We start from the raw sequence: 55655 nt of genomic DNA on the forward strand, positions 1-55655 counted from the left end.
GCGCACTGTGCCATGAGCGGTGCGTACCTGCACCGGGGCACCGTGCTCCAGGCCGGTCATGGCTGTGCCTTCATGAATGCGCACGCCGCGCTGCAAGGCCACCCGGCGCAGGCCGCGCACCAGCTTGCCCGGCTGCACCGTGGCGGCAGCCGGCGAGAACCAGCCCTCCAGGTGCCGCGCCGAACCCGCCAGACGCTGCACCTGCTCCAGCGGCAGGCGGTGGAAAGAGTTGATCCCCTTGTGCTCCAGCGCGGCGATGACCGCATCGGTGGCGCCGACCTGGGCCGTGTTGGTGGCGGTATACAACGTGCCGTCCAGCCGATAGTCGCAGTCGATGCCATTGGCCGCGCAGAACGCGCCGATGTCCCCGATGCTGCGCTCTGACTCGCGCACCAGGCGCACCGCCTCGGCCATGCCGAACAGGCGCTCGAGGGTGAAGTACTTGGCCGACCAGGACAACGCGCAGCCACCATTGCGGCCACTGGCACCGGCGCCACAGATGTCGGCCTCGATCAGCACCACATCCAGGGCCGGTACCGCCTCCTTGAGCATCAGCGCCGTCCACAGGCCGGTGTAGCCACCACCGACAATGCACACATCGCAACCGGTATCGCCCTGCAGCGGCGGGCACACCGCTTCTTGCGCCGAATCCAGGGCCTGTTGCAGCCAGAAGGGTCTCATTCGCTTGCTTTCCTTTCAGGTACGCAGTGGCTTGATTGCCATGCTGGTATTCGGTGCCACGTCGGTGCTTTGTGCATCACTGGCCGGGCGGCTGTTCCAGTGCGGCAGCAGTACCAGCGCCGAGAACAGCGCGCAGCCGGCGAACACGATGAACACCGTGACGCCATCGAAGTAGCCCGGTAGCAGACCGCCCAGCACCGCCCCCACCGAGCCGCAGCCATTGACGAACCCGGCGGCGGTGGCACCGGCCTTGGCCGTGCCGAAGTCGATGGCCGCAGCGCCGCTGATCATTGAGTCGGGCCCGTACAGGGTCAGACCCATGACAAACAGCAATGCCACCACCAGCAACACGTTGCCGGTGTGCATGGCCGCCATGAACCCGGCCAGCGTCACGGTCAGCAGCACCAGGCTGATGACACAGGCCGGCATGCGCCGGGCGCCGAACAGCTTGTCGGAGGCCAGGCCGATGAGGATCGGGCCGAGCAGCCCGGCCAGCTCGAAGGCAGTCGGGATGATCGCTGCGCCAACCTTGCCCACAGAAGGCATCTGCTCGAAGACGATCACCGGTCCCCACAGCAGGATGGCGTAGCGCGCCGGCTTCAACAGGAAGTACGCAAGCCCCAGGGTCAGCACCGTGCGGTTGCGCAGGATCTCCCTCAGGGGTGCCCACACGCTGCACAGGTTGCCGCCCGGCGCCATGCTCTGCGGCTCGGGCTCTACTGCCGGCAGGCCGACGTCTTCAGGCTTGTTGCGCTGCAGGAAGAAAAACAGCACGGCCACCAGCGCCACCACGGCGGCACTGGAGAAGAACGCTGCGTGCCAGGTGCCCACCAGGGTATAGGCCCACCAACCTGCGAACGGTGAGGCTACAAGGCCACCGAAGGCATAGCAGGAACTCCACAGGCCCAGCACCCGCCCGCGCTGAGAGGCTGGGAAAAAGCTGCCGATGTTCTTGCACAACCCGGCCCAGCCGGTGGACTGCGCGAGGCCCTGCACCAGCATGCAGGTGGCAAAGATCGGGAAGGTGGCGTAACTGCCCATCACCACCGCCGCCACTGCAGAAATCAGCAGCCCGCCAAGCACCACCACCCGCGGGCCGAAGCGGTCGGCTAGCATGCCCCAGGTGAACTGGCCCACGGCGTAGGCGGCCAGGTAGATGGCGTCGAGGTTGGCCATTGCGGCCTTGTCGAGCATGAAGCTTGGGTCTTCAGCGATGCCGAGCTTGGCTACCGAGAAGGCTTTGCGGGTGAAATAGAAGGCGGCGTAGGCCAGCCAGGTGATGGCGAAAATCTGGATGCGCCAGCGTTTGAACGCGGCTAGGGATTGATTCATGTGAGTCTGACCTCTTGCTCAAGTGTGCCGGCAGAATGTGAAGAAACGCCTGTCTTGTTCTTGTGTTACGCACAGCGATGACGAGGCTGTCATCGGGTCAGATGGCACCGTGTGGGTACCATGGCCCAGGCGGCATTCGTGGTGCCAGCATCGGGCTGACATCTATGGAAACAGTTGCGCTAAGATAAATAAAATCGATTTATCGTATTACACACATAAGCCAAGCTTGTTACTGAGGTCAGCCATGTCGGTTTCCCACGCACAACTCAAGGCCTTCCATGCGGTGGCCGTGCACGGCAGCTTTACCCGCGCTGCGCAAAAGCTGTTCCTGACCCAGCCAGCGGTGTCGGACCAGGTGCGCAAACTGGAGGAGCGCTTCGGCGTATTGCTGTTCCACCGCAACAAGCGTTCGGTGCAGCTCACCGACCTTGGCGAGCGACTGCTGGGCATCAGCCAGCGGCTGTTCGCCTGCGAGGCCGAGGCCCAGGAGCTGCTGCACGATTCGCGCGCGCTGCACACCGGCAGCCTGGTGCTGGCCGTGGATGCCCCGGTGCACGTGCTGCCGCAGATCGCCCGCTTTTGCCAGCGCTACCCGGGCATCCAGGTGAAGATCGAAACGGGCAATACCGACGAGTCACTTGCGCGGCTGTTCAGCTATCAGGCCGACCTGGCCTTGCTCGGCCGGGATGTCGACGATGAGCGCCTGCATTGCCTGCCGCTGCGCCGCGACCCGATGGTGGCGTTTGTTTCGCACCACCACCCGTGGGCCAGCCGTGGCTCGATCAGCCTGGCAGACCTTGATGACATGCCACTGGTGCTGCGCGAGCCCGGTTCGGTGACGCGACAGACGCTGGAAGAAGAGATGCAACGCGCGGGTTTGCGGATTCGCCCGGCGATACAGGTGGAGGGCCGGGAAGCGGCGCGTGAGGCGGTGGTGGTAGGGATTGGCGTGGGGGTGGTATCGGCGGCGGAGTTTGGCGCCGATGCGCGGGTGTGTGCGTTACCGATTGTGGATTGCCAGCGGCATTTGACCGAGACGCTGGTGTGCCTGAGCGAGCAGCGTACGCGGCGTGTCGTGGCGACCTTTTTGCAGGTGGTTGAAGAAGGGTTGTAAGCCTGTACCGGCCCTTTCGCAGCACAAGGCTGCTCCTACAGAGGAATGCGATAACCTGTAGCGAAGAGGCCAGTACAAGCCATGCAGCTATGCTGGGATAACCTCAACCCACGAAACAACCACCATGCTCTACCGCCTGGCCGCCGACACCCTGGTCCTGCTGCACCTGGCCTTCATCCTGCTGGTGCTGTTCGGCGGCCTGCTGGTGCTCAAGTGGCGCCCTGCCCTGTTCATCCACCTGCCGGTCCTGGCCTGGGGCCTGGCGGTGGAATACCTGCACCTGGGCTGCCCGCTCACCACCTGGGAAAACCGCATGCGCAGCGCCGCAGGTGACGCAGGCTACCAGGCCGGCTTTGTCGAACACTACATCTGGCCACTGATCTACCCCGCCGGGCTGACACCGCACACTCAATTGCTGTTGGGCAGCATCGTGCTGCTGCTCAACCTGGGCATCTACAGCTATGTGGCCTGGCGCTGGCACCGCCCTAGCGGGTAGCGACCACGAACAACCGGGGGAACGGCAGCAGCACCTTGCCATCGGTAGCCGGCGGGTAGTCGCGCTGCATGGCCTGCAAGTACATCTGCAGGAAGTCAGCCTGCTCCTGCTCATCAAGCCTGGCCAGGTAAGGCCGCAACGCCGAACCCTTGAACCACTCCACCACCGCTTCGGCACCGCCCACCAAAGGGTGGTGATAGGTGGTGCGCCACACATCCACCCGCGCACACAGCGGGCTGAGCAAGTCGTAGTAGAACGCCGCACCGTGCCGTGGCGGCAACTGGAAATCGGCGAATTTCGCCGCCAAGGGGCCTTGGCTGGCAATCTCGCGCAACTGCCGATGGGCCGGTTCGTCAAGGTTGTCGGGGGTCTGCACGGCCAGGCTGGCGCCTTCACTCAACTGGCGTACCAGGTGCGGGTACAGCGAGGCGTGGTCAGGTACCCATTGCAGCGAGGCATTGGCCAGGATCAGGTCCTGCGGCTCGGGGGAAGACCAGCCGGCAATGTCGGCGATGACCGTACGTACCCGTGGGATGCACAGCCGTTTGCGCTCGCGGGCCTTGTCAATCATGTCCGGGTCGCTGTCCAGCGCGGTCACCTGGGCATCGGGGTAGCGTTGCAGCAACACCTCGGTGGAATTGCCCGGGCCGCAGCCCAGGTCGGTGGCATGGCGCACCGGGCGTGACGGAATGGCGGCGAGCAGGTCGCGTACGGCACGGGTGCGTTCGTCTTCGAACAGGGAATACTGGTTGGCGGACCAAGCCATGTGGGGCTCCTTTTGGGCGGGCAATGTGCCTAGCATATGCCATCTGTCGACTGTGAGGGCCCTATCGCCGGCAAGCCAGCTCCCACAGGGACAGTGCAACACTTGAAGGCGATGATGCCCTTGTGGGAGCTGGCTTGCCGGCGATGAGGCCTTGACCCGTTTTCAGAAGTCCCAGCGGGTGGTTAGCATGAGGTTGCGTGGCTCGCCGTAATAGCCACTGTAGAACGTGGTATCCAGCGCACTGAGGTACTTCTTGTCGAACAGGTTGTTGACGTTCAGCGTGGTGGAAAGCTGGTCGGTGATCTGGAAGCGGCCCATGAGGTTGAACACGGCGAACTGCCCTTGCTTGGCCTTGACCGTACCCAGTTCGGCAGGCGCGGCGGTGAAGTGCGTGCCGCTCTGCCAGTTCATGCCGCCACCCACGGTCAGGCGGTCCAGCTCGCCCGGCAGGCGGTACGTGGTCCACAGCTTGACCATGTTGGCCGGAAACACGGTGTTGATGCGCTCGCCGTCGGCATCCTTGATGATGCTGTGGTTGTAGCTGGCGGTGAGGTTCCAGCCCGGCTGCAACTCACCGCTGGCTTCCACTTCGAAGCCACGCGTGGTGGCACCGGAAATCGCTTCATAGGCCGCCGTGGTGGTACCTGGCACAACTCGGCCTGGGTCGACCACGGCAAGGTTGTCCTGCTTGATCTCGAACGCAGCGACGCTGGTTTGCAAGCGCCCGTCAAAATACTCGCTTTTCAGGCCGACTTCGTAGTTGTCGCCCTCGCGCGGCGCCAGCGTTGCGCCGCTGGCATCACGTACCGTCTGCGGCTTGAAGATACTGGTGTAGCTGGCATAGACCGAGTGAATGTCGTTCAACGCGTAGACCACACCGGCATAGGGCGTGACCACGCCGCTTTCACGGTTACCCGGGATCTTGTTCGGCTGCGTGCTGAGGTCGTAGCGGTAGCGGTAGTTACTGACCCGGGCGCCCAGGATCAGCGACAGGTGGTCGGTGGGCCGCAGGCGCGTGGCCAGGTAGGTACCGCTCTGGTAGATGCTGGTGTCGCCGTCGTACAGCTTGCCATTACCGGTGTCAGGCTTGGTGGTGTAGTTGTCCCAGTCGTAGAAGTTGACCCGGGTGCCTTCGATCGCGGTGCCGCGCAGCGGGTCGTGGTGGTTCTGGTAGCGGGAGAAGTTGTAGCCCAGCACCAGGTCATGCTGGCGGCCGAATGCCTCGAATGGCCCCTTGAGCTGGGCATCCACGCCAACCTGCTTCTGCCAGGTGCTGCCGGCACCGCCGTACAGGCGCACGCCCTCGCCGGTCTGCTTGTCGGGGAAGCCCCAGCTGGCGGTGGCCAGGCTGTAGTCGTCGCGGTTGATGTACATCTGGTTCACTGCCAGCCGCAGGCTCCAGTCGTGCCCCAGTTTCTGCTCGAGGCTGGCAAAAGTGTTCAGCGCGTCCTGGGGGTTGCTGCTCCAGCGCGCGGCGCTGTTGGTGGAGCGGGAAAAATCAGTTTGCTCACCATTGCTGTAGAACAGCGGGAAGGCCACAGAGGACGAGCCCTCTGGCCGGTTGCGCTGATAGTCAGCGCCCACGGTGAGCAAAGTGGTGTCGCTCAGGTCGGCCTCCAGGATGCCGTAGAACACCTGCTTTTCCTGGTGGTAATGGTCGACGAAGCTGTCGTTCTGCTGGTAGGCGGCAACCATGCGCCCACGCACATTGCCGGTGGGGATCAACGGCCCGGACAGGTCGACCTCGGTGCGGTACTTGTTCCACGACCCCAGCCCAGCGCTGACATGCCCCTTGAACTCGGCGGTGGGCCGCTTGCGCACCAGATTGATAGTGGCAGAAGGGTCACCTGCGCCGGTAAGCAGGCCGGTGGCACCGCGCAGCACCTCCACATGGTCGTAGATGGCCATGTCGGCCAGGCTTTGCGCCGACACCTGGCTGACGATATCGAGGGTGGTGGGGATGCCGTCGAACTGGTAGTTGTCTACCGAATAGCCACGCGAGTAGATGTTGAACCGCTCACTGCCAAGGCTTTGGACCGACAGGCCCGGGGTTTGCTGCAACACTTCGGTGAGGTCGTTCAGGCCCTGGTCGTCCATGCGCTGGCGGGTGACCACGCTGATCGACTGCGGCGTTTCGCGCGGCGACAGGTCAAGGCCTGTACCGGCGCGTGTAGTGCCCAAGGTGTAGGCACCGGTGCCGTCGGTGCTGTTGCCGTAACGCTGGCTGTCGATGTTGATAGCGCCCAGTTCCAGCGCCGGGCCACTGGCCGGCGCACCTATCAGGTAACCCTCACCTGCCCGCTGCAACTGCAGGCCCGAGCCGGCAAGCAGCTGCTGCAAGGCCTGGGCGACGCTCATGCGCCCTTGCACGGCGGCCGCCTGACGGCCCTCGGCAGCATCGGTGGAAAACAGGATGCGGGTGTCGGTCTGCTGGGCCAGGGCGTTTAGCGAGCGGTCCAGGCGTTGGGCCGGGATGTCCAGGCTGAAGGTGGCATCCTGCGCCTGGACGGTGGCGCAGGTCAGCAGGCTGGCAGCCAGCAGCGTCAGCGGTGAAAGGTGGTTACCCATGTGTTCCCCATATGAACGATTCAAATGACTTCATGGGGATGGCGGTTGGCCATGAGCGAATGTTGATGTGCCAATGAAAATAATTATCGGTTGCCTGTTCTGGTCCTTTCGCGGGCATGCCCGCGAAAGGGCCAGAACAGGGGGATCAATCAACCCGGCCAATGACAAGGCCGCCATCCGCCGCGCGCACCACCGCCACTGGCAACACCGCCGGTAACTGCTCCAGCAACGCCCGCACTTGTCGGCTGTCGAACTCACCCGACAAGCGCAAACCGCCGGTGCGTTCATCCGCCAGCCGCAGCGGCAGTTCGCTGTAGCGCTGTAAATCCACAATTGCATCGCGCAAGGGTGTGCCGTCAAAGCGCAACATCGAACTGCCCCAAGCAGCCATCGCGCTCGACGGCACGGCCTGCACCGCCCCCAGTTCACCTGCGGCCACCAGCACTTGCTGCCCAGCCCGCAGTGGCTGCACGACGCCGCGCTCAATGCCGACCTCTACCGCGCCTTCCAGCACCCCTACCCGCACGCCACGCACATCGCTGCGCACATCGAACACCGTACCGATATCACGCACCCGCACGCCTTGGCTGCGCACAATGAACGGCGCATCGGCATGCACTACGGTAAACCGCGCCTGCCCTTCGAGCAGCTCCAGTTGCCGGCTGCGCAAGCGCCGTTCAATCTGCAGACGGCTACCGGAATCCAGCACCACCTGGCTGCCGTCCGCCAGCACCAGTTCGCGCGGCGTACCCACGGCCATCAGAACCTGCTCGGTATGCCAGGCAGGGTCCAGCCACCACAGGCTGCCCGCCAGCAGCAACGACAGCAGGCTGGCCTTGGCCGCCTTGCCGGCCTTGCGCCGGCGTGCGGTCATGGCTTTGCCTTCAGCGAGCAACGCCTCGCGGGACGCCACCCGCTCACGCAGGGCTTCGCTGAACGCCTCCAACGGGTCAGCCTGGGGTTTGCTTTCACGCTTGCCCTGGCTCATGCCCGCCCCTCGCCATGCAGGCGCCGGGCCGGTTCCCAGCGACTGGCGATGGTACGCAACGCCCGGTTGAAGTGCTGGGTGACCATGTTGACCGAGATCTCCAGCTCGGCGGCGATGTCACGCTGAGCCATGCCATGAATGCGGTGCAGCAGGAACACCTGGCGCTGACGTGCCGGCAGGGCCTCGATAATCGCCAGCAGGGCATGCAGCTGTTGCTCGAAATCCAGTTCGCGCGCACCGTCCCAGCTGTCCAGGGCCTGTTCATCATGGCTGGCGGTGGCCAGATAATCGGCACGCAGCGATTCGGCACGCACCCGGTCGATGGCCCGGTTGAAGGTGACCTTGCGCAGAAATGCCAGCGGCAGCGAAATGCGCTGGCGGGGTGGCTTGTCGAGAATCTGCAGATAGACGTCGTGAACCAGGTCGCGGGCAAAATGGCGGTCGCGAAAGCGCTGGCGGATGTAGCGAACCAGGTCGTCATAGTGCAACGCCAGCGCGTCAAGCAGTTCCTGGTTGGGCGGTGTATTAGACATGGAGGGCCGGCGCCAAGTGATAATGCTTCGCATTGTAGGGGCGCAGACCTGTGTTTGTCTGCTATGGCCTCATCGCCGGCAAGCCAGCTCCCACAGAAGATCACTGTACCCAGCCGTTATGGTGACCCTGTGGGAGCTGGCTTGCCGGCGATGAGGCCGGAACTGACCATCTATCTTGAAGTCAGTCCATGTATGCGCATGCCCATGAAGACCTACATCGCCCTCGCCATCCTCGCCCTGATTGCCACCGCCGCCCTGCTCGGCTCGCCGTGGATGAACCAGCGCTTCCACATGCCCGCAGAAAAACCCCAGGCCCAACAACGCGAAACGGCCGGGTCCCAGAGGGAGCCGGCCGTTTCCAGACACGAGTGACGCTTAGTGCTGCTTGCTGTTACCAGAACGGATCTGGTGCACCACACCCATTGCCACCACGACTGCCGCCGCGATACCGGTGGAAATCACCAGGATCTGGTAGTCAGGCATGAAGGCCATGGTTACCAGGGCGGCCACGATGAACGCGATCACCAGGTAGGTCAGCCACGGGAACAGCCACATCTTCAGGCGTACTTCCTTGCCTTCGGCAATCAGCTTGCGGCGCATGCGCAGCTGCGAGAAGGCAATTACCAGGTACACCAGCAGGGCGATCATGCCCGTGGTGTTCATCAGGGTATCCAGCACGTCTTTCGGGCGCAGGGTCTCGCTGAAGTTGATCAGCGCGCATACCACGGCCACAGCGCACGAGCCCATGATCGCGTACACCGGTACACCAGTGCCGGCGCGGGTGATCTTGAAGAACGACGGCGCATCCCCACGCTGGGCCAGGGAGAACAGCATGCGCGAAGCGGTGTAGTGGCCCGAGATCAGGCAACTACTCACCGAAGTCAGCACCACGAAGTTCATCAGCAGCTCGGCATACGGCACGCCCAGCAGTTCCAGGGTACGGCGGTAGGCGCCATAGCCGGAAACGCCCAGGTGCGGGTCGTTCCACGGTACCAGGCAGACGATCAGGAAGATCGAACCGACGTAGAACAGGCACACACGCCATACCACCGAGTTGGTGGCCTTGACGATCTGCGCGGCCGGGTCTTTGGCTTCAGAAGCGGCGATGGTGACAATTTCGGCGCCGAGGAAGGCGAACATCACCCCAAGCAAGGCACCAATCACGGTGGTGATGCCATTGGGCATGAAGCCTTCGGCGGTGAGGTGGCTGATGCCACGCACTTCACCAAACTGCCACACGTTCATCACGGCAGCGGTACACACGATCAGGAAGCAGACGATCGCGATCACCTTGATCAAGGCGAACCAGAACTCGAACTCACCGTAATGCTTGACGTTGAAGAAGTTGACGGTAATCAGCAACAGGGTCGTGGCCAGCACGAACACGTTGACGCTAACGTCGGGGAAGAAGCCATGCAGGATCTTGCCCGCCACATAGGCTTCCCAGGCCATGAGGATGACCCAGTACCACCAGTACAGCCAGCCGATGGTGAAACCGGCCCAGCGGCCAATGGCGCGGTCGGCGTAGGTGGAGAACGAGCCGGTGTCTGGCGAGGAAGTCGCCATTTCGCCCAGCATGCGCATGATCAGCACCACCAGGATGCCGCCCGCCAGGTAGGCCAGGACAGCGGCTGGGCCGGCGCTGTGGATCACGCTGCCGGAACCGACGAACAAGGCGCCGCCAATAACCCCGGCGATCGACATCATCGTCAGGTGGCGCGACTTCAGCGAGGCACTGAGCTTGCTCTCGTGCCCGCCTTTCGCGGTGGTGGTTGTGGATGTTGCGTCCATCAGTTGTGTACCCCGTGCTTCTTTTTATCCAAGGAAAACCGTGAAACCCCGATGGCTGGCGGTTTCACCTGTACATCAGTGCTAATGCGGGCAGGATGGTGTGAGCGAACACACGCAGGCCCTCCATGGCGGCCTGCTGACGCGCCCCAGGACGACTGCCTGAAGCGAACTGAACATGCTTTGTGTGGCGATATCCGACACCTAATGTAAAAATGTCCGACGCAGAGAGCCATGCACAGTGGCATGAATCTCGCACTGCACTGTACAGGTCGCCCATGCAGTACACCCTGAAAACGCCAGGCGATACGCACCCTGAAGGCCCCGAATGTTCGAATTACATCCAGACTCCTCCACCCCGCTGGTCAACCAGATCATCGACGGGTTGCGTGAGTTGATCGACAACCAGACGCTCAAGCCGGGCGCCAAGGTGCCGTCTATACGCGCCTTTGCCGCAAGCTATTCGGTGAGTACCTTCACCGTGGTCGAGGCCTACGACCGCCTGGTCGCCCAGGGGCTGCTGGTGAGCCGTGGCAATGCGGGATTCTTCGTCAACCGTGCGGCGGGCGAACTGCTGGACCGGCACACTCCCGAGGCCGACGCCAGTCGACCAATGTTCAACTCCGAGTGGTACCTGCAACAGATCTTCGAGATCCGTCAGTTGCCCTACAAACCGGGGTGCGGCTGGCTGCCCAACGACTGGATGTACGAAGACGGCCTGCGTCGAGGGCTGCGCCAGGTGGCCGGCAGCCCGCTGGAGTTGTCAGGTTACGGCGACCCCATGGGCCTGATGGAGCTGCGTACGCTGACTGCGCAGAATTTGCAGCAAGAGCTTTCCATCGTCGCCAACCCGGCGCAGCTGATGCTCACCCACGGCGCCAGCCAGGCCTTGGACCTGGCCGCACGTACGCTGGTGCGCCCAGGCGATGTGGTGCTGGTGGATGACCCGGGCTATCCCAACCTGATGAGCATCCTGCGCACCCAGGGCGCGACTCTGGTCGGCGTGCCACGCACCCCGGCCGGCTACGACCTGAACAAGCTTGAGCAGTTGCTCACCCACCACCGCCCGACGGCGTTCTTCACCCAGCCGCACCTGCATAGCCCGACCTGTTCGCGCACCCCGCTGCCGCAGCTGCACCGCCTGCTGCAGCTGGCCAGCCAGCATGGCTTCCGCCTGGTGGAGAACAACCTGTATGCCGACATGGTCGCCGAGCCGCAGCCATGCCTGGCCAGCCTCGACCACCTGCAGCAGGTGGTGTACGTGGGCAGCTACTCCAAGAGCATCTCGCCCAACGTGCGGGTCGGCTACATGCTGGCCAACCCCGAGCTGATGCAGAAACTCCTGCACCTGAAGATGCGCTCAGGCCTCACCACCTCGCAGGTGATGGAGCGTGTGGTGTACGCCGCGATCATCGACGGCCGCTGGCGCAAGCACCTCAAGCGCCTACGCCAGCGGCTGGCCGAGGCGCATCAGGAAGTTGGCCGGCATCTGCATCGATTGGGCTTCGAACTGTTCACCGAATCGGATGAAGGCATGTACATCTGGACCCGCCACCCGGCGATTCCGGACAGCGCTGCGTTGCTGGATGATGCGCTGGAGAAAGGCATCATGCTTGGGCCTGGTCAGTTGTTCATGGTCGATGCCAAGGCGACCGGGTGGATGCGCTTCAACGTGGCGTTCAGTACGGACCCGGCGATGTGGGAGTTGCTGGAGAAGGTGTTCGTCAAGCATGTGCGCCGGGGTGGGATGTAGTTCGCCACGACGTCTTCATGCTTGCTCCTCTCGCCCCTAGGCTCTGTACCGCAAACACCGCATGGAGCAAGCCAGTGAGACCATGGCGGCATAACTTTTCGCGAGCTTGTCGAAGCGGGTCACTATCCGGCGGTTCTCTTTCAGCCAGCCGAACATGCGCTCGATGATGTTGCGCTGTCGGTATTTTGGCCGGTCAAACAGTCTTGGTAAGCCAGGCTTGGGCTTGCGCTTCATCGAGCGCAGCGGGATGACGGGTTGCATTCGATATTGGTCGCAGTAGCGGCGTAGCGCTTCGGCGTCGTAGCCCTTGTCGGCGAGCAGCCATTTGCAGCGGTTGCGCGGGCGGCCACGTTGGCTCGATGGAATGCTGACCTTGTCCAATAGTGGTTGTGCGTAGCTGATGTCACTGGCTTGACCGCCGGAGAGGAGAAAGCGCAGCGGTGTTCCGTTGGCGTCGCAGAGCATGTGGATTTTGGTTGTCAGGCCACCGCGACTGCGGCCTGGAGCATGATCGGCAGGCTCGTCAGGCCCCCTTTTTTCCCGGCGCCAGATGAGGCTCGGGTTGCGCGTACTGCGGTTGAGTCGATCATCCAGGTTTGCAGATCGATCAAGCCCTGCTCATTCAGTCGCAGGTGCAGACGTTCGAGCATCTGCTCGAAAGTCCCTTGGTTTCGCCAGCCCCGAAACCGTTGATACACCGTTGACCATGGGCCGAAGCGCTCTGGCATATCTCGCCATGCAGCACCTGAGCAGAGCACCCACAGCACGCCATCAGCATCAGCCGGTCGCTCAGTCGGGGCCGGCCGCGGCCATGGGTTTCGATGAAGAGATCGGAGACCACATCCCAGGCCTCGTCCGTGAGTTCGTAGCGCCTTACCATCACAGAATTCCTTTCCGTTAATGGCGCGTGACTCTACAAAATCTCAGCGCTAGAGGAGCGACGATTTGGTTTCTCGGGATTTCGTACAGAGCCTAAGTATCCCTGGCACTTGGCGCTCTGGCATAACACTTCTTCTTAATTTCGTTGACCACACAGTTCAAACCCGCTCTTGCCCCGGTCACTTTCCTGTACCTGCGCCTTGTAGCTACAGGCTCTAACGCACCCGGCAGCCCTGAACCAATTCCATCTGCAGACTCTACTACAAGCTCTCCAATACTTCCCGTCTCAAATCCGCCTCACTGGAAATAGACGTGACCTCTCGAAAAACGTTAACGAGCGCTGAACTGCAAAAAATATACTCAGCCGAACCTTTCAGCTATGACTTCGAAAATATCCTTTCATGGGAGAGCCCATGCACACTGCCTATAGTACCGCCCAACATAGCCTCGCTATCGACAGAAGCGCTTCGTATCAACGCAGCACGCATTGCAATGAATCTAATAAAGGAAATCGAGGCCACCCGCCCAGCCGACACCCCTGGACTGGAAACGTATTTAACCAAAAACTATTTAAGCATAAAACATTTACACCCAAACCTGACAAACCATGACTATGCCAAAAAGAAATTCCTCCTCTTTCTTTATAATGAAATCAACAAAAAAACACCTCACTCGCTCAATAGATATATGGCAACACACCTCTACACCACAAGCATCGATGACATAGCCCTGAATGTTGAAAACATTGCAAACGAATTAGTCGAAGACGGACAGAATTTCTATTGGCTTGAGGAAGAACTGTATTATTTAATGAGTGCCGCTACCGCCGCGCAAATTGAAATAGTGCTAAGACGCTGCCTTGAGAAAATCCGAAATGAATTCGAAGAGTTCCATCCCGAAGCAATAAAAACATTACGAGAAAACCATTCCAGAGACGACAGCAGCAAATCCATCACCTTAAGCCTTAACACCACAATTCAACTGAGCTCAACACTAACCCCACTATCAACAACCGAAAGCCTGCAAAGCGCCCTCCTGGGCGGAATACAGACCCTCAAAAGACTTGGCCTTACTGCCACCCCAGTTTTCAGACTGGGTATTGGGATATTTTTTTATTCAGCAGAACTAGGCAACGCAGATTTGTACCATGAATCAGCCCTGAGCATGCCTGCTGAACTACTCATTCCTGAGCTACCTGACAACATTCAAGACATCGCGCTTAAACATGGGTCTTTCGAATCCCCGTTCCGGATTCATGCCAATCTCGACACGTATACACTTACGGATAAAGCAAATGCTACCCATGCGGAAAAAGAGGTACCCGTACGCCCTCTGATAATGGACAAAGAAAGCAACAGCTACACATCGATCCCATCGAGTGACTTCCCAATCAGGCTTAGTTTTCCCATTCACACCGAAAGTGGATCATCAACTACAACCCCCAGTATCCCGATACCCTCTGATCCCTATGAAGGTGTTAACCTCAGACGAGCATGGACAGAAGCGACACCACTCCCTGCCCATGAGCCACCAAATTACAAAGACTGCATCTACTGCTTCCCGCCAGAGTCTGGCCTACCGCCACTGTACGTAGTTTTCAATTCTCCCTATCCCGGCGCGACAACCATAGGGATTTACAGCGGACGTCCCTATAACCCGGAAAAAGCCGGGGGAGCAATCGAACGACTGGATTGGAGAGAGGCCCGGATCACAGCAGACGGCGTCGAGTTAGTCAAACTACACGTTAGTCGCTTTCTACCTTCGGATGCAAACAAAGTCATGATCGATAGACTTGAGAAAATCCTACAGGGCACCCTACAAACAACCGACATCGACAAGCGATTTTTCACACATGAAATAAGGGAGCTTGAGCGCTTCCGCGCCCTTGGCATTGCTGATAAAATTTTACCAACTGATCGTGGCGAGGCTTGGAACAATACTCACGCGGCCACTTTAGAAGACTATCAGCTTGGATCAGATGCCACGCTATTGTATACAACGGAAGCTCTAGAAGCAGATGCAATCCAACTTGAGCGGGAAAATCCATGAACACTATCCACGACGTAGTTAAAAACGAATCCCCTACGGATGTGATTTTATTTCTCACCAGAGGTAATGGCATCTCCCACCCGCACATAGACAGGCTTTATACCCAGAACAATTGGATTCACCTAGGTGACTGCATGGCCCTCATCGAACTGACCAGAAAAATGACGAGCGACGGCTTGATTGAACAAAAAGCCGGCGGATATGTGAAAGGTCCAACATGGAGTGCACCAGCATTCATGCTCGAGAATAAGTATACTTTTAATCAAAGTTGATAGCCCAAGTCGAATTCTAGCGTTGCGGACTTATTCACAAATACATTTGCTCATTGCCCCTACCAAAAACTCGAAAACCGCAGTTCAGGGGCGGCAGCTACACCACAGCTGCCGCCCCTAAAGCTGCACACATCAGTCATCTCCCTGTTTGAGACACCCCGCCCGTGCCAGCACAGCGTTCAGCAGTACATCAGCGCCTTGTCGGGCATCATCAGGCAGCACGTCCTCAGCCTCGTTGTGGCTCAAGCCGCCAACGCAAGGGATGAACACCATCGCCGTCGGACAGTAACGCGCCAACAGGATGGCATCGTGACCCGCCCCACTGACAATCGATTGCTGCGCATACCCAAGGCCATCCACCGCTTGCTGCACGGCAGCCACGCAGTCGGCATCGAACGGGGTCGCCGGGCTGACCCAGTGCCGATCGATACGCACTTGCAGGCCGCGCTGGCTGGCGATGGCTTGCAGCTTCAGGGTCAGCTCGCGCTCCATGGCTTCGATGGCGTCGTCGCGGTGGTGGCGCAGGTCGACCGTGAACTGCAGCAGGCCGGGAATGGTGTTGCGCGAGGACTTGGCAATGGAGAGCTCACCTACGGTGGTCAGGCCTTGGGGGGCAAAGTCCGCTGCCAGTTGCTCGACCGCCTGGATCATCCGCGCGGTGCCGTACAGCGCATCCTTGCGCAGCGGCATCGGTGTGGTGCCGGCGTGTGCCGCCATGCCTTCGACTGTCACGTCCAGCCAGCGGATGGCCTGGCCACCACTGACCACGCCAATGGCCTTGGCGTTGTCTTCAAGGATCGGACCTTGCTCGATGTGCGCCTCGAAATAGGCATCCACCTCGCCGCCCAGCGGGCGTTGGCCGGCGTACCCGGTGCGGTGCAGTTCATCGGCGACGCTGACGCCATTGGCATCGCGAATGGCCAGCGCCTCGGCCAGCGCGAGGCTGCCGGTGAACACCGCCGAGCCGAACATGGCCGGGGTGAAGCGCGCGCCCTCCTCGTTGGTCCATACGGCAATTTCCAGTGGCTTGCGGGTCTGGATGTCCAGGTCGTTGAGGCGGCGCACCACCTCCAGGCCGGCCAGCACGCCATAGACGCCATCGAAACGGCCCCCTTCGGGCTGGGTGTCGAGATGGCTGCCCATCATGACCGGGGCGGCATGCGGGTCACTGCCAGCACGGCGGGCGAACAGGTTGCCGATGGCATCTACCGACAGGCTAAGGCCCGCTTCGCGGCACCAGTGGCTGAACAGTTCACGGCCGGCTTTGTCCTCGTCGCTGAGGGCCAGGCGGCAGTTGCCGCCGCGGGCGGTGGCGCCGACTTCGGCCATGGCCATCAGGCTCGCCCACAGGCGTTCGCCATTGCTTTTCAACATATGCGGGTACTCCAGGATAATTGGGGTTCGATCAGGCCAGTTCCAGGCGCTGGCTACGGGCGTATTGGCGGGCCAAGGCGAGCACGCAAACCAGCGAAATAGTGGCGATCAGGGTGTAGAAGGCTGCCATCGGCCACCATTGGCCGCTAAAGGTATGGGCCAGCCAGGTGCCAATCAGCGGGGTCAGGCCGCCGGCGATGGCGCCGCAGATCTGATAGGCCAGGGAAATGGCGGTGTAGCGCACGCGGGTTTCGAACATGCCGCTGACATAGCCGGCAATCACCGCGTAGAAGGAGGCCATGCAGGCGGCGGCCAGGGCGATGCCAAGCACGATCAACGGGCCCTGGCCCGAGCTGACCAGCACGAACATCGGGTAGGGCGAGGCCATCGCCAGCAGCGCGACCAGCGCCAGGAAGCGCGTCGCGCCAACCTTTTCCGACAGCCACGCCGCCAGCGGCTGCACACAGAGCTGGATGATCGCCACAAAAAACAGGCATTCAAGGATCAAGGAGCGCTCCAGGTGCAACTGCTGGGTGGTGTAGCTGATCATGAAAGTGTTGGTGAAATAGACCCCGGCGATGCCCAGGGTGTTGGCGCCGATGCACAGCAACAGCGGGCGCCAGGCGGTGCGCAGCACTTCAAACACAGGCGCCTGCTCCTTGCGCCGGGCCTTTTGCGCCTGCTCGCGGCTGGCGATGAACTCGGGCGACTCATTTACCCCCAGACGAATCGCCAGGCCCACCAGCAGCAGCAACGCGCTGGCCAGGAACGGCACGCGCCAGCCCCAGCTCATCAGCTCGTCTTCAGGCAGGCGGGTAACCGCGCCAAAGGCCAGCAGCGACAGGATCAGGCCAGCCGGGCTGCCCAGCTGGGCGAACGAGGCGAAAAAATTGCGCCGGCCCTTGGGCGCATGCTCACCCGCCATCAATACCGCCCCGCCCCACTCGCCGCCCACGGCAATGCCCTGAACGATGCGCAGCAGGATCAACAGCACCGGCGCGGTGGCGCCGATCTGCGCGTAAGTCGGCAGAAGGCCGATGCACACGGTAACGATGCCCATCATCAGCAGGGTGATGACCAGCGACTTCTTGCGGCCGATTCGGTCACCCACGTGGCCGAAGACAATGCCACCCAGCGGCCGGGCGAAGAAGCCCACGGCGAAGGTGCCGAACGCGGCCATGGTGCTGAACAGGCTGTCGTCGGAGGGAAAGAACAAGGCACCGAACACCAGGGCGGCGGCGGTGGCGTAGATGTAGAAGTCGTACCACTCGATCATGGTACCGATGAACGCGGCGGCTGCGGCACGGCGCGGCTGGGCGGAAGCGGTGGGCTTCATGGGGGCTCCTTTGCTTGTTGTTCTGGCAGGAGTTGCTGGGACACGGCGGCGCTCTCGTGGCGCTTGGCCTGTTGACTTGGCGCTGGCTCCTTCGCGAGCTTGCCCGCGAAGAAGCCGACACCGATGCAATAGGCTCCGATGCCTGCGATTTATCGGCCCAGGGCTATGATTAGTCAATTTTCTATTTATTATTCGAACTATTAACCACGCTTATTATCGAGCCCCCGCCATGTCTGACCGCCTGCTCAACGACCGCCTCGACTGGAACCTGCTGCGCACCTTCCGGGTCATCGGCCAGGAGCTGTCCATCAGCCGCGCCGCCGCCCGCCTGCACCTCACTCAACCGGCGGTAAGCCAGGCGCTCAAGCGCCTTGAAGAGCAGCTAGGTCGCCAGCTCATTGCCCGCCGCGGGCCGCGCTTCGTGCTGACAGAAATGGGCGAACAGCTGTTCCAGCTGGCCGGCGAGGTGTATGGGCAAATGTCGCAGATCGGCGGCTTGCTGGAGCAACCGGCAGACGAAGTGGTGGGCAAAGTGCGCCTGCTGATGATCAGCCGCATCGTCAGCGAGCGGTTCGACAACTTCCTCGCCGACTTCCACCGCCAGCGCCCGCGAGTGGAACTGGAAATCGACGTGATGCGCAGCTCCGACATCGTCGCCGCCCTGCAGGAAAAAACCGCCACAGCGGGCCTTAGCCTCACCCGGCGTGCACAGCCACGGCTGGAACAGCGGCTGTTCCTGCGCCAGCGCTATGCGTTTTTCTGTGGCAAGCACCATGCCCTGTTCGGCCAGGCCGAAGGCGACCTGCAACGGGAGAACTTCGTCAGTTTTACCAGCGATCAGATCGGCGGCATGTTGTCGCCGCTGACCATTTTCCGTGACCTGCAAGGGTTTGCCGGGCGGATCGTGGCCTCATCGCCAAGCCTTGAGGAAGTACGCCGGCTGGTGATCGCCGGGTTTGGCATCGGTTGCCTGCCCGAGCATGTGGTGGCACCGGATGTCGAAGCGGGGTTGCTGTGGAAGCTGCCGCCGCAGGAAGGGATTGCCGATGTGGATATTCACCTGTTGTGGAACAGGGAACAGCGGTTCAGCCGGGCGGAAGAGGTGTTTATCGAGGCGTTGCAACAAAGCCTAGGCTAACAAAAAACCATCCCGGCTTACCCCACAAATAGGTACCTGGCAGAACATCGGCAAGCACTAGACACAATAATGGCCAATTAGTAGCATCGATCCAACTGGACACTACGGACAATTTCAGACATGGATAGCACTGCAGGAGTCATTCAACGCCCACACCATCAACCTATCCGCCAATCACTCACTTGGGAAGAAGCATGGAAAGGTCCCGATGAGGGCTTGATTCGGTGCTGGGAGATTGGTCGTGAACGGGCCCTGGCTCAACCTGACCTTGCCCAACACTGTGCCAATGGCGCACTCCCTGTTCTTGGTTGGAAAGGCGGACATGATCGCGCATTGAAAAAACCCATGAAGTTCGGGTCTTTCAAATACCTGGCCCAATGGCAGGGCCTTCGTGGCGAAGATCTGCTCATCGACGTACGATCAGAAATCACCTTGAGCTGTAATCACACGGGCATGATCACCACATTTACACCGGACCAGGCAAAATATGCCGACGCTGTGATTCTAACGGAATAGAAACGAGGAGCAGGGAATGGTCGATCTTTACCAGGAGTTTCAGAACAGCCGCTTTTTCCACGAAGCGCGAATCGCACAGCGATCAGTTGATGCACTGATTGGCATCGCTGCCGGCCTGACGGCTGACAATCAAGTCAATCAACAAGAGGCTGAGTTTCTCAGGGGATGGATGGAGCAGCAGCTCATTCATCTCGAAGATCCGGTTATCAATTTATTATACCGTCGCCTGAGTGACATGCTTCAGGACAATGTGCTGGATGCCACCGAGTCAGCTGAACTGCTGGAGCTTTTGCAACAGTTCACCGGCAAGCCACGTTGCAGCGACAACCCCTTCTCTTCGCCCTCCACATTGCCACTTGATTGTCCCGAACCGACACTGGAATGGAGAGACCGCACTTTCCTGTTTACCGGGACAATGGCTTACGGGCCTCGCAAAGATTGCGAAGCACTGGTGATAGAACGTGGGGGGGCAGTCGCCGCCGGGGTCAGCAAGAAGATCCACTACTTGGTCATTGGCAGTATTGGCAATGACCAATGGCTGCATAGCAGTTATGGCACGAAGATCAAGAAAGCAGTGGAAATCAGGGAAGCCGGCGCGAATATCGCGATCGTGAGCGAAGCGCATTGGCAGCGCGCAGCTTTTGGCTGACGCGAACACGTGATGGGGCTCAGCGCTTCTGAGCGGCGCGATAGACCTCGCTGCGCTCGCGCTTGCCAACCGATACCACCACCACAACGATACGCTCATCCTCGACCCGATAGACGAGGCGATACCCGGAGGCCTTGAGCTTGATTTTGTAGTGGTTCGGCAGGTCGCGCAGCGCGTCGGCCTGCACCTTGGGGGATTGCAAACGCTCGCCGAGTTTTTTCTTGATCTGTTCGCGCACGGTGTGGCCCAGCTTGCCCCACTCCTTTAGCGCTGAAGGCAGGAATTCGAGCTTATAGGTCATCCAGAGACACCGGTACGCCTTTTTCCCCCAGCCTGGACTTGGCCAATTCACTCAATTCGAGATCTTCCAGGCGCTCCATCATGGCCTCATACAGCTCGGCCGGTACCATGTATCCCATCACGCGATTATGGTTAAGCACTGCGACGGGCATGCCCGCAGCTCCGGTCATTACAGCAGATGGGTTCTTTTTCAGTTCCGACACGCTTACGGTCACGTCAGCAAAGATGTTCTGCATTTTTTCGCCCTCGAATCAGGACCATATTTTGGTCCATATATAGGACACAAACAACCCTGTATTGTTCAGAGACGGCAGTGCTCGATCAGCTCGTCACGGCTGCCGCCCACGCCCCAGGGCTTGATCACGCCAACTTCACGCAGGCGGGTCAGCAGGCGAAAGGCCCCCGGACCAGGTCTCGACCCAGTGGAAGTCCGTCTTTTACTGACTGAACGTGCTTCACTTGGATGGCTTGCATCACTGCAACTCACTTACAGGAGCCATCCCATGAACATCGACCTCGGCGGGCGCACCGCCATCATCAGCGGCTCGACCGGCGGTATTGGTCTGGCCATCGCCCGTGGCCTGGCCCGCGCCAATGCCGACGTGGTCATTGCCGGCCGCACCCAGCAGTCGCTGGACGCCGCCCTGGCTGAAGTGCGCAAGCAAGGTGGCGGTGGCCAGGTACACGGCGTGGTCGCCGACCTGGGTACCGCCGCCGGTGCCGAAACTTTGTTCGCAGCCCACCCACGGGCCGACATCCTGGTCAACAACCTGGGCATCTACGACGACGTCGACTTCTTCGAGGTAGACGACAGCGAGTGGGCGCGCTTCTACGAAACCAACGTGCTGAGCGGTGTGCGCCTGGCGCGCCACTACGCCCCAGGCATGGTCGAGAGCGGCTGGGGGCGGATCCTGTTCATTTCCTCGGAATCGGGCATCGCCATCCCTGCCGACATGATCAATTACGGCGTTACCAAGGCCGCCAACCTGGCCGTTTCCCATGGCCTGGCCAAGCGCCTGGCCGGCACCGGGGTTACTGTGAACGCGGTGCTGCCGGGCCCGACCCTGACCGATGGCGTGACCGCGCTGGTGGCCGATGCAGCGCAGGCCTCCGGGCGCAGCATTCGTGAAGAGGCAGACAACTTCGTCCGAACCGCGCGGCCAAGCTCGATCATCCAGCGCGTCGCCGATGTCGATGAGGTTGCCCACCTGGTGGTGTACCTCGCCTCCCCTTACTCCTCCGCCACCACCGGCGCGGCCCTGCGGGTCGACGGCGGGGTGGTCGACAGCCTCGCTATCTGAATTCGACTGGGAGGCATTCGGGGAAAACTTGGATCCCATTCTATGACAGGGTATGCTGCGCAATAGCTATACGCCACTATCCAGGTAGGCTTGATGCCTGCCTTCAAGGACGAAGCCTTTGCCCAGCCACCCAACCCGCCATACCATCGCCCGACAGTGGCAGCTGCTCAAGTTGTTGCCTGGCCGCCACCCGGGAATGAGCTCAACCCAGTTGCAGGCCGCCCTGACGACCGTGGGCCATACCACCAGCAAACGCACTGTCGAGCGCGATCTGGTCGAGCTGGCCGCGCTGTTCCCGTTGCAATGCAACAGTAAAGGCATGCCTTACGGCTGGTACTGGCAACCGGGGCTGAGCCTGGGCGAAGCGCAGCAGCTGCAACCCGACGTGCTTACCCCTCCGGACCACGTTGAGCTGCATGCCTGGGTCGATGACGCACTGGCCCGCCGCCTGGAACAATCACCCCTGTCAGCAGACATGCAACTGACGCCGCAAGCGAGCGGCGGCGCCGTGCTGGTGGCGACCGTGGCGGACAACCGGGCGCTGATGGGCTGGCTGCTGTCCCAAGCGGGGTCGATCCGCATCCAGGCCCCGCAGGCGCTGCGCGTGGCCATGCTCGAACAGCTGCGCCAGAGCCTGGCGCTGCACGACGGCAGTTATTGACCGCCAGGCAAAAGTGATTGTCCTGCGGGGCGCTGTTTCCCCTTGCCTGCCCTGCGCAGAATTCACTCCTGACAACGTATCGCTTTCAGGAGTAACCGATGAAACGCTTCAAGCCCTTGCTGCTGGCCGCCGCCCTGGCGTCTGCTGCCCAAGCCACCCTGGCCGCCGACTGGCAGACCTCGCCCTACGGTAAACAGGATGAAATCGGCGCCGCCAACCTGCTCACCCCAGAGGTGGTCAAGCAGGCTGTCAGCCTGGTCAAGACCGGCAAGACCTACCCACTGGCGGTGCCAGTGAGCAAGGACTTGCCAGCATTCCGCCACCGCAGCTTCCACCTTTACAACATCCAGCCCGGCGAGCAGGCGGGCCAGACCCTGGGCCGCAACAAGTTCAGCTTCAACGATGAACTGGTCAACGGCTGGACCGGCGTCGGCACCCAGCTCAACGGCATCGGCCATATCGGCATCGACAACGTCTACTACAACGGCAACAAGGCGGCTGACTTCGTCACCGTCGAAGGCGTGACCAAGCTGGGCGTGGAGAAAGTACCGCCAATGGTTACTCGTGGTGTGGTGCTGGACATGACGGCCCACTACGGCAAGGCCATCGTCCCGGGCGGCACCGCATTTACCGTCGCTGACATCAAGGCGGTCCTGAAGAAGGAAGGCATCACCCTGCGCAAGGGTGATGTGGTGCTGTTCAATACCGGTTGGCTGGAGCTGATCGGCAAGGACAACCAGCAATTCCTCGCCACCGAGCCGGGCATCGACCTGCCGGCGGCCGAATGGCTGGCGGACCAGGGTATCGTCGCCTTTGGTGGCGATACCTGGGCTTCCGAGGTGTACCCGAACCCGAGCGGCGAGGAGTTCCCGGTCAACCAGTTCATGCTGGCCAAACGGGGTATCTACAACCTGGAGCTGATCGACACCCGTGCACTGGTGCGGGACAAAGCGTTCGAGTTCCTGTTCGTGCTGGGCCAGCCGCTGTACAAGGGCTCGACCCAGGTGAACATCAACCCGGTGGCAATTCACTGACCCGCGAACGGGCTGCCTTTCGAATGCGGGGCCGCCAGCGGCCCCGGTAATCTCAGAGGAAAGTGAACACTTGCGAAGCCGGCAACCGTGACTTGTTCAGCCCGGCGTTGAAGTCCGACTCACTGCGATAACCCAGGCTGAGTATCACCACGCTTGTGAAGCCGCGCTCACGCAAGCCCAGCTCGGCATCGAGCGCCTTGCTGTCGAAGCCTTCGATCGGCGTTGCATCCAGACCGTGTGCCGCTGCCCCCAGCAACGCCGTGCCCAAGGCCAGGTAAGTCTGCTTTTCCATCCAGTGCTGCGCGTCCTTCTGGTCGAAGCGGTGCAGGTTGACGTAATGGCGGCGGCTCTGGTTTTGCCCGGCGCGGGCTTGCTCGTCACGGAAACGGCCATCGGCAGCCTCCTGATCAAGCACAGCATTCAGGTGCGCTTCGGTCATCTCGGTGCGGGTGCAGAACACGATCACGTGGGACGCATCGAGGAGCTTGGGCGTGTTGTAGGCAAAACCCTCGGTGGTGCTCTTTGCCAGCCGGGCCTTGCCTTCGGCCGTGTCGGCGACGATGAAGTGCCAAGGCTGGGAGTTGACCGAGGACGGGCTGTGGCGCAGCTGTTCAAGCAGAGCATCGACAGTGGCCTGGGGAATACGGCGCGAGGCATCGTAGGCTTTGGTGGTGTAACGGCGCTTGGCCAGCGAGACGGTATCCATGTAACAACTCCGGAAATGAACAGTGGATTTACCGCGCATCTTATCTTTCCGGCAGAAAAGAAAAACCGGCACAATGCAGCAACACTTTCATCCATGGAGTGAAAATGCTGCGCATCGCCGATCTCGAACTGTTTGCCCGCAGCAGCGTGCTGGGCAGCTTCACTGCCGCTGCCCATGAGGCAGGCTTGCTGCCGGGCCAGGTGGCCGCAGCAATCAAACGCCTGGAGCGCGACCTGGATGTACGCCTGTTCGCCCGCACCACTCGCAGCCTGCGCCTGACCGCCGAGGGCGAGCGCTACCTGCCCACCGCGCTGAATGTGCTGGAGAGCTTGCGCCAGGGCCATGAAGACCTGCATGGCAACCCCAATACCTTGCGCGGCACCCTGCAGGTGTCGGCACCTTCCGATATGGGCCGCAACATGCTGCTGCCCTGGCTCAGCGCCTTCCGCCGCGAGCACCCGGCATTGCAACTGCGTTTCTTCCTGTCCGACCAGATTGCCGACCTCAACCGCGACCCGGTGGATGTGGCCATCCGCTATGGCCTGAACCAGGATGCCAACTACATCGCGCTGCCATTGGCCGACTGGAACCGCAGAGTGCTGGTCGCCTCGCCCGACTACCTGGCCCGCCACGGCCGCCCGCTCAGCTCCGACGCCCTGCAGCAACACGCCTGCCTGCTGTACATGCAGCACAACCGGGTATACGACAAGTGGCAGCTGGGCAACCGTACCGTGCAGGTGCGCGGGCCGCTGGTCAGTGACGATGCCGACGTCATCCGCCGCCTGGCCATTCAAGGCGAAGGCATCGTCTACAAGTCGTGGCTGGATGTCAGCGCCAACATTGCGGCCGGCGAACTGGAAATCGTCTTGCCCGAACTGCTCGGCGAAGCTACCCCGGTCACTTTGGTGTGCCCGCATCGCAAGCAGCTCACACCGGCGGTTTCGCAATTGCACCTGTGGCTGCGCGAGCGCTTCGAGGCCCTGCGGGATCGGGCACTGACCAACGGCTGCACAATCGTTCCAGACTGAGCCGAGGGGTTCCGCTAAGGTAGCCATTTACGCCAACGGCACACGTTCATGAGCAACTGGATCGACCTCAAGCAAGACGCCGATACCGGCATCGAGTCGGTCCGTGCGCATTTTGTCGGGCATGCCTACGACCCGCACTGGCACGACAGCTTCCTGGTCGGCGTGACCGAACAGGGCGTGCAGCAGTTCAATTGCCGCCGGGTGCGCCACCGCAGCACGCCGGGGCAAGTTTTCTTGCTCGAGCCTGGCGACATCCACGACGGCCTGGCACCCACCGAAGAAGGCTTCACCTATTCCACGCTGTACCTGGAGCCAGCGTGGCTCGACCAACAGCTGCGGGCGCTGTTCGAGCACGCTCCGGGCGACAGCCTGCCCAGCTTCGCCGACACCCTGTGCCACGACGAACACCTCGCCCGGGCCACCGCCCTCGCCTTCCAGTCCGTGCACGACCAGGACTTGCGCATCGTCCGGCAAACGGCCATGGACGACCTGCTTGCCTGCCTGACCCGCCACATGCACTGGCGCCGACGCATCAACCCCGACCCACGCCTGCCGCTGACCGCACAACGCGCGCGCGATTACCTGCACGCCAACCTGGAGCACGACATCGGCCTGGAAGACCTGGCCCAGGCCTGCGGCATCGACCGCTTTCGCCTTACCCGTGCATTCAAGGCCGCATTCGGCATTGCACCGCATGCCTACCTTATCCAGCTGCGCCTGGCCCGGGCGCGGCGCCTGCTCGCCCTGGGCCAGACGCCTGCCGAAGTGGCCGTGGCCTTGGGCTTCGCCGACCAGAGCCACCTGGGGCGCTGGTTCCGCCGGGCGTACCGGCTGACCCCGGCCGACTACCGCAGGCGCTGCTCAAACCTTCCAGACTGAGCGCCTGCAGGCAGCGAGCATGGTGCTTCGAATTTCCGGAGCCATGAAGCATGTCGCAGTCGTTGTTGCCCTTCATTCTGTTCGCCCTGGTGTCCAGCATCAGCCCTGGGCCGACCAACCTGTTGATCCTGGCCCATGGCGCGCGCGCGGGTTTGCGCGCGAGCCTGGCGCCCATCGTCGCGGCCTGTGGCGCGGCGGCAGCGATCGTGTTGATGGTCGGGCTGGGGCTGGGTGAACTGCTGCTGCGGCACCCCTTGGCCCAACAGGTGATGAGCTGGGCGGGGGTGTTGTGGCTAAGCTGGCTGGCGTGGAAGATGCTGCGCAGTGCCGCCGCACCGCTGCAGGCGGCCACGGCGCAAGGGTTCAGTGCTTGGAGCGCCGCAGCGTTGCAGGTGGTGAACCCCAAGGTATGGTTGATGGCCGTGGCGGTGGTCGGGGTGTTTGCCGCGCCGTCGTTGCCGGTGTGGCAGTGGGCACTGGTGTTTTTGCTGATCGCCCTGCCGTGCATGGCAGCGTGGGCGGTGTTGGGGGTGGGCAGCGCCCGGTGGTTGCAGGCACCGCGGCGGTTGCAGTTGTTCAACCAGGTGTTGGCGGGGGTGCTGTTGATTTCTGCCTGGGCTGCCGTACTGGCTTGAATCTAAGGCGGTATCCCCTGAGGTCTACGGGGACCTGTAGGAGCGGCCTTGTGTCGCGATGGGCCGCAAAGCGGCCCCGGCAATTTCTGCGGCGAAGCTGAAATCCTGGAACCGCTTTGCGGTCCATCGCGACACAAGGCCGCTCCTACAGAAAAGCGCGCTGGCCATAGGGTCAGTGCGTCAGCGCCTCGCGGTAGCGCCGCGTGCTGGCAACAGCCAGTACCAGCCCGACCACCGCCACGCTACCGCCCACCAGGCCGATATCGGCCACGTCCATCTGGCTGCTGACGATACTGCCCAGCAGCGCACCGCCACCAATCCCTATGTTGTAGATACCCGAGAACAGCGCCATGGCCACATCGGTGGCATCGGATGCCAGCTTCAACGTTTTGGACTGCAGCGAGAGGCTGAAGCTGAGGATCGCCACCCCCCAGAACATGCTCAGCACCGCAAACGCATAGAAGTTGCCCGACAGCGGCAACATCAGCAACAGGCACGCGGCGAGCAAGCCAATCGAGCCCACCAGAAAGCCATGAGGGAAACGGTCGCTGTAGCGGCTGAACAGCAACGAACCGAATACCCCGGCACCGCCGAACAGCAACAACAATAGCGTGGTGCGCTCACCGCCAATCTGCGCCACGTGCAGGGCAAACGGTTCAATGTAGCTATAGGCGGTGAACTGCGCGGTAATGACCAGCGTCACCAGCAGGTAGGTAATCACCAGCGCCGGGCGCTTGAACAGGATTGGCAGGCTGCGCAACGAGCCCGAGTTCTGGCTGGGCAGCAGCGGCAGCGACTTCATCAGGCACAGCATGGTGGCCAGCGCGACCCCGGCAATACTGAGGAAGGTCACGCGCCAGCCCAGCGCTTCACCCACCACGCGCCCCAGCGGAATGCCCAGAACCATGGCCAGGGTGGTGCCGGTTGCCAGCAGGCCCAGCGCCTTGGCCTGCTGGCCAGGTGGCGCCACGCGCACTGCCAGCGAGGCGGTAATGGCCCAGAACACCGCATGCGACAGGGCAATGCCGATACGGCTGACCAGCAACATGGCAAAGCTCTGCGACAGCCACGACAACAAGTGGCTGACGATGAACACCAGGAACACGAACAACAGCAGGCGCCGCCGTTCGATGTTGCGGGTCAGCAGCATCATCGGCAGCGAGGCCAGCGCCACCACCCAGGCATAGATGGTCAGCATCAGCCCGACCTGGGCGGTGCTCATGTCGAAGCTGCGGCCAATGTCACTGAGCAGCGCCACCGGGACGAACTCGGTGGTGTTGAAGATGAAGGCCGCCAGGGCCAGGGCGATGACGCTCAGCCAGCTGCCGCTGCCCGTCGTGGGCGGCAGGTCGGTGGGTATGGGTCCGTTCATGGGTGGAAAACGCTTCTCCGCAGACAAGGCAACAGTTCGCACGCCAGCCACCCGCTTGCAGGGGTGCCGACGTACGCGCTGTTATTGATAGGAATGCACGGCATGGTACGCGTCAAGCCGGGGCCTCACAACCGCAAGGCGGGCAGAAGGAGTACCATGCGCGCTTTGTGTGAAACGCGTGTGCAACAAGGAGCCCGATCCGCTCATGGACAAGCAGCACCCCCAGCAGCAGTGGCAGCAGGCAGTTATTGCCTATGCCCAAGCCGTCAACGACTACGTCGCGCAGGGCCGTGCGCAAGGCTGGGACAATCTTGAAGAGCCGCAGGCGCCAGCCACCGGGCACCTGCTGGACGCCTGGCTGGCAGCCCTGCAGGCAGCCAATCACCCTAGCGCCGACGAACAGCAGCGCCGGGCCTTCCGCGAGGCCTGGCCACCTGCGCACCACCCCTTGGTACCGTTGCTCGAAGACCACGGCCAAGGCATCAGCAATGTCCTGCTGCTGGAGGATGGCAGCCTGCTGGCACGCATCGGCATGCCCTACGACAAGGGCCAGGTGGTGCGTATCGATCATCATGGGGTAACCCCGGTCATCGGCATCGAGCACTTTGGCCGCTGCCCGGCCCGCCGTTATTTCGCCCTGGCCAATGCCGAAGGCATACGTGTGACCGATGGCTGGGGGGGCCCGCAAGTGCAGCGCCTGGCCTGGCCAACCGGGCTGGAGGGGTTGCCGCCAGGTTACCCATTCGAGCCGTTCGACCTGCCGCCCACACCTAGCGCGCTGATCCCCTTCCCGGATGGCCAGCGCGTGCTGCTGGTGAGTGCCGAAGGTATCTTCGTGCTGTCCACCCAGGGTGCGACTCGCCTGCTGCCACAGCAGACACGCGTGCTCGATGAGTTGGCCGAAGGCACCGACCCGGACGACATCAGCCTGGGGCTGAGCATGGAGCATGGCGCGGTGTCGGCGGACGGTCGGCTGATCGTGGTGGGTGAGCAAGGCAGCCGACACTTGGTGCTGGACGCGCAACTCAGGCCGCTGGCGGAGATCGGCCCTGGCAGCGAGTACCCGCACTTTGCGTTGTTCAACCGCGCGGGTGACCACCTTGCCCTCAATGCCTGTCATTTCTACAGCGGCGCCACGCTGGGGGTAAACGTCGCCGATTTGCCGGGGCTGGAGACCGACTACTACAGCCAGGACCCACGTACCCCACTGCTGCAGGATGGCGCGCGGGTATACGCCGGGGTAGCGCGCGATGGCGAGTACATTGTGGGTGATGCCTATGGCTACCTGCGGGCGTTTGGCGAGGATGGCAAGGAACACTGGCAGCATTACCTGGGGTCGACCATCAGTGCGATGGATATCAGCGCCGATGGGCAAACGCTGGTAGCGGCGAGCCACGCGGGGGTTGTGTCGGTGATTGCGCTGGATAGCGGGCGGCCTGAATGGCAGATCGGCACCGGGGCACATGGCGAGGTGCGGCGGTGGTTGTTCTGGCGGGGGTGGGACAAGGCGATGGTCTGGTAACAGAACCAGGATTTTTTGCTGCCTGTACTGGCCCCTTCGCGGGTGAACCCGCTCCCACAAGGACCGCACATAGCCTGAATGCCGTGGTGCAGCTGGGGGAGCGGGCAAGCCCGCGAAGAGGCCAGTACAGGCAGCCGATCAATCAGCCCTGCAAGGTGGCCATGTCGATCACGAACCGGTACTTCACATCACCGGCGATCATGCGCTCATACGCCTGGTTGATGTTGCGGATATCCAGCATCTCGATATCGCAACGGATGTCGTGCTCGGCGCAGAAGTCCAGCACTTCCTGGGTCTCGGCGATGCCACCGATCAACGACCCCGCCACCACCCGGCGCTTGAGCACCAGGTTGGCCGCATGCACTGGCGGGTCGATCGGTTCGATCAGGCCGACCAGGATGTGCACACCATCGAACTTGAGCGTTTCCAGGTACGGGTTGAGGTCGTGCTGCACCGGAATGGTGTCGAGCAGGAAATCGAAACGACCAGCCGCGGCGCGCATCTGCTCGGCATCGGTGGACACGATGACATGGTCGGCACCCTGGCGGCGGGCTTCCTCTGCCTTGGCCTGGGAACGGGTGAACAGGGTCACTTCCGCGCCCAGGGCCTTGGCCAGCTTGATGCCCATGTGGCCCAGGCCGCCCATGCCGAGGATGCCGACCTTGTGGCCCGGGCCCACGCCGTGGTGCTTGAGCGGCGAATAGGTGGTAATGCCGGCGCACAGGATAGGTGCGGCGCTGGGCAGGTCCATGCCGGCCGGGATGCGCAGCACAAAGTGCTCGCTGACCACGATGCTGCTGGAGTAACCGCCCATGGTGTTGCTGCCGTCAACCCGATCCGGGGTGGCGTAGGTCATGGTGGGGCCTTCCAGGCAATATTGCTCCAGGTCCTTGGCGCAGGCTTCACAATGGCGGCAAGAGTCGACCATGCAGCCGACGCCGACCAGGTCACCCACCTTGTGCGCGGTGGCCTTGGCGCCAACAGCCGTGACCCGGCCGATAATCTCGTGCCCAGGCATCAGCGGGTAAACGGCAATGCCCCATTCGTTGCGTGCCTGGTGGATGTCGGAGTGACATACGCCGCAGTACAGGATCTCGATGGCGACGTCGTCCGGGCGCAGGCTGCGGCGCTCGAAGGTCATGGGCGCCAAAGGGCTGGCAGAAGTTTGGGCGGCGTAACCGATGGCGGTATACATGCAGGACCTCGCAGTGAAGTGAAACGATTCAGGCGTCGCATTTTGCGCGTCCAACCGCGTCACGCCCACGGCTGATTCTCCGGCATCCATGCCTGATTATCCGAAGATGCTATCTGTCAGCTGGCGCCACGCCTTCAATCTGCGATGATTAAGCTGTCTGATTCTCTGCCCTTGGTCCACCATGCAACTGACCCGCCACGTCGACGCCAATGCGCCGCTTTGTACGCTGATCCGCAGCCTCGCCACGCGCCCAGGCTTTGTGCCCACGCACCTGCCCCAGGTGCAGGTGCTGAGCTGGGACCACTACGTGGCCAGCAGCCCGCAAATCTACGAACCCAGCCTGATGATCCTGGCCCAGGGCAGCAAGCTGGCGCGCCTGGGGCCGCGCACCCTGGAGTACGGCGCCGGGCATTATCTGGTACAGGCGTTGTCGGTGCCGTTCATGTGCGAAACCTTCGCCACCACTGACGCGCCATTGCTGGGCGTGGCGGTGGACATCGACCGTGGCGTGCTGGGTGAACTGGTGCAGAGCATGGGCCTGGTGCCAGACGCTGCAGTACAGGCGCAAACACCGCAATCGATGACCTCCGCAGCACTGGATGCGCCCATGCGCGACAGTGTGGAACGGCTGCTGCACTGCCTGCAGGACCCGCTTGACGCCAAGGTACTGGGCCCGGCGCGCGTCCGCGAGGTGCTGTATACCGCGCTGCGCGGCCCGCAGGCCGGTGTGTTGCGAGCACTGGTGGAGCAACAGGGGCACTTCGCCCGCATCGGTGCCGCCCTCGCCCACCTGCGCGAGCACTACGCCGAGCCGCTGAGCGTGGAGGCACTGGCCGCGCGGGCCAACATGAGCGTTTCGACCTTTCATGAACACTTCAAGCGCTGCACCGACATGGCACCGATGCAGTATCTCAAGCGCTTGCGGCTACTCAAGGCGCAGCAGATGCTGATCGGCGAAGGCCTGGGTGTGGCGCAGGCCGCGCACCGGGTGGGCTACCAGAGCACCTCGCAGTTCAGCCGCGAGTACAAGCGCCAGTTCGAGCGCAGCCCGGGGGATGAACAGCCCTATCAGAGCTTGCCTGTGTAGCGAAGCCATGCTCGATCACTGTGGAAGCGGGCGCGCCCTCTCCCACAATGGTCTCATGCGCTTCATGTTTGCCGCTCGACCATGGCGATGATGGCGGCCTTGAGCTCAGCCTTGGCCTGGCCGGCTTCCAGCTCTCCCGCTGCAGCCGCCTGGGACAGCGCATCCGCTGCCCCCACCAGCAGGCGCATGCCGGCAACCCCTACATTGCCGCTGGGCGAAAACCCGGCCAAGGCTTCGCGGCACTTGTCCAGGAACGGCTGCTCGTACGCCCGCTTCAGCGCCTCCATTTCCGGCGACCCGGCCAGCGCCGCCGACACCCCGGGTATCTCCCGGCCCTGGCTCATCACGCAGTCCACATAGGCCTCGGCAATCACCCGGGCGCGGCTGGCCAGGCTGGCTTCACAGCTGGCCAAGGCTTGCGCCAGCATCTGCGACTGACGCGCATCGTATTCCTGGTACAGCGCCACCAGCAGCCCGGTGCGGGTCTCGAAATGGTCGTAGACCACCGGCTTGGTTACCCCCGCGTGTTCGGCCAAGCGGCCCAGGCTCAAGGCATCGGTACCCTCCTCCCGCACCAATTGCCAGGCCATATCCAGCAACTGCCTGCGTCGGTCGTCGCGGCTCAGGCGCTTGCGGGAACGTGCTTGATCATCGCTTGACATCGATTACCTACCAAAAGTAACTTACTAAACGTAACTTACCTGGAGTATATAACGCTCCAGGCAGCCCTGCACCCCGAATGGAGAGCCACCATGCACGCCCTGATCGTCGTCGGTCATCATGACCCGCAATCCCTCACCCACGCGCTGGCTCGCCAGGTTGCCGACGGCCTGGCCAGCGAAGGCCACAGCAGCGAAATCGCCGACCTGGCCAGCGAAGGTTTCGACCCCCGCTTCAGCCTGGCAGACCATGCCGTGCACCGCCGGCAGGCAGCTCCGCCGGCCGATGTACTCAAGGAGCAGGCCCGCATCGAGCGCGCCGATGCCCTGGTGCTGGTCTACCCGGTCTACTGGTGGTCACTGCCGGCCTTGCTCAAGGGCTGGGTCGAGCGGGTATTCAGCAACGGCTGGGCGTTCGACTATGACGAAGGCACCACGGTGAAGAAATTGCGTGGCATGAAGGTTCACCTGGTCGGCATTGCAGGTGCCGATACAGGCACCTTCGAGCGGCATGGCTATGGCGAGGCGATGCGCGTGCAGATCGAGCACGGCATCTTCGACTATTGCGGCGCAGAAGTACTCAGTTCCACATTGCTGGATGACAGCGAAGGGCCTGACCAGCTCCCTCACTTGCAGCACGCACACGCTTTGGGCAAAAAACTGTTTGCAGATTGCCAGGCCGCAGCCTGAACCGGCGCAGTGCCGCTACTCAAGTAGCGGCAGCCTCGGTTCTGCACGCACCCCATTGCAGGAAATCAGACGACCCGGCTACCATTGAGAACGATTCACACTAACAACCGGAAGCCAGGCGTTGGACAGCACATCGACCCGTAAACTGGGCTTTTTCTTCAGCGATCACCATCGCTGGTTGCTCCAGCACATCCACAAACGCCTGCGCAACCATGCCGACGCCGAGGACACTGCCGCCGAAACGTTCTGCCAGATGCTCGGCGCACGTGTCGATCCAGACAGCATCCAGCAGCCTCGCGCCTACCTCACCGTCATCGCCCGTCGGCTGATCTTCGACCGCCATCGCCGTCGCCAGCTCGAGCAGGCCTACCTGGAACACCTGGCGCGGCTGCCGGAGGCCGTAGCACCATCGACCGAGGAGCAACTGCTGCTGATCGAAGCCCTGGTGAGCATCGATCAGGCACTGGACGGCTTGCCGGCAGTCGTCAAAGCCACCTTCCTCTACAGCCAGCTCGACGGCATGCACTACGCCGACATCGCGGCAAAGCTGCAGATCAGCGAACGCTCTGTCAGCCGCTACATGAAACAGGCGCTACGCCAATGTTACCTGTGCGAGGTGCAGGCATGAGCAGGCCTGCCCTGGACCGGGTCAGCGAGCAGGCCATCGACTGGATGGTCGAGCTCAGGGCCGCTACGCCTGACCCGGCGCTGCTGCAACGGGTCAGGCTGTGGCTACAGCAGGACCCCGCTCACCAACAGGCCTGGAACCGCCTGGAGCAACGCCTTGGCCATCCGTTCGCCGCGTTGCTCGCCCTGGATCAGCGGGCCCCTGGCCAAGCAGCAGAGGCACGCCGATTGCTGATGCAGCCTACTCGCTCACGGCGTGACTTACTTGGTGCCATGGCCAGTCTGGGGCTGTTCGGCGCGGCGCTATGGGGTGGATGGCGTAGCGACACCACCCAAGGCTGGCTGGCCGATTTGCACACGGGCCGTGGCGAGCGGCGCAGCTTTACCTTGGCAGACGGCAGCCGCCTGAGCCTGAACAGCGCCAGTGCGGTCGACGTGCAGTTCGATGCCGGGCAGCGGCTTCTGGTGCTGCGTCACGGCGAGTTGCTGATCCAGGTTGCACGCGATCCGCTGCGGCCCTTGCGCGTGCGCACCGCGCAAGGCCAAGTGCTGGCGTTGGGAACGCGGTTTCTGGTCAGCCAGGAGCAGGACGCCACACGCGTCGTGGTACTGCAGCACAGCGTCCGCGCCAGTCTCGCCGATGGGCAGTGGGCGGAGCTGCAGCAAGGGCAGGCTGCCCTGCTACGCAACAACACCATCGAGCGGCTGACAGGCGAGCAACAGCAACGTGCTGCATGGCTGGAGGGCCGCCTGGAAGTCCTCGACGCGCCGCTGCATGGGGTGATCGACGCGCTGCGCCCCTACCAGCGCGGCTACATCCGGCTCGCCCCCGCGGCACGCGACCTGCGGGTGCAGGGCGTATTTCCTCTGGACCAGCCACAGCAGGCGTTCAAGGCGTTGGCCGAGGCCCTGCCAATCAGCGTGGAGCGCTATGGCCCGTGGCTGATGTTGATCGACCTGAAACCCGCTTGATAAAAATATTTATCAAAATCATTCGCACTCGTGGCAAGTTTTCTTTGCTCATCCCACATACCTCCTGACAGCCACTTCATTCGGGAGTAATCCGTGTACAACCCCTTGCCCCGCGCCCTGCCCCTGGTCGCAGCCCTGGCCAGCTTCAACGTGCTTGCCCAGGCGCAAATCCAAGTGTTCGACCTGCCACCCGCCAGCCTGGCGCACACGCTCAACCGCATCGCCAGCCAGAGCGGCCACATCATCGCGCTGGAGCCAGCACTGGTGCGCGGCAAGCAGGCACCTGCCGTGGTCGGCCAGATGAGTGCCGAGCAGGCCATGCAAGCTGCGCTGGCCGGTAGCGGCTTGCAGTTGCGGGTTTCCGCCGAGGGCCATTTCAGTGTGGCGCCCGGCAACCTGGGCAGCGACGTCATGGAGCTGGGCAGCACCAGCATCACCGACAACTATGTGGACGCAACCAGCGAAGGCACCGGGTCGTATGCCGCCCGCGCGGTGACCCTGGGCAAAGGCACGCATACCCTGAAGGAGATTCCCCAGTCGGTCACCGTCATCACGCGCAAGCAACTGGATGACCAGGGCATCACCGACTTGCAGGACGCGCTTAACCACACCACGGGCATTGTCGGCGCGCAGGGCATTGGCCCTGGCGTGGTCGTGACCTCGCGTGGTTTTCAGATTGATGACTGGCAGTACGACGGCGTGCCGATTCCGCGAAACAACTATTCGCTGGGCAACTGGGCCACCCAGGACCTGGTGTTCTTCGACCGGGTGGAAGTGCTGCGCGGTGCTTCGGGCCTGTTGCAAGGCACCGGCAGCCCAGGTGGCGCAATCAACCTGGTGCGCAAGCGGGGCCAAACGGCGCCGACCGTTACGCTGACAGGCAAAGCTGGCTCCTGGGACCACTATGGCCTGCAGCTGGATGCCGGCGGCCCGCTGACCACCGACGGCCGTGTGCGCGGGCGGCTTGTCGCTGACGAAGACCAAAGCGACAGCTTCATCGACTATGTCTGGAGCAAAAACCATTCGCTGTACGGTGCGCTGGACATCGACCTGACCGATGCGACGACAGTGGGCGGCGGCATAAGCTACAACCGTCAGCAGTCCCGGCCGATGCTGCGCGGCCTCCCACGCTACGCCAGTGGCAAACCGGTCGACCTGCCGCGTTCGACTTACACCGGCGCCCGCTGGAGCCGCGCAGAAACCGACGTAACCACGTACTACCTGGACCTTGAACACCGCTTCAACGATGACTGGACCTTCAAGGCCGCAGCCGTGCGCATGGATGAAACCAACACATCCACCCACCAGCGCGTGCAGAGCACCCTCCAGGGCGTTGCGCCTGACGGCAGCGGCATCACCTACGCCGACTGGCTCACCGATTTTCACTCGACCAAGCTGGGCCTGGACATGAACGTGGTGGGCCACTTCGATACCGGCCCACTGGCCCATGAAATCACCGTGGGAGGCAACTATTCCAAACTGACGTCGGATGACGCCTATTGGCGCAACTTCGACGCCGGCGGCAACATCTTCGACATCGACCATGACCGCCCGGAGCCCAGCCGCGACAGCGTATTCGATGGCGACGCCGCACGCTCCAACAGGGCCAGCTACGACATCCGTCAGAAGGGCCTGTATAGCGCCTGGCGCATCAAGCCTACCCAGGATCTGACCTTGATCCTCGGCACGCGTGTCAGCTGGTTCGACTACAGCTGGGATTCGATCGACTTCGAGAGCCTGACCGACCCCGGTACCCGCTACCCCACCAGCCGCATGACCGAAACGGGGCAAGTCACCCCTTATGCCGGCTTTGTCTATGACCTGACCCGCGAATGGGCCTGGTACGCCAGCTACACCGACGTGTTCGTACCGCAAACCGAACGCGCCGTGGGCAATGCGCCGCTCAAACCGGTGATCGGCAGCAATTATGAAACGGGCCTCAAGGGCGAACTGCTCGACGGCCGGGTCAACGCCTCGATCGCGCTGTTCCGCTACGACCAGGAAAACCGCGCCGTCACCGACGTGGCCTCGGGCTTCGCCTGCGATGACTGGTACTGCTCCACCGCAGCAGGCAAGGTACGCAGCCAAGGCGTCGAAGCCGAGATCAGCGGCGAAGTGCTGAGTGGCCTGCAACTGTTCGCAGGCTACACCTACAACACCACCAAGTTCCTCGACGACCCTGACGACAAAGGGCGCACCTTCAGCCAGTGGACACCCAAGCACATGCTGCGTGCATGGGCCGATTACACCCTGCCACTGGACGGCCAGCGCTGGAGCACCGGCTTGGGCTTTACCACCCAGAGCCACACCCTCGGCTACGAACGTACCTACACCGTGCCTGGCTATACCGTGTGGAGCGCACGCCTGGCCTACCAGCTGACCCCCGAAGTGAACCTTGCCGTCAACGCCAACAACCTGTTCGACAAGAAGTACTGGGTTGCAGGCTTCAACCAGCTCAATGGCAGCAACAACTATGGCGAGCCACGCAACTTCATGCTGACGGTGAAGTACACCCCGCAACTCTGACCCAGGGTCAATCTGCCAGCGGCCACTGCGCCAAGGGCCGGTAAGCGCCCTTGCGCGACTCGTAAAGCGTGAAGTGGCGCGCGGAGAGGTAGAACTCCGGCGCGCTGCTGGCCTCGGGTGGTTGCCCGCGGTAATCCCTGGACAGGGTCAAGTGTGGCCGATATTCACGGTTGGCCGCCTCCACCCCCAACGGCAACAGTGCCTGCTGCAAGCCGTACACCAGATGCAACAGGGCAGGCGGTGTCTGCTGTGGCTCCAGCACCAGCGCGCCGGCCCGCTGCCACACCTGCAAGCGGTCAAGCAACAGCCGCGGTGCCATGGCCGGCAGCGCCAGCTGATCGACTGCCGCACAGATCGCAGGCACCTGGGCGATATCCACATCGCCGAGGAACAACAGCGTGACGTGGAAGTTGGCCGCCGGCACCGGTTTGCCGCTGCGCAGGTCCAGCCCCCGCCGCCACTGGGCCAAGGCACCACGCTGGGCATCGCTGACCGGCAGGGCGAAAAACAGCCGTTTGAACGGGCTACCGCTGGGGCGTATATCCTGAACCATACCAACTCCATGACGTGAAACGTTTGCGCAAGACTGTAGGGCATTACACCAATGTCGCCCCGGTGTTTCGTAACAATAAGTACAAACTACCCCCATGATTGTTTATGCTGGCGGGCTTATGCCATGGCGCATGGCCATTTTTCGACAAGTAAACGTCCATGAAAATTGCACTCGTACTTATCTTCGCCCTCTCGATTGCCTACGTGCACCTGCGCGGTCGGGTTCGCCACAAGTTGACCCGCCAGCTGGGCGACCATTCGAGCTTCCTGGCCCCGATCAACAGTTTCCTGTACCTGTTTTCCAAGCTCCCGGCCAAGCCCTACTTGCCGGTCGAAGCCTTCCCCGAACTGAAGCCACTGCAGGACCACTGGCAGGAAATCCGCGAGGAAGGCCGCCAGTTGCTGCACGTGGGCGAAATCAAGAAGTCCGACAATTACGATGATGTCGGTTTCAACTCGTTCTTCAAGACCGGCTGGAAGCGCTTCTACCTGAAGTGGTACGGCGAAAGCCACCCATCGGCGATGGCCCTGTGCCCACGCACCACCGAGCTGCTGCAAAGCATCGGCACGGTCAAGGCCGCCATGTTCGCCACCCTGCCGCCAGGCGCCAAACTGGTGCGCCACCGTGACCCGTATGCCGGCTCGTACCGCTATCACCTGGGCCTGGACACGCCCAACGACGACGGTTGCTACATCGACGTGGACGGCGAGAAGTATTCCTGGCGCGATGGCGAGGGTGTGATCTTCGACGAAACCTACATCCACTATGCGGCGAACACCACGGAGCACAACCGCATCATCCTGTTCTGTGACGTCGAGCGCCCGCTCAAGTACCGCTGGGCGACTGCGTTCAACCGCTGGTTCAGCCGCAACGTCATGGCCGCCGCCGCCGCGCCTAACGGTGACGGCGACAAGACCGGCGGTATCAACCGCTTGTTCACCCGCATCTACAAGATCCGTGAACGCGGCAAGGCGCTGAAAAAGCGCAACCGCATGCGCTACTACCTGGAAAAGTGGGCTGTGGTTGCGGCGCTGGTGCTGGTGTTCATCTACATCTGAATGCTGAGCGTGCTCCTGCAAGGTGCTGCGGCAGCCCGAGTGATGGTGCAAGACAGTGGCCCTCACAAGTACTGCTGCACACCCACCAAAGTACAAGCCTCGCTCTTGTCACTCTTCGACTAGCCTGAAAGCTCCACTCGCAACCACCACAAGGTGAAGACGATGAGCATGATGGACTGGGACGCCTACCGTAAGCAGTTGATGGCCGGCATCGGCGATCTCAAGCAACTCTCCCCCGACACCGTGGCCGGTTACATGACTGCCAGCGGTGCAGGAGCCAAGACCAATCACCTCGACGCCAAGACCCGTGAGTTGATCTCACTGGCCGTGGCCGTGACCACCCGTTGCGACGGCTGCATCGCCGTGCATTCCCAGCAGGCGGTCAAGCACGGTGCCAGCCGCGAGGAAATTGCCGAAGCCCTCGGCGTAGCGGTGGCGATGAACGCCGGTGCGGCGCTGGTGTACTCGGCGCGGGCCATGGATGCAGTAGGCAAGGCCAACGGCTAGGCACAAACGGCGTCGTCGCCCTTGCGCGAAGGCGCCGCGCCCCACAGACTTGGCGGCCCAGCCCTTGCAGGAACCCGCATGATCCACATTCGCCCCATGACAGCCGAAGACTTCGAGCGCTTCTGGCCCACCTTCCAAGCCATCGTCCAGGCCTGTGAAACCTACGCATTCGACCCAGCCCTGAGCTTCGATCAGGCACGCCAGCTGTGGCTGGAGCTGCCATTGCACACGCTGCTGGCCGAAGAGGATGGCGAGCTGCTGGGTTCTTATTACCTGAAGGCCAATGCCGCCGGGCCTGGCGGGCACGTGGGCAATTGCGGCTACATGGTGTGCGAACAGGCACGTGGCCGGGGCGTGGCGCGCCTGATGTGCGAGCACTCGCAGAAGCTGGCACGCCAGGAGGGCTTTCTGGCCCTGCAGTTCAACTCGGTAGTGGCCAGCAATGAAGTCGCGGTGGCACTGTGGCACAAGCTGGGCTTCGAAACGGTCGGGCGCTTGCCCAAGGCTTATCGCCATGCCCGCCTGGGGCTGGTGGACTGCCTGGTGATGTACAAATGGCTGGCGGATGAGCCGGTGGTAGAGAAACCACCGCTGCTGATCGGGCGCAAGAACATCGAGGCGCGGGTGTCGCGCCGTCGCGGGCGCTGACCTTCTCTCGCAGGTTCGGCCCCTTCGCGGGCTTGCCCGCTCCCACCAGTACTGCGCAGTACCTAAAGGCTGTGCGGTCCCTGTGGGAGCGGGTTCACCCGCGAAGAGGCCGGGCCTGCTAAACGCTCAGTTTCAGAAGGCCAAGCCCACCTTCACCCCAAACTCGTCACGCTTGAGCTTGGTGTTGTCTGCCACTGGCGAATCTTCGTCCAGCTTGTATTCGGTGCGGGTGTAGTAAACCCCGGCCTGCACCGGCATATCACCCTGCTGGTTCATCAGCAACGTCACTTCGGCGTACGGGTTGGTACGGTCTTTCAGGTCGACCGTGTCGCTGCCAAAGTCGTCCACTTTCAGCCGCGCGCGGCCGTCCAGGGTATGGCGCGCGCCCACTTCCACCCGCAGGGTCGAGGCGTCGAACTGGTGGTTGTAGCCCAGCGCCGCCTTGGCAAAGGGCGATTTCACGGTGAGCTTGGTATCGAGGTCGTTGATTTCCGGCTCGAAGCGCGACCAGCTGTAACCGCCGCCCACGGTCACGTCGACAAAGTTGCGAGCGTCCAGCGCCGCACGCCAGCCAAGGTCAAGGTCGGCCTGGGCCTCCTTGAGCTTGTTGTCGTTCTTCTTGCCGAATTTGGCTTCGGCGCCGAGCTGGTAGATGAAACCGGATTCGGCTGTCAGCTTGTTGCCGAAGGTAGCGAACACACCACCCTGGCCCATGTGTTCCTTGTCGCTTTCACTGCCACCTTCGAACTTGAACTTGTCGTAGGCGCCCTGCAGACCGATGGTGAACAGCGGGTCGGTGCTGGGTGCGGCGGTGGCGGCCAGCGGTGCGGCGATCAGGGCGAGCAGGCAGGTGTGGCGCAACAGATGACGAGCAGGCATGCGTAAAGTCTCCATGACTTGATAACGAAAGACGAACGTGCGGTTCGAGACAAACGCCAGCCGGAAAGTTCGAAAAAAAGTCAATAAAAGCGCGCAACCTTGTGTTTTATCGCAGTATTCGTGGCGCACCAACATTTGACGCCCCAGCATTTCAGTGGTCAGATGCGCGCCAGTTTCAGGTGCCCTTCGCCGCCGCGCGCAGGGTGAAACGGGAAGCCGGTGCGTCGTGTAACCCACGACAAGTCCGGCGCTGCCCCCGCAACGGTAAGCGAGCGACCCCTTCGAGATACCACTGTGCACATGCATGGGAAGGTGAAGGTGTCATGCCCCTCGCAAGCCCGGAGACCGGCCTGGAGCTTCACTTGGCAACCCGCGGTGGGCGGGCGCAGGCCGGAGTCCGTGCGCGCGCCTGCCTGCATGGTTCGCCTTTGCGTGTTTTCCACCGGGATCCATTCATTCCTGCAGCAGTGGAACGACATGTCCCGTATGTTCAAGCTTCACCCCCTGGCGGCCTGCCTGGCCGTCGCCCTACCCGCTCTGGCCGACGACCGTGACCAGCAGCAACCCCTGGCCTTGCCTTCCACGGCCATCACCGACACCCTCGACAGCCGCACCGTCGACCTGGCCACGCCGGCCCAGGCAGGCTCGCGCCTCGGCCTCAGTGCCCTGGAAACACCGGCCAGCACCAGCAGCATCAGCGCCGAGCAGATTCAGCAGCGCAACAACCTCACCGTGCAGGATGCCGTAACGCGGTCACCGGGCATCACCTTCGTCGGCTCCCCCGGCGATGGCGGCACAGGCCTGTCCGCCCGCGGCTTTGCCGGCCACAGTTCGGTGATGACCCTGTTCGACGGCGCACGCCTGTACACCGGTGCCGGCACCCAGACGTTTCCGGTGGACCCGTGGATGGTCGAGCGTATCGATGTGATTCGCGGCCCGGCTTCGGTACTGCATGGCGAAGGCGCCACCGGCGCGGTGATCAACGTGATCCCGAAAAAACCGTTTGCCGGCGAGGTGCGCAACCACCTGCGTCTGGGCTACGGGTCGTGGGACCGCCAGCAGCTGGGCCTGGACAGCGGCGGCAGTCTCAGCGAGCGCCTGAGCTATCGCCTCACCCTCAACCAGCAGGCCGGCAACGGCTGGGTCGACCGCACTACTTCGCGCAGCCTGGCCCTGAGTGCCGCGCTGCGCTTCGATGCCAGTGACGACCTCAGCTTGACCCTTGCCCACGACCGTGGCGATGCAGAGCCTGCCAGCTACTACGGCACCCCGCTGATCGACGGCCACTACCGCAGCAGCCTGCGCAAGAAAAACTACAACGTGCAGAACGACGTGCAGCACTACGTCGATGAGTGGACCCGGCTCACCACCGACTGGACGCTGAACGACCACGTCAGCGCCAGCAACCAGCTGTACTACATCAAGAGCCGCCGCCACTGGCGCAACGCCGAAGACTACAGCTGGGACGCCGAGCGCCAGCAATTGCAGCGCGGCAGCTACCTGGAAATCAAGCACAACCAGGAACAGTTCGGCGACCGCCAGTCCATCACCTTTGACCACAGCGTGTTCGGCCTGGCCAGCAAGACCGTGGTCGGCGCGGAATACAACAAGGTCCGCTTCAACGTCGACAGCAATGCGCCCTACAACGATGTGGGCGGTGATTTCATCGACCCGTGGCAACCAGAACCGGGCGGGTTCCACAGCGCCTCGCCACTGCGGCCGCAAACCTTGTCTAGCACCCACACCTTCGCCCTGTTCGCCGAAAACCGCTTGCAACTGAGCGACCGGCTGTCGCTGGTCACCGGCGTGCGCCGCGACCAGAACCACATCGACCGCACCAACCTGACCAACGACAGCCGCAGCGACCGCAGCCTGCAAGGTGGCAACTGGCGCGCCGGGCTGGTGTTCGCGGTCACCGACGACCTGTCGCTATACGGGCAGTACTCCACCAGCCAGGAGGGGGTCAACAACCTCATCAGCCTCAGCCCCACCCAGATGCACTATGACCTGACCGAGGCGAAGCAGACCGAGGTAGGCCTCAAGCAGCGTTTCTGGGAAGGCCGTGGCGAATGGACGCTGGCCGCCTACCACATCGTCAAGAAGAAGCTGCTGGTGGACGACCCGATCACCCACGAGAAGCAACAGGCTGGGCAGCAGACGTCCGACGGCCTTGAGGCAACACTGGAACTGGCATTGGCGCAGCAGTGGCAGGTGTCGGCCAACGCGTCGCTGGTGCGCGCCAGGTATGACGATTTCGACGAGATGGTCGGCGGCGTAGCGCAGGACCGTGCCGGCAACCGGCCGGCCAACGTGCCACGGCGTACCGCCAATCTGTGGCTGAGCAAAGGCTTCGGCCAGCAGGTAGAGGCCGGCATTGGTGCGCGCTACGTAGATGAGCGTTATGCCGATACCGCCAATACCCAGAGCGCCCCCGGGTACACCGTGGTCGATGCCAACATCGCCTGGCAGGTGCTGCCGGATGTGAAGTTGGGCTTGCAGTTGAACAACCTGTTTGATCGTGAATATGTGCAGTCGGCGTTCAGTGGGCAGCAGTGGTTGATGGGGATGCCGCGGTCGTACTTTGCGACGGTGGATTACAGCTTCTGATCTGAGCCTGCCTGTGCCGGCCTCTTTCGCGGGCTCGCCCGCTGCCACAGATACAACACAGTTTTCGATGACTGCGATATCTCTGTGGGAGCGGGGGAGCCCGCGAAGGGGCCGGCACAGGTAACACAAAAAACCCCTACCCACCTCTAACCAATTAGTTATAAGATAACATTTCACATGACATCCATTCCTATCAGCGACCCTCCATGACAAGCGCCAGCGCCACGCCCTCCTTGATCACCCAGCGCCTGCAGAGCATCGATGCCCTGCGCGGCCTGGTGATTCTGTTCATGCTTCTGGACCACGTCCGCGAAACGTTCTACCTGCACCGCCAGGTCAGCGACCCGATGACCATCGACGCCACAGAGCCTTCGCTGTTCTTCAGCCGCACCCTGGCCCACCTGTGTGCGCCAGTGTTCGTCCTGCTGACCGGCCTGTCGGCCTGGCTGTATGGCGAAAAACACCAGGGCCGTGGCGATGTTTCGGCGTTCCTGTTCAAGCGGGGGCTGTTCCTGGTGGTGCTGGAATTCACCCTGGTCAACTTCGCCTGGACCTTCCAGCTGCCCCCTAGCGTCATCTACCTGCAAGTCATCTGGGCCATCGGCGTCAGCATGATCGCCCTGTCACTGCTGGTATGGCTACCACGTGCGGCCCTGCTCGCCCTGGGCGCAGCCATTGTCGCCGGCCACAACCTGCTCGACGGCCTGCACTTTGGCGTGGAGTCTGCCCTGCACGTGCCATGGGCCATCCTGCACGACCGTGGCTGGCTTGAGTTCTCCGAAAACCTGCGCCTGCGCACGTCTTACCCGGTGCTGCCTTGGATCGGCGTCATCGCCCTGGGTTATGGGCTGGGGCCCTGGTTCGCCCGTGGCAGCCTGGCCGGCCAACGCCAGCAGCGCCTGCTGCTGACTGGGCTGATCGCATTGCTCGGCTTTGTCGTGTTGCGCCTGTTCAACGGCTATGGCGAGGCGCCGTGGAGCGGTTACCCGAGCCTCACCGAAACCGTGATGAGCTTCTTCAACATCACCAAATACCCACCGTCACTGCTGTTCCTGGCCCTGACCCTGGGCTGCGGCCTGCTGTTGCTGCGCGCCTTCGAGCGCGCCGGCCAGGCTCGGTGGATCAGCGCGCTGGCAGTGTTTGGCGCAGCACCGATGTTCTTCTACCTGTTGCACCTGTACGTGCTGAAGCTGCTGTACCTGGCCTGCGTGGCGCTGTTCGGCCTCAACCATGGCGACTATTTCGGTTTCGACGGCATCGCAGCGGTGTGGCTGGGTGCAGCGGCGCTTGCGGTTTCGCTGTACCTGCCGGTGCGCGGTTTCGCCCGCTTGAAAGCGCGCCGCCGCGACATCACCTGGCTGAAGTACTTCTGAAAAGCGTTTTCACCCGGCGGCGCGATGGTCTACCATGCGGGCCGCCGGTTTCCACCACGGAATTAATAGGGAATCCCAGGCCCGCCAATACGGGCCAAACGGAACTGCCCCCGCAACTGTAGGTGCCGAGCCTGCTCCATCGATGCCACTGGGCCACACACCCGGGAAGGCCGGAGCCGGGCCATGACGCACCAGTCAGGAGACCTGCCGGCCTACATTTACCAACCGGCGGGGTGTCCGGGATTGGCCATCAGTGTTGCCCCTGCCATCGGCGGGGCTCGGCGATGCCTGTCCGTGCGTTCCTGACCCGAACTGTCCGATAGGAGATCGCCCAGCATGCTGCCCCGTTTCGCCACCCTGCTCGCCGGCCTTGGCCTTACTGGCCTGGCCCAGGCCGCTGCCACCCACTACCCGCTCACGGTCGAGAACTGCGGCAAACCGCAAACTTTCGCCCAGGCGCCGCAGCGCGCCGTCACCATCGGCCAGGCCGGCACCGAGATGCTCTACGCACTCGGGCTTGGCGACAAGCTGGCGGGCACTTCGCTGTGGTTCAACAACGTGCTGCCCGAGTACCAGGCGCAGAACGACAAGGTGCCGCGCCTGGCCGACAATGACCCCAGCTTCGAGGCCGTGGTCGGCAAGCGCCCGCAGCTGGTGACGGTGCAGTTCGAATGGATGGTCGGCGCCCAGGGTGTGGTCGGCACCCGCGAGCAGTTCGATGAACTGAAGATCCCCACCTACCTGCTGCCGTCGGACTGCGAAGGCAAGGACAACCTGGTCGGCGCCGACGGCACCCGCCTGCAGGCGTTTCAGGTCAGCAGCATCTACAAGAGTGTCAGCCAGCTGGCCGAGATCTTTGATGTGCAGGACCGCGGCATTGCGTTGAACGCCGAGCTGAAAGGCCGCCTGGACAGCGCCAAGGCACAACTGACCGGCAAGGACCTGTCCACCACTTCGGCACTGTTCTGGTTCTCCAGCGCCGACCTCGACATCGACCCTTACGTGGCGGGCCGTCAAGGGGTCGCTGACTTCATGCTGCGCACGCTGGGCGTGCGCAATGTGGTCGAGTCCACCGAGGAGTGGCCTACCGTAGGCTGGGAAACCCTGGCCAAGGCCAACCCCACCTGGCTGATCATCGCCCGCATGGACCGCCGCCGTTTCCCCGCCGACGACTACCAGAAAAAACTGGAATTCCTGCGCAACGACCCGGTAACCCGCAACATGGACGCGGTGAAGCACAACCGCATCATCGTCCTCGACGCCGACGCCATGCAGGCCGGCATCCGCCTGTTCCGTGGCCTGCAAACCCTGTCGGCAGCCTTCGCCAGCGGTAAAGCGGCCCAGTGATGATTCGCCTGTTACCCTGCATCGCAATCGCCTTGGCGGCACTGTTGGCCGCCTTGCTGGCCGGCACTGCCATCGGTGAGACCAACCTGTCACCCAGCGTGGTCGGCCAGGTGCTGGCCAACCACCTGTGGCAGGCCGGCTACCCGGTTGACCCGATCGACGCCGGCATCGTCTGGAACTACCGCCTGACACGCACCCTGGTCGCGGCAGCCTGCGGTGCCGGCCTGGCCACCTGCGGCGTGGTGCTCCAGGCGCTGCTGCGCAACCCGCTGGCCGAGCCGTACCTGCTGGGCTTGTCGGCCGGCGCCTCGACCGGTGCAGTGCTGGTCGGCCTGCTGGGCCTCGGTAGCCTGGCGCTGAGCATGTCCGGGGGCGCTTTCATCGGTGCGTTGGCAGCGTTCGCCCTGGTGCTGCTCCTGGCCCGTGCGGCCGGCCCAGGCAGCAATAACGCGCAGGTGATCCTCGCCGGTATCGCCGGCTCGCAACTGTTCACCGCCCTCACCGCCTTTCTCATCACCAAGTCGGCCACCGCCGAACAGGCACGCGGCATCCTGTTCTGGCTACTGGGCAATCTCAGCGGCGTGCGTTGGCCTTCCGTGTGGCTGGCTGTGCCGGTGGCGCTGTTCGGCCTGGTGGTGTGCCTGTTGCACCGCCGCGCGCTGGACGCCTTCACCTTCGGCGCCGATTCGGCGGCATCGCTGGGCATCCCGGTGCGGCGCACCCAGTTACTGCTGATCAGCTGCACGGCACTGGTCACGGCTGTGATGGTGTCCATCGTCGGCGCCATCGGCTTTGTCGGGCTGGTAATCCCGCATGCCCTGCGCCTGCTGCTCGGCCCTGGGCACAGCCGTCTGTTGCCCGCCAGCGCACTGGGCGGTGCACTGTTCCTGATTGCCGCCGACGTACTTTCGCGCACCTTGATTACAGGCCAGGTGATTCCCGTGGGCGTGGTTACCGCACTGATCGGTGCACCGGTGTTCGCGCTGATTCTGGTCATCCGCCGAGGGCACTCATGACGGTCATGACCGCTGTACAGCTTGGGCCACTGAGCTGCCAGGGCCTGGGGCTGCAACTGGCCGGCAATACCGTGCTGCGCGATATCGACCTGCACGTTGTGGCAGGTGAAACCCTGGGCATTGTCGGCCCCAACGGCTCCGGCAAATCCTCACTGCTCAAGCTGCTGGCCGGGCTGCGCAAGCCGGCCAGCGGCAGCGTGCAACTGCTAGGCGAACCGCTGGCACAGCTGCCCCGCCGCCGTGTTGCGCAGGCCCTGGCACTGGTCGAGCAGCAGGCCGACACCCTCGATGCAATCAGGGTGTTCGATGCCGTTGCCCTGGGCCGTACGCCCTGGTTGTCGGCACTGGCACCGTTCTCTGGGGAGGACCGTGCCATCGTCGAGCAGGCCCTGGCTGACCTCGACGCCCTGCACCTGCGCGCACGCCTGTGGGGTTCGCTATCGGGTGGCGAGCGCCAGCGGGTGCACATCGCCCGCGCCTTGGCGCAACGGCCACAGGTACTGTTGCTGGACGAGCCCACCAACCACCTGGACATCCAGCACCAGCTTAGCCTGCTGCAGCAGGTTCAAGCCCTGCCCGTGACCACGCTGGTGGCGCTGCACGATCTCAACCAGGCACTCACCTGCGACCGCGTCGCGGTGCTGGACAACGGCCGCCTGGTCGCCCTTGGCAAACCGTTCGAAGTCCTCACGCCAGAGCGCCTGCTGTGCACCTTCGGCGTGCATGCACGTTACCTCACCGATCCCTTCGACGGCGCGCGCATCCTGCGTTTTCGCGCCCCCTGAACCAGGAAGTTCTACTGATGCTGTTGCGCCCTGTCGCCCTGCTGCTTGCCAGCGCCCTGCTTGCCCCCGCCGCATTGGCCGAGGTGCATGAAGTGAAAATGCTCAACCGCGGCAGCGAGGGCGCCATGGTGTACGAGCCGGACCACCTGCGCATTGCCCCCGGCGACACGGTGCGCTTTCTGCCCACCCAGAGCGGGCACAATGCGGCCAGCGTGACCGGCCTGCTACCGACCGGGGCCGAGCCCTTCAAGAGCAAGTTGAACCAGCCGTTCGAGCAGACCTTCAGCGTTCCGGGCGTATACGGCATCCAGTGCATTCCGCACCTGGCGATGGGCATGGTAATGCTGATCCAGGTCGGTGACGCGCCAGCTGCCGAATTGCCAGCCAGCTTGCCTGCACGGGCGCAAGCCCGCTTCGCAGCCCAGTTGCAGAAGCTCGAGGCCGCGCGATGAGCCGGCTGTTGTTGGCGCTGCCGTTGCTGGGGTTGTCGACCCTTTCCCTGGCCGACTCCGCCCAGTCGCAAAGCAACGGTTTTGTCGAAGACAGCAGCTGGAACATGCTCAACCGCAGCGTATTCGACCAACGCGACTACAAGCACGGTGGGCGCAACAGTGCCGCGCGCAATGCCTACAAACCGCGCAGCGAACGTAATGGCAAGGCTGAGGAATGGGCCTACGGTTTGATGGGGACATTTCAGTCCGGCTTCACCCAAGGCCTGATCGGTATTGGCGTCGATGCCCATGCCTACCTGGGCGTGCAACTCGACAGTGGCGGCGGGCGGGCGGGTAAAGCGCGCCTGCTGGGGGTGGACAACGATGGGCACCCGAAAAACGAATACAGCCGCGCAGGCGGAGCGCTGAAGTTGCGGGCGTCCAATACCGTGCTCTCCTATGGCGAGCAACGCGTCAAGACCCCGGTATTCAGCTCCTCCGACAGCCGCCTGCTGCCCGAGACCGCTACAGGGTTCTTCCTCACCAGCAACGAGTTCGACACGCTCAAGCTGCTGGCCGGGCACTTCAACGAAAGCACCGACCGCAATGCCTCCAGCCACGACCAGGGCTTCGTGGTGAACTACTCCAACAGCAAACAGGGCAACAGTTTCGACCTGGCCGGCGTGGTGTGGAACCCCGGCGCAGCCTTCAGCGGCAGCCTGTACACCTCGCGCTACGAGGACAGCTGGAACCAGCACTACCTGGGCAGCACCCTCAGCCACGCGCTGGATGACCGACGCAGCATCAGCCTGGACCTCAACCTGTACCGCACCACAGACACTGGCAAGGCGCTGTCCGGGCGCATCGACAACACCACCTGGAGCCTGGTCTCGCGCTACAACCAGGGGCCGCATGGTTTCAGCCTTGGCTGGCAGCAGGTCGACGGCAACACCCCGTTCGACTACGTGACGCGAGGGGCAATCTTCATTGCCAACGCTGTGCAGATGTCGGACTTCAACGCACCGAACGAGAAGTCCTGGCAGGCACGCTATGACCTGAACATGGGGGCGTATGGGGTGCCGGGGTTGAACCTGACGGCGTTGTATGTGCGGGGGTTCGATATCGACGGCACGCATGTCGACCCCAATGGCGGGTATGCGTACCTGGGGTATGGCAAGGGTGGCAAGCATTGGGAACGCGACCTCGAGGCGAGGTATGTGGTGCAGAGCGGCAAGGCCAAGGGGACGACGTTCTCGGTGAGGCATAACGTGCACCGGGGGAACACGGCGCAGGCTGAGCTGGACGGGGACCAGATACGGTTGGCGGTGGAGTGGCCGTTGTCGGGTGGGTTCTGATAGACCGGGTTGCCTGGATTGGGGCTGCTGTGCAGCCCATCGCGACGCAAGGCCGCTCCTACAGAGATCGCGAAAAGCCCGGACTGCGCCACGCCTGTAGGAGCGGCCCAGGCTGCATCAGGCAAGCGAGCTACCCGCAGGCAACAACCCCCACTCCGCGCGCTCCTGTTCATTCATCGCGGCCAGCACCTCGGCAAACGTGCGTTCCAGCTCTGAACTGACGTTGCCAAACACCTTGTAATTGCTGAGCAGATACCGCTTCACCACCCTCGGCCAACGGCGTTCCTTGTGCGCCGCATTGATGATGCCCTTGGCGTCATGGTAGGTCGCCCCCCGCCACAGTTCTATCAGCCTTTTTTCAAAATCCGCAAAGGTCCACAGGTCAATACGCTCTTCAAATTCGTCCAGCAGTTTGAGTTTGTACAGGGCCATGTATGGCATCGTGAGTCTCCCTCGGGTGCAGTGAGCAAGCCGTGCACAAGGGAAGGTAAGCAAGCCGGGCCGGTTTTGAAATGAACGCGTCGATCACGCCCAACGCGCCGGTGTAGGCGCTTTCCCACAGGTCAGGGCAATCGCAAGTGCATGTGCGTGGTCTGCCAGACCGGGTCTTGCTCCACATTCACCACCGCAAACCCTTGCCGCTCCCAAAACGCAATCGCACCCGGCAGAAACGGATGCGTATGCAGGTACAGGCAGTCGATACCTGCCTGCTCCGCCCGTTCGCGCAACGCGCCGAACAACGCGGCAGCCAGGCCATGCCTGCGGTAGGCCGGTAGCACGAACAGGCGCACCACCTCGGCTACCCGCTCGGCGTGATAATCAAGCTGGGCAAAGCGGTGGTCATAGGGCACGTAGCCGATCACCGCAACCAGCTGCCCGTCATCACGGGCCTCAAGAAAGCACCCCGCGCCATCCAGGTAGGTCTGGGCAAAATGCGCAAGGTCGTGCGACAGTGGCGCTTTTGCAAGCATCGGGAACAGCTCGCGGCGAGCGCTATCGACAAACGCCACGACTTCGGCAATGGCGACGCGCGCCACGGGTTGCAGGGTCCAGTTCGGCATGGGGCTGTTGGCAGTGGTTGGAGGGCAAGGTTCTACCGCACTGTGCCGTTCAAGGCAAATCACAAAGCTCGTCGTGGCCAGGCCGACATCGGTATAATCGGGAGTCTTCACTGCCCGACCAGGCCATGCCATGCCTCGCTTCCAGAAGTTGCTGTTGCCCCTGCTGCTGACTGCCGCCCTCACCGCCTGCGACCAGAAGCCCACGCGTGAAGATCAGATCCTCGCTCAGTTGCCGCTGCAGGATGCCTATACCCACAACATCGAGCGCATGGCGGCGCTGCTCGGCCGCACTCACCCGCAGCTGTCGCAAGCCACCATCCAGGATGTACTGCGCAAGTACCTGACCGTCGAGGACCAGCGCCAGGACCTGTTCCGGCTGTACAGCGAAAAGAACTTCAGCGACGCCGAATTTGCCACCATCGTTGCTGCCACCCAGGACCCAGCCAAGGCCAGGGCCCTGGAAGACACCGAAGCGGGCAAGCGCCTGAGCGAAAAACTCACCGCGCTGATGCGCGAAACCGCTCGCGACGTCAAGGTGCAAGCGCTAGTCGAGCGGCGCATGCAGCAGGTGGAAGACGAGCTGAACGCACTGGACAGGCCTGGTTCCTGAACGCGGCGCCCCACTCCCCCTAGCGCGAAAGGTCGTCGCTACTTTCAATCACCCGAGGTCAGGATTGCCACACGCCAAGCACGGATTGCGCCTGGATCTACGCACACTCATTCTGGTGCTCTGCGCACTCACTGCCCTGGTCATGCTGTGCGCCAGCTATTTCGCCAGCTACCGGGTGCAGCGCCAGCTGCTGATTGACCACGCCCTGGAAGCCAACCGGGTGTATGCGATGAAGCTGGCCAGCATCACCGAGACCTTCATCGGCAACGCCCAGCAGCAGCTGACGTTCAGCGCCGGCGTACAGGGCCGGCAGCTAGGCGATGCCGCTGCGCTGCTGGTGGAAACCGACCGTGTACTGGCCCAGAGCATGGCCTTCAACTCCACCTTCGTGATCAATGCCGACGGCGTGCTGCTGGCAGTCTCCCCCGCCCCGCTGCGGCATCTGGTCGGCACCCACGTCCAGTCGCCCGGCTCCCAGGAAGCACTGCAAGAACGCCGCCCGCTGGTTTCCACGCCCTACCTTTCGGCGGCCGACAACCTGGTGGTGGCGCTGTCGCAACCCATGTTCGACAGCAATGGTCGCTATCTGGGGTATGTCGGTGGCAGCCTGTACCTGCGTGAACGCAACATCCTCAACAGCCTGCTGGGCGATCACTTCTACAAGGACGGTTCGTACCTGTATGTGGTCGACCGCAACCGCCGCCTGCTGTACCACCCCAATAGCGAGCGGGTAGGCACAGTGGTGGAGGGCAACGCGCTGATCGACCGGTTGGCGACACTGGACAACGGTACTCGGCAAATCACCAACAGCCTGGGTGTGGAAATGCTCGCCGGGTTCGCCACCGTACCCAGCGCCGGCTGGGGGGTGGTGGCGCAGCAACCGCTGGCGCAGACGGTGACGCCACTGAACCACCTGATACTCAACGTGGTGGGCACTTCGGCGCCCCTGGCGCTGGTGGGCTGCCTGTTGCTGTGGTGGCTGGCCATGACCATCGCCCGGCCGCTGTGGCAACTGGCTGCCGGTGCCCGCTCGATGGACCGTGCAGGCACCGCCGAGCGCTTGCATCGCGTGCGGGCGTGGTACTTCGAGGCGGCCGAGCTCAAGCGCGCCCTGTTGTTCGGGCTGAACCTGCTGCAGGAGCGCATCGGCCGGCTCAACCGCGACGCCCAGACCGATCCGCTGACTGGCCTGGGCAACCGCCGCAGCCTGGAATTCAACCTGTCATTGCTGCAAGCCGAAGGCCGGGCCTTTGCGGCCATCGTGCTGGACATCGACCATTTCAAACGGGTCAATGACAACAATGGGCACGAGGTCGGCGACCAGGTGCTGCGCCGGCTGGCAGAGTTGATGCGCCGCTGCTGCCGTGAGGGCGACCTGCTGTGCCGCACCGGGGGCGAGGAATTCTTGATGCTGCTGCCGGGCGCCAGCCTGGATGTGGCCACAGTGGTGGCCGAGCGGCTGCGGGTAACGGTGCAGGATACGCCCGTGCAGCCGGTGGGCGCGGTGACGGTTTCACTGGGGGTGGCACGCTGGGATGGCGAGGCGGGCAGCGAGCCTGTGGAAGCATTGAGCCAGGCTGACCGGGCGCTTTACCAGGCAAAGCAGGGAGGGCGCAATCGAGTGTGTGCTGCCTGAGCCTCGTGTGAAACCAGCAGCTGTAACAATCTTTGTCATAAAACTGTCGTGTTCCAGTCATAGGATTGACCCCAACCTGACATTTTCATTTCATGGATGAGCGTCTCATGCGTCGTGTGGTTTTCAATCAGAAAGGTGGCGTCGGCAAGTCCAGCATCGCCTGCAACCTCGCCGCTGCCAGTGCCGCCGAGGGTTACCGGACTTTGCTGGTCGACCTCGACCCACAGGCCAATGCCACCTACTACCTGACCGGCCTGGTCAACGACGCCATTCCTGCCGGCATCGCCGATTTCTTCCGCCAGACCCTGTCACCGGTCACGGCGGCCGGCAAGAAGCACCGGGTGGCGATCACCGAAACCCGCTACAGCAACCTGCACCTGGTCACCGCCAGCCCCGACCTCAGTGACCTGCAAAGCAAGCTGGAGAGCAAGTTCAAGATCAACAAGCTGCGCAAGTTGCTGGTGGAACTGGGCGAGGATTACGAGCGGATCTACATCGACACCCCGCCGGCGCTCAATTTCTACACCTTCAGCGCGCTTGTTGCGGCAGAGCGCCTGCTGATACCGTTCGACTGCGACAGCTTCTCGCGCCAGGCCCTGCACAGTGTCATGGCCGAGGTCGAGGAACTGCGCCAGGACCACAACCCGGCGTTGCAGGTAGAAGGTGTGGTGGTCAACCAGTTCGCAGGGCGCACCGCCCTGCACCAGACCCTTGTCGACCAGTTGCGCAGCGAAGGCCTGCCGGTGCTGCCGGTGTACCTGAGCAGTTCGATCAAGATGCGTGAATCGCACCAGGCCTCGGTGCCGTTGGTGCACCTGGCGCCACGGCACAAACTGGCGATGGAGTTTGTCGATTTGCTGGATGTGCTGGAGCGGGCGGCCTGACAGACCCTGGGGGCGCTCTGCGCCCCTTTCGCGACGCGAGGCCGCTCCTACAAAGGATCGCGGCAGCCGCAAATTGACGCGATCCTCTGTAGGAGCGGCCTTGCGTCGCGACGGGCTGCAACGCAGCCCCAAAATCCCGAAGTAAAAGCACTACCCGACCGTTCATCAGGGTGGTAGATTCGCCGCCATGAAAACCACCCGGCACACTCGCACGCTGACTGCCTGGACGCTCTATGCCAGCGTCCTGTTCAGCCTGTTGCTGTGCGGCCTGCACCATGGCCAGATGGGTGGCCTGCGCCTGGCCGGCCTTGAAGGCGGCTTCTGCTCGGTCAACAGCGAACACGGCGTGGCCATCGACCTGGACGGTGCCGGCGGTGACCAGCACATGGCCCAGCTCGACTGCCCGGTGTGCTCCTCGTTTGGCCTGGCCGTACCGCTCAGCAGCGGCGGCTGGTCATTCACCCCGGCGCAAGCCGTGGCCACCTCGCCCATCGTCGTGCGCAGCTGGGCACAACCGCCACCGCGCTACCAACGCCCCGCCCTCAACCCCCGCGCCTCCCCCGCCGCCTTCCCCGCAGCCGTATTTCATTTCGCCTGACCCAGCCGGGCGCACCTGCGTGCGCGCTCGCCGTCAGCCATGACCTTTGCGTGGAAGACACACAAACATGCTTCGCAAGACCTCCCTGGTGCTCCTCATGGGCACCTGCAGCTTTGCCTGCGCTGAAACCGCCCCTGTGGAACTCGGCGCCACCACCATCGACGGCGAACGCGACGCCGCCAGCGGCGTGCAGCTGGACGAGCCGATCCGGACCGGTTCGCGCCTTGGCCTGACCGCGCGGGAAACCCCCGCCTCGGTCAGCGTCTCGGACCGCCACCTGATCGAAGAACGCGGCGCCAAAGACAGCCAGGACGTGGTCAACGCCATGACCGGCGTCAACGCTTCCGCCAACCCAGGCTTTGGCGGCTTCGTCGCCTACCGCGGCTTTACCCAGAACCAGGTCACCCAGTTGTACAACGGCATCAACCTGGGCTACAGCAGTGCCACCCGGCCAGTGGACGCCTGGGTACTCGACCGTGTCGAGCTGATTGGCGGGCCGTCCTCGTTCCTGCATGGCGCGGGCGCGGTGGGCGGCTCGATCAACTACATCACCAAGCTCGCCAGCCGCGACCAGCAGACCCTCGACGGGCGTATCCGCTATGGCAGTTTCGACGACAGCGAAGTGGCGTTCGGGATCAACCAGGCGCTGGCCAGCAACCCCGCCGATGCCAACCATTTCATGCGCCTGGACTTCAGCCGCGGGCATGGCAACGGCTACGTCGACCGCAACGAACGGCATACCGACAGCCTGGCCTTTTCGCTGCTCAGCGACCTGGCACCCAACCTCACGCACACCCTGGCGCTGGAGTACCAGGAAGACCGCGAAGACAGCCCGTACTGGGGCTCACCGATCCTGCCCGGGCGCAGCACGATGAAGATCG

Annotated in this window: 55 protein-coding genes, 1 pseudogene and 2 riboswitches (2 of these 58 cut by a window edge); of the genes and pseudogenes, 36 read left to right on the top strand and 20 right to left on the bottom strand. The window is 62.8% G+C overall.

The genetic code is table 11. The features are described from left to right. On the bottom strand, positions 1-681 hold the 5' portion of the coding sequence (locus JOY50_RS10235) for an FAD-dependent oxidoreductase (protein ID WP_132839685.1). It extends 711 nt beyond the left edge of the window; the window shows 681 of its 1392 coding nt (coding positions 1-681); the start codon lies at positions 679-681; the stop codon falls past the left edge of the window. 15 nt (positions 682-696) lie between these two features. Next, complete coding sequence (locus JOY50_RS10240) at positions 697-2013, bottom strand: MFS transporter (protein ID WP_138736750.1); 1317 nt, start codon at positions 2011-2013, stop codon at positions 697-699. Positions 2014-2257: 244 nt separating this feature from the next. Between JOY50_RS10240 and JOY50_RS10245 the strand changes: the two genes are divergently transcribed. Together JOY50_RS10245 and JOY50_RS10250 are read left to right on the top strand one after the other, a co-directional pair. After that, positions 2258-3127: a LysR substrate-binding domain-containing protein gene (locus tag JOY50_RS10245; RefSeq protein WP_132839682.1), complete on the top strand. Its 870-nt coding sequence runs from the start codon at positions 2258-2260 to the stop codon at positions 3125-3127. Between the two features lie 124 nt (positions 3128-3251). Next, positions 3252-3623 (top strand): DUF2784 domain-containing protein, encoded by a 372-nt coding sequence (locus JOY50_RS10250; protein WP_028613502.1) that lies wholly within the window; start codon positions 3252-3254, stop codon positions 3621-3623. Here JOY50_RS10250 and tam read toward each other — a convergent pair. The 4 genes from tam to JOY50_RS10270 all read right to left on the bottom strand — a co-directional run bounded on the left by tam (position 3613) and on the right by JOY50_RS10270 (position 8478). After that, entirely contained in the window at positions 3613-4389 is a 777-nt protein-coding gene (tam, locus tag JOY50_RS10255) for a trans-aconitate 2-methyltransferase (RefSeq protein WP_243055161.1), read from the bottom strand. The genes JOY50_RS10250 and tam overlap by 11 nt on opposite strands. A 162-nt stretch (positions 4390-4551) precedes the next feature. After that, positions 4552-6957, bottom strand: a complete 2406-nt coding sequence (locus tag JOY50_RS10260) for a TonB-dependent siderophore receptor (RefSeq protein ID WP_243055162.1) — start codon at positions 6955-6957, stop codon at positions 4552-4554. Between the two features lie 145 nt (positions 6958-7102). After that, positions 7103-7945 carry a FecR family protein gene (locus JOY50_RS10265; RefSeq protein ID WP_132839679.1) on the bottom strand — a complete coding sequence of 281 codons (843 nt, stop codon included), beginning with the start codon at positions 7943-7945 and terminating at the stop codon, positions 7103-7105. Further along, the gene (locus JOY50_RS10270) at positions 7942-8478 is read right to left on the bottom strand and encodes an RNA polymerase sigma factor (protein WP_132839678.1); all 537 of its coding nucleotides are present in this window, start codon (positions 8476-8478) and stop codon (positions 7942-7944) included. The genes JOY50_RS10265 and JOY50_RS10270 overlap by 4 nt, the downstream gene beginning before the upstream one ends. Before the next feature lie 192 nt (positions 8479-8670). Here JOY50_RS10270 and JOY50_RS10275 point away from each other — a divergent pair, with 192 nt between their 5' ends. Further along, entirely contained in the window at positions 8671-8850 is a 180-nt protein-coding gene (locus JOY50_RS10275) for a hypothetical protein (protein WP_243055177.1), read from the top strand. A gap of 3 nt (positions 8851-8853) precedes the next feature. Here JOY50_RS10275 and JOY50_RS10280 read toward each other — a convergent pair whose 3' ends face one another. Next, positions 8854-10269, bottom strand: coding sequence for an amino acid permease (locus JOY50_RS10280; RefSeq protein ID WP_019470891.1), 1416 nt, complete (start codon positions 10267-10269; stop codon positions 8854-8856). Between the two features lie 325 nt (positions 10270-10594). Here JOY50_RS10280 and JOY50_RS10285 point away from each other — a divergent pair, with 325 nt between their 5' ends. After that, positions 10595-12019 (top strand): PLP-dependent aminotransferase family protein, encoded by a 1425-nt coding sequence (locus JOY50_RS10285; protein WP_132839676.1) that lies wholly within the window; start codon positions 10595-10597, stop codon positions 12017-12019. 36 nt (positions 12020-12055) lie between these two features. Here JOY50_RS10285 and JOY50_RS10290 read toward each other — a convergent pair. Next, positions 12056-12899: pseudogene (locus JOY50_RS10290) on the bottom strand (IS5 family transposase). Positions 12900-13210: 311 nt separating this feature from the next. Between JOY50_RS10290 and JOY50_RS29095 the strand changes: the two are divergent. After that, on the top strand, positions 13211-14947 hold the full coding sequence (locus JOY50_RS29095) for an S-type pyocin domain-containing protein (protein ID WP_243055163.1): 1737 nt from the start codon (positions 13211-13213) through the stop codon (positions 14945-14947). Next, positions 14944-15219 (top strand): hypothetical protein, encoded by a 276-nt coding sequence (locus tag JOY50_RS10300; RefSeq protein ID WP_138736755.1) that lies wholly within the window; start codon positions 14944-14946, stop codon positions 15217-15219. The genes JOY50_RS29095 and JOY50_RS10300 overlap by 4 nt, the downstream gene beginning before the upstream one ends. A 132-nt stretch (positions 15220-15351) precedes the next feature. Here the strand turns inward: JOY50_RS10300 and JOY50_RS10305 are convergent, their stop codons facing one another. Both JOY50_RS10305 and JOY50_RS10310 read right to left on the bottom strand, forming a co-directional pair. Then, positions 15352-16593 carry a Zn-dependent hydrolase gene (locus JOY50_RS10305; protein ID WP_138736756.1) on the bottom strand — a complete coding sequence of 414 codons (1242 nt, stop codon included), beginning with the start codon at positions 16591-16593 and terminating at the stop codon, positions 15352-15354. A 31-nt stretch (positions 16594-16624) separates the two neighbouring features. Continuing rightward, positions 16625-17929, bottom strand: a complete 1305-nt coding sequence (locus tag JOY50_RS10310; protein WP_019470897.1) for an MFS transporter — start codon at positions 17927-17929, stop codon at positions 16625-16627. Positions 17930-18158: 229 nt separating this feature from the next. Between JOY50_RS10310 and JOY50_RS10315 the strand changes: the two genes are divergently transcribed. The 3 genes from JOY50_RS10315 to JOY50_RS10325 all read left to right on the top strand — a co-directional run bounded on the left by JOY50_RS10315 (position 18159) and on the right by JOY50_RS10325 (position 20232). Then, positions 18159-19067 (top strand): LysR family transcriptional regulator, encoded by a 909-nt coding sequence (locus JOY50_RS10315; RefSeq protein ID WP_132839672.1) that lies wholly within the window; start codon positions 18159-18161, stop codon positions 19065-19067. A 120-nt stretch (positions 19068-19187) separates the two neighbouring features. After that, positions 19188-19583, top strand: a complete 396-nt coding sequence (locus tag JOY50_RS10320; protein WP_061202459.1) for a hypothetical protein — start codon at positions 19188-19190, stop codon at positions 19581-19583. A 16-nt stretch (positions 19584-19599) separates the two neighbouring features. After that, entirely contained in the window at positions 19600-20232 is a 633-nt protein-coding gene (locus JOY50_RS10325) for a BRCT domain-containing protein (RefSeq protein ID WP_132839671.1), read from the top strand. A 19-nt stretch (positions 20233-20251) separates the two neighbouring features. Here the strand turns inward: JOY50_RS10325 and JOY50_RS10330 are convergent, their stop codons facing one another. Beyond that, positions 20252-20533 (bottom strand): type II toxin-antitoxin system RelE/ParE family toxin, encoded by a 282-nt coding sequence (locus JOY50_RS10330; RefSeq protein WP_132839670.1) that lies wholly within the window; start codon positions 20531-20533, stop codon positions 20252-20254. Beyond that, positions 20523-20768: a type II toxin-antitoxin system Phd/YefM family antitoxin gene (locus JOY50_RS10335; protein ID WP_016500420.1), complete on the bottom strand. Its 246-nt coding sequence runs from the start codon at positions 20766-20768 to the stop codon at positions 20523-20525. The genes JOY50_RS10330 and JOY50_RS10335 overlap by 11 nt, the downstream gene beginning before the upstream one ends. Before the next feature lie 267 nt (positions 20769-21035). On the opposite strand from JOY50_RS10335, the gene JOY50_RS10340 reads away from it, so the two are divergent. From JOY50_RS10340 to JOY50_RS10350, 3 genes are all read left to right on the top strand, one after another. Then, positions 21036-21833, top strand: a complete 798-nt coding sequence (locus JOY50_RS10340; RefSeq protein ID WP_132839667.1) for an SDR family NAD(P)-dependent oxidoreductase — start codon at positions 21036-21038, stop codon at positions 21831-21833. Positions 21834-21951: 118 nt separating this feature from the next. Beyond that, entirely contained in the window at positions 21952-22494 is a 543-nt protein-coding gene (locus JOY50_RS10345; protein ID WP_132839666.1) for a WYL domain-containing protein, read from the top strand. A 98-nt stretch (positions 22495-22592) separates the two neighbouring features. Then, positions 22593-23528: a cyclase family protein gene (locus JOY50_RS10350; RefSeq protein ID WP_132839665.1), complete on the top strand. Its 936-nt coding sequence runs from the start codon at positions 22593-22595 to the stop codon at positions 23526-23528. A gap of 52 nt (positions 23529-23580) precedes the next feature. Here JOY50_RS10350 and nfsB read toward each other — a convergent pair whose 3' ends face one another. Beyond that, positions 23581-24234, bottom strand: a complete 654-nt coding sequence (gene nfsB, locus JOY50_RS10355) for an oxygen-insensitive NAD(P)H nitroreductase (RefSeq protein ID WP_132839664.1) — start codon at positions 24232-24234, stop codon at positions 23581-23583. Between the two features lie 104 nt (positions 24235-24338). On the opposite strand from nfsB, the gene JOY50_RS10360 reads away from it, so the two are divergent. Genes JOY50_RS10360 through JOY50_RS10370 form a run of 3 tightly spaced genes read left to right on the top strand, consistent with a single transcriptional unit; the run spans position 24339 to position 26776 of the window. After that, positions 24339-25262, top strand: coding sequence for a LysR family transcriptional regulator (locus JOY50_RS10360; RefSeq protein ID WP_132839663.1), 924 nt, complete (start codon positions 24339-24341; stop codon positions 25260-25262). A 48-nt stretch (positions 25263-25310) separates the two neighbouring features. Then, positions 25311-26141, top strand: a complete 831-nt coding sequence (locus tag JOY50_RS10365; RefSeq protein ID WP_132839662.1) for an AraC family transcriptional regulator — start codon at positions 25311-25313, stop codon at positions 26139-26141. 50 nt (positions 26142-26191) lie between these two features. Continuing rightward, positions 26192-26776 carry a LysE family translocator gene (locus JOY50_RS10370; protein ID WP_243055164.1) on the top strand — a complete coding sequence of 195 codons (585 nt, stop codon included), beginning with the start codon at positions 26192-26194 and terminating at the stop codon, positions 26774-26776. A gap of 172 nt (positions 26777-26948) precedes the next feature. Here JOY50_RS10370 and JOY50_RS10375 read toward each other — a convergent pair whose 3' ends face one another. Next, complete coding sequence (locus tag JOY50_RS10375) at positions 26949-28148, bottom strand: sugar transporter (RefSeq protein WP_019470956.1); 1200 nt, start codon at positions 28146-28148, stop codon at positions 26949-26951. Positions 28149-28353: 205 nt separating this feature from the next. Between JOY50_RS10375 and JOY50_RS10380 the strand changes: the two genes are divergently transcribed. After that, positions 28354-29670 carry a hypothetical protein gene (locus JOY50_RS10380; RefSeq protein ID WP_138736759.1) on the top strand — a complete coding sequence of 439 codons (1317 nt, stop codon included), beginning with the start codon at positions 28354-28356 and terminating at the stop codon, positions 29668-29670. Between the two features lie 142 nt (positions 29671-29812). On the opposite strand, the gene calA is transcribed toward JOY50_RS10380, so the two are convergent. Next, positions 29813-30865 (bottom strand): vanillin reductase, encoded by a 1053-nt coding sequence (gene calA / locus JOY50_RS10385; protein ID WP_019470954.1) that lies wholly within the window; start codon positions 30863-30865, stop codon positions 29813-29815. A gap of 181 nt (positions 30866-31046) precedes the next feature. Between calA and JOY50_RS10390 the strand changes: the two genes are divergently transcribed. Beyond that, positions 31047-31952 (top strand): AraC family transcriptional regulator, encoded by a 906-nt coding sequence (locus tag JOY50_RS10390; RefSeq protein ID WP_138736760.1) that lies wholly within the window; start codon positions 31047-31049, stop codon positions 31950-31952. 62 nt (positions 31953-32014) lie between these two features. On the opposite strand, the gene JOY50_RS10395 is transcribed toward JOY50_RS10390, so the two are convergent. After that, the gene (locus JOY50_RS10395; protein WP_138736761.1) at positions 32015-32614 is read right to left on the bottom strand and encodes a TetR/AcrR family transcriptional regulator; all 600 of its coding nucleotides are present in this window, start codon (positions 32612-32614) and stop codon (positions 32015-32017) included. Positions 32615-32704: 90 nt separating this feature from the next. Between JOY50_RS10395 and JOY50_RS10400 the strand changes: the two genes are divergently transcribed. The 4 genes from JOY50_RS10400 to JOY50_RS10415 all read left to right on the top strand — a co-directional run bounded on the left by JOY50_RS10400 (position 32705) and on the right by JOY50_RS10415 (position 37426). Continuing rightward, the gene (locus JOY50_RS10400) at positions 32705-33301 is read left to right on the top strand and encodes an NAD(P)H-dependent oxidoreductase (RefSeq protein WP_138736762.1); all 597 of its coding nucleotides are present in this window, start codon (positions 32705-32707) and stop codon (positions 33299-33301) included. Positions 33302-33422: 121 nt separating this feature from the next. Continuing rightward, on the top strand, positions 33423-33929 hold the full coding sequence (locus tag JOY50_RS10405) for a sigma-70 family RNA polymerase sigma factor (protein WP_132839657.1): 507 nt from the start codon (positions 33423-33425) through the stop codon (positions 33927-33929). Next, entirely contained in the window at positions 33926-34900 is a 975-nt protein-coding gene (locus JOY50_RS10410) for a FecR family protein (RefSeq protein ID WP_243055165.1), read from the top strand. The genes JOY50_RS10405 and JOY50_RS10410 overlap by 4 nt, the downstream gene beginning before the upstream one ends. Before the next feature lie 93 nt (positions 34901-34993). Next, complete coding sequence (locus JOY50_RS10415) at positions 34994-37426, top strand: TonB-dependent receptor (protein ID WP_138736765.1); 2433 nt, start codon at positions 34994-34996, stop codon at positions 37424-37426. Positions 37427-37433: 7 nt separating this feature from the next. On the opposite strand, the gene thpR is transcribed toward JOY50_RS10415, so the two are convergent. Beyond that, the gene (thpR, locus tag JOY50_RS10420) at positions 37434-37979 is read right to left on the bottom strand and encodes an RNA 2',3'-cyclic phosphodiesterase (protein WP_132839654.1); all 546 of its coding nucleotides are present in this window, start codon (positions 37977-37979) and stop codon (positions 37434-37436) included. A 158-nt stretch (positions 37980-38137) separates the two neighbouring features. Between thpR and lpxO the strand changes: the two genes are divergently transcribed. From lpxO to JOY50_RS10435, 3 genes are all read left to right on the top strand, one after another. Continuing rightward, on the top strand, positions 38138-39037 hold the full coding sequence (gene lpxO, locus JOY50_RS10425) for a lipid A hydroxylase LpxO (RefSeq protein ID WP_132839653.1): 900 nt from the start codon (positions 38138-38140) through the stop codon (positions 39035-39037). Between the two features lie 162 nt (positions 39038-39199). After that, positions 39200-39544 (top strand): carboxymuconolactone decarboxylase family protein, encoded by a 345-nt coding sequence (locus tag JOY50_RS10430; protein WP_013973174.1) that lies wholly within the window; start codon positions 39200-39202, stop codon positions 39542-39544. A gap of 78 nt (positions 39545-39622) precedes the next feature. After that, positions 39623-40192 carry a GNAT family N-acetyltransferase gene (locus JOY50_RS10435; protein ID WP_138736766.1) on the top strand — a complete coding sequence of 190 codons (570 nt, stop codon included), beginning with the start codon at positions 39623-39625 and terminating at the stop codon, positions 40190-40192. Positions 40193-40324: 132 nt separating this feature from the next. On the opposite strand, the gene JOY50_RS10440 is transcribed toward JOY50_RS10435, so the two are convergent. Continuing rightward, positions 40325-41071 (bottom strand): outer membrane beta-barrel protein, encoded by a 747-nt coding sequence (locus JOY50_RS10440; protein WP_132839650.1) that lies wholly within the window; start codon positions 41069-41071, stop codon positions 40325-40327. Between the two features lie 160 nt (positions 41072-41231). Continuing rightward, a riboswitch (cobalamin riboswitch) is annotated at positions 41232-41440 on the top strand. Between the two features lie 108 nt (positions 41441-41548). Between JOY50_RS10440 and JOY50_RS10445 the strand changes: the two genes are divergently transcribed. The 7 genes from JOY50_RS10445 (at position 41549) to JOY50_RS10475 (ending at position 49985) form a co-directional block, all read left to right on the top strand. After that, the gene (locus JOY50_RS10445; protein WP_243055166.1) at positions 41549-43678 is read left to right on the top strand and encodes a TonB-dependent siderophore receptor; all 2130 of its coding nucleotides are present in this window, start codon (positions 41549-41551) and stop codon (positions 43676-43678) included. Positions 43679-43884: 206 nt separating this feature from the next. After that, a complete protein-coding gene (locus JOY50_RS10450) occupies positions 43885-45051 on the top strand; it encodes a DUF1624 domain-containing protein (RefSeq protein ID WP_132839648.1) in 1167 nt (388 codons plus the stop codon). Between the two features lie 28 nt (positions 45052-45079). Then, positions 45080-45278, top strand: a riboswitch (cobalamin riboswitch). A 109-nt stretch (positions 45279-45387) separates the two neighbouring features. Continuing rightward, positions 45388-46398, top strand: coding sequence for an ABC transporter substrate-binding protein (locus JOY50_RS10455; protein ID WP_138736768.1), 1011 nt, complete (start codon positions 45388-45390; stop codon positions 46396-46398). Continuing rightward, positions 46398-47414: an iron ABC transporter permease gene (locus JOY50_RS10460; protein ID WP_138736769.1), complete on the top strand. Its 1017-nt coding sequence runs from the start codon at positions 46398-46400 to the stop codon at positions 47412-47414. The genes JOY50_RS10455 and JOY50_RS10460 overlap by 1 nt, the downstream gene beginning before the upstream one ends. Then, complete coding sequence (locus JOY50_RS10465) at positions 47411-48199, top strand: ABC transporter ATP-binding protein (protein ID WP_138736770.1); 789 nt, start codon at positions 47411-47413, stop codon at positions 48197-48199. The genes JOY50_RS10460 and JOY50_RS10465 overlap by 4 nt, the downstream gene beginning before the upstream one ends. A 17-nt stretch (positions 48200-48216) precedes the next feature. After that, complete coding sequence (locus JOY50_RS10470; protein ID WP_028613488.1) at positions 48217-48651, top strand: pseudoazurin; 435 nt, start codon at positions 48217-48219, stop codon at positions 48649-48651. Next, on the top strand, positions 48648-49985 hold the full coding sequence (locus JOY50_RS10475; protein WP_132839645.1) for an OprD family porin: 1338 nt from the start codon (positions 48648-48650) through the stop codon (positions 49983-49985). The genes JOY50_RS10470 and JOY50_RS10475 overlap by 4 nt, the downstream gene beginning before the upstream one ends. A 117-nt stretch (positions 49986-50102) precedes the next feature. On the opposite strand, the gene JOY50_RS10480 is transcribed toward JOY50_RS10475, so the two are convergent. Next, the gene (locus JOY50_RS10480; protein ID WP_132839644.1) at positions 50103-50426 is read right to left on the bottom strand and encodes a hypothetical protein; all 324 of its coding nucleotides are present in this window, start codon (positions 50424-50426) and stop codon (positions 50103-50105) included. 122 nt (positions 50427-50548) lie between these two features. Then, on the bottom strand, positions 50549-51046 hold the full coding sequence (locus JOY50_RS10485) for a GNAT family N-acetyltransferase (RefSeq protein ID WP_138736772.1): 498 nt from the start codon (positions 51044-51046) through the stop codon (positions 50549-50551). Between the two features lie 130 nt (positions 51047-51176). Here JOY50_RS10485 and JOY50_RS10490 point away from each other — a divergent pair, with 130 nt between their 5' ends. The 5 genes from JOY50_RS10490 to JOY50_RS10510 all read left to right on the top strand — a co-directional run. Next, positions 51177-51656: a hypothetical protein gene (locus tag JOY50_RS10490; RefSeq protein WP_019474003.1), complete on the top strand. Its 480-nt coding sequence runs from the start codon at positions 51177-51179 to the stop codon at positions 51654-51656. Between the two features lie 64 nt (positions 51657-51720). Beyond that, on the top strand, positions 51721-53292 hold the full coding sequence (locus JOY50_RS10495; RefSeq protein ID WP_138736773.1) for a sensor domain-containing diguanylate cyclase: 1572 nt from the start codon (positions 51721-51723) through the stop codon (positions 53290-53292). 107 nt (positions 53293-53399) lie between these two features. Beyond that, the gene (locus JOY50_RS10500; protein ID WP_043201005.1) at positions 53400-54176 is read left to right on the top strand and encodes a ParA family protein; all 777 of its coding nucleotides are present in this window, start codon (positions 53400-53402) and stop codon (positions 54174-54176) included. 187 nt (positions 54177-54363) lie between these two features. Continuing rightward, on the top strand, positions 54364-54774 hold the full coding sequence (locus JOY50_RS10505) for a DUF2946 family protein (protein WP_063427050.1): 411 nt from the start codon (positions 54364-54366) through the stop codon (positions 54772-54774). A 67-nt stretch (positions 54775-54841) separates the two neighbouring features. After that, positions 54842-55655 carry the 5' end (the start) of a TonB-dependent siderophore receptor gene (locus JOY50_RS10510; RefSeq protein ID WP_138736854.1) on the top strand. Its footprint extends 1337 nt past the window's final position, so the window shows 814 of its 2151 coding nt (coding positions 1-814); it begins with the start codon at positions 54842-54844; the stop codon falls past the right edge of the window.

Origin of the sequence: Pseudomonas sp. BP01 (assembly GCF_022760795.1) — a bacterium.
Lineage (GTDB): Bacteria > Pseudomonadota > Gammaproteobacteria > Pseudomonadales > Pseudomonadaceae > Aquipseudomonas > Aquipseudomonas putida_Q.

What these genes read in the sequence shown, in the direction of transcription:
- lpxO (WP_132839653.1), top strand. Translation starts at nt 38,138, where the DNA reads ATGAAAATTGCACTCGTACTTATCTTCGCCCTCTCGATTGCCTACGTG.
- JOY50_RS10275 (WP_243055177.1), top strand. Translation starts at nt 8,671, where the DNA reads ATGCGCATGCCCATGAAGACCTACATCGCCCTCGCCATCCTCGCCCTG.
- JOY50_RS10270 (WP_132839678.1), bottom strand. Translation starts at nt 8,478, where the DNA reads ATGTCTAATACACCGCCCAACCAGGAACTGCTTGACGCGCTGGCGTTG.
- JOY50_RS10445 (WP_243055166.1), top strand. Translation starts at nt 41,549, where the DNA reads ATGTCCCGTATGTTCAAGCTTCACCCCCTGGCGGCCTGCCTGGCCGTC.
- JOY50_RS10435 (WP_138736766.1), top strand. Translation starts at nt 39,623, where the DNA reads ATGATCCACATTCGCCCCATGACAGCCGAAGACTTCGAGCGCTTCTGG.
- JOY50_RS10305 (WP_138736756.1), bottom strand. Translation starts at nt 16,593, where the DNA reads ATGTTGAAAAGCAATGGCGAACGCCTGTGGGCGAGCCTGATGGCCATG.
- JOY50_RS10450 (WP_132839648.1), top strand. Translation starts at nt 43,885, where the DNA reads ATGACAAGCGCCAGCGCCACGCCCTCCTTGATCACCCAGCGCCTGCAG.
- JOY50_RS10505 (WP_063427050.1), top strand. Translation starts at nt 54,364, where the DNA reads ATGAAAACCACCCGGCACACTCGCACGCTGACTGCCTGGACGCTCTAT.
- JOY50_RS10375 (WP_019470956.1), bottom strand. Translation starts at nt 28,148, where the DNA reads ATGAACGGACCCATACCCACCGACCTGCCGCCCACGACGGGCAGCGGC.
- JOY50_RS10470 (WP_028613488.1), top strand. Translation starts at nt 48,217, where the DNA reads ATGCTGTTGCGCCCTGTCGCCCTGCTGCTTGCCAGCGCCCTGCTTGCC.
- JOY50_RS10350 (WP_132839665.1), top strand. Translation starts at nt 22,593, where the DNA reads ATGAAACGCTTCAAGCCCTTGCTGCTGGCCGCCGCCCTGGCGTCTGCT.
- thpR (WP_132839654.1), bottom strand. Translation starts at nt 37,979, where the DNA reads ATGGTTCAGGATATACGCCCCAGCGGTAGCCCGTTCAAACGGCTGTTT.
- JOY50_RS10365 (WP_132839662.1), top strand. Translation starts at nt 25,311, where the DNA reads ATGAGCAACTGGATCGACCTCAAGCAAGACGCCGATACCGGCATCGAG.
- JOY50_RS10260 (WP_243055162.1), bottom strand. Translation starts at nt 6,957, where the DNA reads ATGGGTAACCACCTTTCACCGCTGACGCTGCTGGCTGCCAGCCTGCTG.
- JOY50_RS10285 (WP_132839676.1), top strand. Translation starts at nt 10,595, where the DNA reads ATGTTCGAATTACATCCAGACTCCTCCACCCCGCTGGTCAACCAGATC.
- JOY50_RS10245 (WP_132839682.1), top strand. Translation starts at nt 2,258, where the DNA reads ATGTCGGTTTCCCACGCACAACTCAAGGCCTTCCATGCGGTGGCCGTG.
- JOY50_RS10310 (WP_019470897.1), bottom strand. Translation starts at nt 17,929, where the DNA reads ATGAAGCCCACCGCTTCCGCCCAGCCGCGCCGTGCCGCAGCCGCCGCG.
- JOY50_RS10335 (WP_016500420.1), bottom strand. Translation starts at nt 20,768, where the DNA reads ATGCAGAACATCTTTGCTGACGTGACCGTAAGCGTGTCGGAACTGAAA.
- JOY50_RS10370 (WP_243055164.1), top strand. Translation starts at nt 26,192, where the DNA reads ATGTCGCAGTCGTTGTTGCCCTTCATTCTGTTCGCCCTGGTGTCCAGC.
- JOY50_RS10500 (WP_043201005.1), top strand. Translation starts at nt 53,400, where the DNA reads ATGCGTCGTGTGGTTTTCAATCAGAAAGGTGGCGTCGGCAAGTCCAGC.
- nfsB (WP_132839664.1), bottom strand. Translation starts at nt 24,234, where the DNA reads ATGGATACCGTCTCGCTGGCCAAGCGCCGTTACACCACCAAAGCCTAC.
- JOY50_RS10315 (WP_132839672.1), top strand. Translation starts at nt 18,159, where the DNA reads ATGTCTGACCGCCTGCTCAACGACCGCCTCGACTGGAACCTGCTGCGC.
- JOY50_RS10490 (WP_019474003.1), top strand. Translation starts at nt 51,177, where the DNA reads ATGCCTCGCTTCCAGAAGTTGCTGTTGCCCCTGCTGCTGACTGCCGCC.
- JOY50_RS10380 (WP_138736759.1), top strand. Translation starts at nt 28,354, where the DNA reads ATGGACAAGCAGCACCCCCAGCAGCAGTGGCAGCAGGCAGTTATTGCC.
- JOY50_RS10465 (WP_138736770.1), top strand. Translation starts at nt 47,411, where the DNA reads ATGACGGTCATGACCGCTGTACAGCTTGGGCCACTGAGCTGCCAGGGC.
- JOY50_RS10360 (WP_132839663.1), top strand. Translation starts at nt 24,339, where the DNA reads ATGCTGCGCATCGCCGATCTCGAACTGTTTGCCCGCAGCAGCGTGCTG.
- JOY50_RS10250 (WP_028613502.1), top strand. Translation starts at nt 3,252, where the DNA reads ATGCTCTACCGCCTGGCCGCCGACACCCTGGTCCTGCTGCACCTGGCC.
- JOY50_RS10390 (WP_138736760.1), top strand. Translation starts at nt 31,047, where the DNA reads ATGCAACTGACCCGCCACGTCGACGCCAATGCGCCGCTTTGTACGCTG.
- JOY50_RS10485 (WP_138736772.1), bottom strand. Translation starts at nt 51,046, where the DNA reads ATGCCGAACTGGACCCTGCAACCCGTGGCGCGCGTCGCCATTGCCGAA.
- JOY50_RS10460 (WP_138736769.1), top strand. Translation starts at nt 46,398, where the DNA reads ATGATTCGCCTGTTACCCTGCATCGCAATCGCCTTGGCGGCACTGTTG.
- JOY50_RS10455 (WP_138736768.1), top strand. Translation starts at nt 45,388, where the DNA reads ATGCTGCCCCGTTTCGCCACCCTGCTCGCCGGCCTTGGCCTTACTGGC.
- calA (WP_019470954.1), bottom strand. Translation starts at nt 30,865, where the DNA reads ATGTATACCGCCATCGGTTACGCCGCCCAAACTTCTGCCAGCCCTTTG.
- JOY50_RS10325 (WP_132839671.1), top strand. Translation starts at nt 19,600, where the DNA reads ATGGTCGATCTTTACCAGGAGTTTCAGAACAGCCGCTTTTTCCACGAA.
- JOY50_RS10395 (WP_138736761.1), bottom strand. Translation starts at nt 32,614, where the DNA reads ATGTCAAGCGATGATCAAGCACGTTCCCGCAAGCGCCTGAGCCGCGAC.
- JOY50_RS10400 (WP_138736762.1), top strand. Translation starts at nt 32,705, where the DNA reads ATGCACGCCCTGATCGTCGTCGGTCATCATGACCCGCAATCCCTCACC.
- JOY50_RS10265 (WP_132839679.1), bottom strand. Translation starts at nt 7,945, where the DNA reads ATGAGCCAGGGCAAGCGTGAAAGCAAACCCCAGGCTGACCCGTTGGAG.
- tam (WP_243055161.1), bottom strand. Translation starts at nt 4,389, where the DNA reads ATGGCTTGGTCCGCCAACCAGTATTCCCTGTTCGAAGACGAACGCACC.
- JOY50_RS10340 (WP_132839667.1), top strand. Translation starts at nt 21,036, where the DNA reads ATGAACATCGACCTCGGCGGGCGCACCGCCATCATCAGCGGCTCGACC.
- JOY50_RS10440 (WP_132839650.1), bottom strand. Translation starts at nt 41,071, where the DNA reads ATGCCTGCTCGTCATCTGTTGCGCCACACCTGCCTGCTCGCCCTGATC.
- JOY50_RS10475 (WP_132839645.1), top strand. Translation starts at nt 48,648, where the DNA reads ATGAGCCGGCTGTTGTTGGCGCTGCCGTTGCTGGGGTTGTCGACCCTT.
- JOY50_RS10300 (WP_138736755.1), top strand. Translation starts at nt 14,944, where the DNA reads ATGAACACTATCCACGACGTAGTTAAAAACGAATCCCCTACGGATGTG.
- JOY50_RS10320 (WP_061202459.1), top strand. Translation starts at nt 19,188, where the DNA reads ATGGATAGCACTGCAGGAGTCATTCAACGCCCACACCATCAACCTATC.
- JOY50_RS10480 (WP_132839644.1), bottom strand. Translation starts at nt 50,426, where the DNA reads ATGCCATACATGGCCCTGTACAAACTCAAACTGCTGGACGAATTTGAA.
- JOY50_RS10410 (WP_243055165.1), top strand. Translation starts at nt 33,926, where the DNA reads ATGAGCAGGCCTGCCCTGGACCGGGTCAGCGAGCAGGCCATCGACTGG.
- JOY50_RS10240 (WP_138736750.1), bottom strand. Translation starts at nt 2,013, where the DNA reads ATGAATCAATCCCTAGCCGCGTTCAAACGCTGGCGCATCCAGATTTTC.
- JOY50_RS10430 (WP_013973174.1), top strand. Translation starts at nt 39,200, where the DNA reads ATGAGCATGATGGACTGGGACGCCTACCGTAAGCAGTTGATGGCCGGC.
- JOY50_RS10280 (WP_019470891.1), bottom strand. Translation starts at nt 10,269, where the DNA reads ATGGACGCAACATCCACAACCACCACCGCGAAAGGCGGGCACGAGAGC.
- JOY50_RS10330 (WP_132839670.1), bottom strand. Translation starts at nt 20,533, where the DNA reads ATGACCTATAAGCTCGAATTCCTGCCTTCAGCGCTAAAGGAGTGGGGC.